49 protein-coding genes (1 of these 49 running past the window's edge) are annotated in these 57671 nt (G+C 70.5%); 27 read left to right on the forward strand and 22 right to left on the reverse strand.

All coding sequences use genetic code 11. From position 1 onward, the window contains the following. Window positions 1-245, forward strand: a 245-nt coding sequence (locus ACFRKB_RS32330) for a hypothetical protein (RefSeq protein ID WP_383110179.1), incomplete at its 5' end; no start/stop codon positions are given. On the opposite strand, the gene ACFRKB_RS32335 is transcribed toward ACFRKB_RS32330, so the two are convergent. Further along, the gene (locus tag ACFRKB_RS32335; protein WP_383110180.1) at window positions 209-991 is read right to left on the reverse strand and encodes a DUF2848 domain-containing protein; all 783 of its coding nucleotides are present in this window, start codon (window positions 989-991) and stop codon (window positions 209-211) included. The genes ACFRKB_RS32330 and ACFRKB_RS32335 overlap by 37 nt on opposite strands. 179 nt (window positions 992-1170) lie before the next feature. Here ACFRKB_RS32335 and ACFRKB_RS32340 point away from each other — a divergent pair, with 179 nt between their 5' ends. The 3 genes from ACFRKB_RS32340 (at window position 1171) to ACFRKB_RS32350 (ending at window position 4604) form a co-directional block, all read left to right on the forward strand. Next, complete coding sequence (locus ACFRKB_RS32340; protein ID WP_383110244.1) at window positions 1171-2496, forward strand: MFS transporter; 1326 nt, start codon at window positions 1171-1173, stop codon at window positions 2494-2496. 142 nt (window positions 2497-2638) lie between these two features. Further along, window positions 2639-3457, forward strand: a complete 819-nt coding sequence (locus ACFRKB_RS32345) for a carbon-nitrogen hydrolase family protein (RefSeq protein ID WP_383110181.1) — start codon at window positions 2639-2641, stop codon at window positions 3455-3457. 379 nt (window positions 3458-3836) lie between these two features. Further along, window positions 3837-4604: an NPP1 family protein gene (locus ACFRKB_RS32350; RefSeq protein ID WP_383110182.1), complete on the forward strand. Its 768-nt coding sequence runs from the start codon at window positions 3837-3839 to the stop codon at window positions 4602-4604. Window positions 4605-4648: 44 nt separating this feature from the next. Here the strand turns inward: ACFRKB_RS32350 and ACFRKB_RS32355 are convergent, their stop codons facing one another. Further along, window positions 4649-5278 carry a GntR family transcriptional regulator gene (locus ACFRKB_RS32355; RefSeq protein WP_365977622.1) on the reverse strand — a complete coding sequence of 210 codons (630 nt, stop codon included), beginning with the start codon at window positions 5276-5278 and terminating at the stop codon, window positions 4649-4651. Between the two features lie 209 nt (window positions 5279-5487). Between ACFRKB_RS32355 and ACFRKB_RS32360 the strand changes: the two genes are divergently transcribed. Beyond that, window positions 5488-7770 carry a HelD family protein gene (locus ACFRKB_RS32360; RefSeq protein ID WP_383110183.1) on the forward strand — a complete coding sequence of 761 codons (2283 nt, stop codon included), beginning with the start codon at window positions 5488-5490 and terminating at the stop codon, window positions 7768-7770. 100 nt (window positions 7771-7870) lie between these two features. Here ACFRKB_RS32360 and glgB read toward each other — a convergent pair whose 3' ends face one another. The 4 genes from glgB to ACFRKB_RS32380 form a co-directional block, all read right to left on the reverse strand. Continuing rightward, entirely contained in the window at window positions 7871-10459 is a 2589-nt protein-coding gene (gene glgB, locus ACFRKB_RS32365) for a 1,4-alpha-glucan branching enzyme (RefSeq protein WP_383110184.1), read from the reverse strand. Window positions 10460-10640: 181 nt separating this feature from the next. After that, a complete protein-coding gene (locus ACFRKB_RS32370; RefSeq protein ID WP_383110185.1) occupies window positions 10641-12146 on the reverse strand; it encodes a maltokinase N-terminal cap-like domain-containing protein in 1506 nt (501 codons plus the stop codon). A 266-nt stretch (window positions 12147-12412) separates the two neighbouring features. Next, complete coding sequence (gene treS / locus ACFRKB_RS32375) at window positions 12413-14134, reverse strand: maltose alpha-D-glucosyltransferase (protein WP_365976232.1); 1722 nt, start codon at window positions 14132-14134, stop codon at window positions 12413-12415. Further along, window positions 14131-16137, reverse strand: a complete 2007-nt coding sequence (locus tag ACFRKB_RS32380) for an alpha-1,4-glucan--maltose-1-phosphate maltosyltransferase (RefSeq protein WP_383110245.1) — start codon at window positions 16135-16137, stop codon at window positions 14131-14133. Before ACFRKB_RS32380 ends, treS begins: the two co-directional genes overlap by 4 nt. 522 nt (window positions 16138-16659) lie before the next feature. On the opposite strand from ACFRKB_RS32380, the gene glgP reads away from it, so the two are divergent. From glgP to ACFRKB_RS32395, 3 genes are all read left to right on the forward strand, one after another. After that, window positions 16660-19242, forward strand: coding sequence for an alpha-glucan family phosphorylase (gene glgP, locus ACFRKB_RS32385; protein ID WP_383110186.1), 2583 nt, complete (start codon window positions 16660-16662; stop codon window positions 19240-19242). 225 nt (window positions 19243-19467) lie between these two features. Next, on the forward strand, window positions 19468-20703 hold the full coding sequence (locus tag ACFRKB_RS32390) for an alginate lyase family protein (RefSeq protein ID WP_383110187.1): 1236 nt from the start codon (window positions 19468-19470) through the stop codon (window positions 20701-20703). A gap of 529 nt (window positions 20704-21232) precedes the next feature. Then, the gene (locus ACFRKB_RS32395) at window positions 21233-22660 is read left to right on the forward strand and encodes a DUF2252 domain-containing protein (protein ID WP_383110188.1); all 1428 of its coding nucleotides are present in this window, start codon (window positions 21233-21235) and stop codon (window positions 22658-22660) included. Here ACFRKB_RS32395 and ACFRKB_RS32400 read toward each other — a convergent pair. The 3 genes from ACFRKB_RS32400 to ACFRKB_RS32410 all read right to left on the reverse strand — a co-directional run bounded on the left by ACFRKB_RS32400 (window position 22641) and on the right by ACFRKB_RS32410 (window position 24565). Then, window positions 22641-23051: a VOC family protein gene (locus tag ACFRKB_RS32400; protein ID WP_383110189.1), complete on the reverse strand. Its 411-nt coding sequence runs from the start codon at window positions 23049-23051 to the stop codon at window positions 22641-22643. The genes ACFRKB_RS32395 and ACFRKB_RS32400 overlap by 20 nt on opposite strands. A 101-nt stretch (window positions 23052-23152) precedes the next feature. After that, on the reverse strand, window positions 23153-23545 hold the full coding sequence (locus ACFRKB_RS32405) for an AraC family transcriptional regulator (protein WP_365976225.1): 393 nt from the start codon (window positions 23543-23545) through the stop codon (window positions 23153-23155). Window positions 23546-23599: 54 nt separating this feature from the next. Next, window positions 23600-24565 carry a serine/threonine dehydratase gene (locus ACFRKB_RS32410; RefSeq protein WP_383110190.1) on the reverse strand — a complete coding sequence of 322 codons (966 nt, stop codon included), beginning with the start codon at window positions 24563-24565 and terminating at the stop codon, window positions 23600-23602. A gap of 44 nt (window positions 24566-24609) precedes the next feature. Here ACFRKB_RS32410 and ACFRKB_RS32415 point away from each other — a divergent pair, with 44 nt between their 5' ends. After that, the gene (locus ACFRKB_RS32415; protein ID WP_383110191.1) at window positions 24610-25269 is read left to right on the forward strand and encodes a TetR/AcrR family transcriptional regulator; all 660 of its coding nucleotides are present in this window, start codon (window positions 24610-24612) and stop codon (window positions 25267-25269) included. A gap of 107 nt (window positions 25270-25376) precedes the next feature. On the opposite strand, the gene ACFRKB_RS32420 is transcribed toward ACFRKB_RS32415, so the two are convergent. From ACFRKB_RS32420 to ACFRKB_RS32435, 4 genes are all read right to left on the reverse strand, one after another. Then, entirely contained in the window at window positions 25377-27413 is a 2037-nt protein-coding gene (locus ACFRKB_RS32420) for a M4 family metallopeptidase (protein ID WP_383110192.1), read from the reverse strand. Between the two features lie 472 nt (window positions 27414-27885). Further along, on the reverse strand, window positions 27886-28512 hold the full coding sequence (locus ACFRKB_RS32425; protein ID WP_383110193.1) for a TetR/AcrR family transcriptional regulator: 627 nt from the start codon (window positions 28510-28512) through the stop codon (window positions 27886-27888). Window positions 28513-28607: 95 nt separating this feature from the next. Next, the gene (locus ACFRKB_RS32430; protein ID WP_383110194.1) at window positions 28608-30560 is read right to left on the reverse strand and encodes an ABC transporter ATP-binding protein; all 1953 of its coding nucleotides are present in this window, start codon (window positions 30558-30560) and stop codon (window positions 28608-28610) included. Further along, a complete protein-coding gene (locus ACFRKB_RS32435) occupies window positions 30557-32431 on the reverse strand; it encodes an ABC transporter ATP-binding protein (RefSeq protein WP_383110195.1) in 1875 nt (624 codons plus the stop codon). Before ACFRKB_RS32435 ends, ACFRKB_RS32430 begins: the two co-directional genes overlap by 4 nt. 185 nt (window positions 32432-32616) lie before the next feature. Between ACFRKB_RS32435 and ACFRKB_RS32440 the strand changes: the two genes are divergently transcribed. From ACFRKB_RS32440 to ACFRKB_RS32455, 4 genes are all read left to right on the forward strand, one after another. After that, window positions 32617-33624: an ABC transporter ATP-binding protein gene (locus ACFRKB_RS32440; RefSeq protein WP_383110196.1), complete on the forward strand. Its 1008-nt coding sequence runs from the start codon at window positions 32617-32619 to the stop codon at window positions 33622-33624. Between the two features lies 1 nt (window position 33625). After that, the gene (locus ACFRKB_RS32445; protein ID WP_383110197.1) at window positions 33626-34369 is read left to right on the forward strand and encodes an ABC transporter permease; all 744 of its coding nucleotides are present in this window, start codon (window positions 33626-33628) and stop codon (window positions 34367-34369) included. An 86-nt stretch (window positions 34370-34455) separates the two neighbouring features. Next, window positions 34456-35784 (forward strand): sensor histidine kinase, encoded by a 1329-nt coding sequence (locus ACFRKB_RS32450; protein ID WP_383110198.1) that lies wholly within the window; start codon window positions 34456-34458, stop codon window positions 35782-35784. Then, window positions 35777-36445, forward strand: a complete 669-nt coding sequence (locus ACFRKB_RS32455; protein ID WP_383110199.1) for a response regulator — start codon at window positions 35777-35779, stop codon at window positions 36443-36445. The genes ACFRKB_RS32450 and ACFRKB_RS32455 overlap by 8 nt, the downstream gene beginning before the upstream one ends. A 30-nt stretch (window positions 36446-36475) precedes the next feature. Here the strand turns inward: ACFRKB_RS32455 and glgX are convergent, their stop codons facing one another. Beyond that, a complete protein-coding gene (gene glgX / locus ACFRKB_RS32460; RefSeq protein WP_383110200.1) occupies window positions 36476-38797 on the reverse strand; it encodes a glycogen debranching protein GlgX in 2322 nt (773 codons plus the stop codon). A gap of 227 nt (window positions 38798-39024) precedes the next feature. On the opposite strand from glgX, the gene ACFRKB_RS32465 reads away from it, so the two are divergent. From ACFRKB_RS32465 to ACFRKB_RS32510, 10 genes are all read left to right on the forward strand, one after another. Next, window positions 39025-40209 carry a L,D-transpeptidase gene (locus tag ACFRKB_RS32465; RefSeq protein WP_383110246.1) on the forward strand — a complete coding sequence of 395 codons (1185 nt, stop codon included), beginning with the start codon at window positions 39025-39027 and terminating at the stop codon, window positions 40207-40209. 205 nt (window positions 40210-40414) lie between these two features. Beyond that, the gene (locus tag ACFRKB_RS32470) at window positions 40415-41710 is read left to right on the forward strand and encodes a L,D-transpeptidase (RefSeq protein ID WP_383110201.1); all 1296 of its coding nucleotides are present in this window, start codon (window positions 40415-40417) and stop codon (window positions 41708-41710) included. A 164-nt stretch (window positions 41711-41874) separates the two neighbouring features. Next, complete coding sequence (locus ACFRKB_RS32475; protein ID WP_383110202.1) at window positions 41875-42645, forward strand: enoyl-CoA hydratase/isomerase family protein; 771 nt, start codon at window positions 41875-41877, stop codon at window positions 42643-42645. Window positions 42646-42897: 252 nt separating this feature from the next. Then, window positions 42898-43422, forward strand: a complete 525-nt coding sequence (locus ACFRKB_RS32480; RefSeq protein ID WP_383110203.1) for an ATP-binding protein — start codon at window positions 42898-42900, stop codon at window positions 43420-43422. Between the two features lie 108 nt (window positions 43423-43530). Then, a complete protein-coding gene (locus tag ACFRKB_RS32485) occupies window positions 43531-44361 on the forward strand; it encodes a polysaccharide deacetylase family protein (protein ID WP_383110204.1) in 831 nt (276 codons plus the stop codon). Next, a complete protein-coding gene (locus ACFRKB_RS32490; RefSeq protein WP_383110205.1) occupies window positions 44361-45566 on the forward strand; it encodes a YncE family protein in 1206 nt (401 codons plus the stop codon). Before ACFRKB_RS32485 ends, ACFRKB_RS32490 begins: the two co-directional genes overlap by 1 nt. 121 nt (window positions 45567-45687) lie before the next feature. Further along, entirely contained in the window at window positions 45688-46338 is a 651-nt protein-coding gene (locus tag ACFRKB_RS32495; RefSeq protein ID WP_383110206.1) for an ADP-ribosyltransferase, read from the forward strand. A gap of 176 nt (window positions 46339-46514) precedes the next feature. Then, window positions 46515-46727 carry an EF-hand domain-containing protein gene (locus ACFRKB_RS32500; protein WP_383110207.1) on the forward strand — a complete coding sequence of 71 codons (213 nt, stop codon included), beginning with the start codon at window positions 46515-46517 and terminating at the stop codon, window positions 46725-46727. A 114-nt stretch (window positions 46728-46841) separates the two neighbouring features. Further along, window positions 46842-47783 carry a CopD family protein gene (locus tag ACFRKB_RS32505; protein WP_383110208.1) on the forward strand — a complete coding sequence of 314 codons (942 nt, stop codon included), beginning with the start codon at window positions 46842-46844 and terminating at the stop codon, window positions 47781-47783. A 46-nt stretch (window positions 47784-47829) separates the two neighbouring features. Continuing rightward, window positions 47830-48333, forward strand: coding sequence for a GNAT family N-acetyltransferase (locus tag ACFRKB_RS32510; RefSeq protein ID WP_383110209.1), 504 nt, complete (start codon window positions 47830-47832; stop codon window positions 48331-48333). 17 nt (window positions 48334-48350) lie between these two features. Here the strand turns inward: ACFRKB_RS32510 and ACFRKB_RS32515 are convergent, their stop codons facing one another. Continuing rightward, window positions 48351-48731 carry a winged helix-turn-helix transcriptional regulator gene (locus ACFRKB_RS32515; RefSeq protein ID WP_383110210.1) on the reverse strand — a complete coding sequence of 127 codons (381 nt, stop codon included), beginning with the start codon at window positions 48729-48731 and terminating at the stop codon, window positions 48351-48353. Window positions 48732-48852: 121 nt separating this feature from the next. On the opposite strand from ACFRKB_RS32515, the gene ACFRKB_RS32520 reads away from it, so the two are divergent. Further along, the gene (locus ACFRKB_RS32520) at window positions 48853-49260 is read left to right on the forward strand and encodes a RidA family protein (RefSeq protein WP_383110211.1); all 408 of its coding nucleotides are present in this window, start codon (window positions 48853-48855) and stop codon (window positions 49258-49260) included. A gap of 101 nt (window positions 49261-49361) precedes the next feature. Here ACFRKB_RS32520 and ACFRKB_RS32525 read toward each other — a convergent pair whose 3' ends face one another. Genes ACFRKB_RS32525 through ACFRKB_RS32535 form a run of 3 tightly spaced genes read right to left on the reverse strand, consistent with a single transcriptional unit; the run spans window position 49362 to window position 52567 of the window. Then, window positions 49362-50132, reverse strand: a complete 771-nt coding sequence (locus ACFRKB_RS32525) for an enoyl-CoA hydratase/isomerase family protein (protein WP_383110212.1) — start codon at window positions 50130-50132, stop codon at window positions 49362-49364. A gap of 30 nt (window positions 50133-50162) precedes the next feature. Beyond that, window positions 50163-50912 carry a carboxymuconolactone decarboxylase family protein gene (locus ACFRKB_RS32530; protein ID WP_383110213.1) on the reverse strand — a complete coding sequence of 250 codons (750 nt, stop codon included), beginning with the start codon at window positions 50910-50912 and terminating at the stop codon, window positions 50163-50165. After that, window positions 50909-52567: a class I adenylate-forming enzyme family protein gene (locus ACFRKB_RS32535; RefSeq protein WP_383110214.1), complete on the reverse strand. Its 1659-nt coding sequence runs from the start codon at window positions 52565-52567 to the stop codon at window positions 50909-50911. Before ACFRKB_RS32535 ends, ACFRKB_RS32530 begins: the two co-directional genes overlap by 4 nt. A gap of 113 nt (window positions 52568-52680) precedes the next feature. Between ACFRKB_RS32535 and ACFRKB_RS32540 the strand changes: the two genes are divergently transcribed. Beyond that, window positions 52681-53376 (forward strand): TetR/AcrR family transcriptional regulator, encoded by a 696-nt coding sequence (locus tag ACFRKB_RS32540; RefSeq protein ID WP_383110215.1) that lies wholly within the window; start codon window positions 52681-52683, stop codon window positions 53374-53376. Window positions 53377-53388: 12 nt separating this feature from the next. On the opposite strand, the gene ACFRKB_RS32545 is transcribed toward ACFRKB_RS32540, so the two are convergent. The 4 genes from ACFRKB_RS32545 to ACFRKB_RS32560 are packed head-to-tail and all read right to left on the reverse strand — an operon-like array spanning window position 53389 to window position 56122. Further along, window positions 53389-53895 carry a nuclear transport factor 2 family protein gene (locus ACFRKB_RS32545; protein ID WP_383110216.1) on the reverse strand — a complete coding sequence of 169 codons (507 nt, stop codon included), beginning with the start codon at window positions 53893-53895 and terminating at the stop codon, window positions 53389-53391. Window positions 53896-53952: 57 nt separating this feature from the next. Continuing rightward, window positions 53953-54729 carry an enoyl-CoA hydratase-related protein gene (locus ACFRKB_RS32550; RefSeq protein WP_383110217.1) on the reverse strand — a complete coding sequence of 259 codons (777 nt, stop codon included), beginning with the start codon at window positions 54727-54729 and terminating at the stop codon, window positions 53953-53955. After that, entirely contained in the window at window positions 54726-55622 is an 897-nt protein-coding gene (locus tag ACFRKB_RS32555) for an enoyl-CoA hydratase-related protein (protein WP_383110218.1), read from the reverse strand. The genes ACFRKB_RS32550 and ACFRKB_RS32555 overlap by 4 nt, the downstream gene beginning before the upstream one ends. Next, complete coding sequence (locus tag ACFRKB_RS32560) at window positions 55619-56122, reverse strand: nuclear transport factor 2 family protein (RefSeq protein WP_383110219.1); 504 nt, start codon at window positions 56120-56122, stop codon at window positions 55619-55621. Before ACFRKB_RS32560 ends, ACFRKB_RS32555 begins: the two co-directional genes overlap by 4 nt. Before the next feature lie 419 nt (window positions 56123-56541). Here ACFRKB_RS32560 and ACFRKB_RS32565 point away from each other — a divergent pair, with 419 nt between their 5' ends. After that, on the forward strand, window positions 56542-57039 hold the full coding sequence (locus ACFRKB_RS32565; protein WP_383110220.1) for a flavin reductase family protein: 498 nt from the start codon (window positions 56542-56544) through the stop codon (window positions 57037-57039). Between the two features lie 57 nt (window positions 57040-57096). Continuing rightward, window positions 57097-57671: the start of an LLM class flavin-dependent oxidoreductase gene (locus tag ACFRKB_RS32570; RefSeq protein ID WP_383110221.1), read on the forward strand. It continues 580 nt past the right edge of the window; 575 of the gene's 1155 nt are visible here — the first part of the coding sequence; it begins with the start codon at window positions 57097-57099; its stop codon lies off the right edge, out of view.

Consider the following 57671-nt stretch of genomic DNA (forward strand, 5'->3'; position numbering starts at 1 on the left):
TCGTCCTCGACCACGGCACGATCGTCGAATCCGGGACCCATCACGACCTGCTGTCACGCGCCGGCACCTACGCCCACCTGCACGACGCGCAGAACTCCGAGCGACGGAATCCCGAGCGACGGAATCCCGAGCGACGGAATCCGGAGCGACAGAACCCCGCACTACAGGACCCCGAGCGACGCGACGCCATGACCGGGCCCGCGACCCCTCAGCCGATGGGCGCCGGCATCCGCACCACGTCATAGGCCAGCTCGATCACGTCCCCCGTGGCCGGGTCGCCGAGCTCGACCCGCCAGTGGTCGGCGAACTGGTCCACGCCCTCCGCCATCGGGATCGTGCCGGAGATCAGCACCGTACCCGGCACCAGATCACCCCGCTCCCGCAGCACCTCGGCCCAGTAGCCCGGAGTGAGCAGTTCCGCCAGCGTGCCGTCCTGGATGAGGGTCTCTTCGCCTGAGCCGCCGTCCTTGCTGTCCCCGCTGTCGCCGCCGTCCCTGCTGTCCCCGCTGTCGCCGGTGTCCCTGGTGTCCCCGGTGTCCCCGGTGTCCCCGCTGTGCGTCACCCACGCCCGCAGGGTCAGCGCGTCCAGCCGCTCCTGTACGTCGGTCAGCCGCCAGGCGCGCCGGGCGAGCACGTCCGGGCTCGCGTTCTTGCTCCACGCCACCCCGTGCACCTCCAGCTCACGGTCGGTGTGGTCGCAGGCGGCCGTCAGCAGCAGCTCCCCGTCGCCGTCCACCACCAGCGCCCATTCCGCCTCTCCCGAGGTGCGCCCGTGCTGGACGGCGACCTGATCGGTGTGCTGGGCCAGATACGGGGAGACCGGGTAGAGCGCGGGCGTCACCGACGGCGCGGGCACCCCCAGCTCGGCGAGCTCCGCCACATGCGCGGCGACATCGTCCTGGCTGCGTCCGGCGTAGCCGGCGTTGAGCACCTGGACGACATCGACGCGCCTGGTGGTGCCGTCGGGCAGTTCGAACGTCAGCAGCGCCATGGGGTTTCTCCACATCGATCGCGATATCGGCGAGGTTAACTTTGCGCGGAAGGCTTGCGCATACGACCTGTATACAAGAAGTATGCCGGAAGGTCGATAGTGCACCTCAGCAAGGACGGACAATCGTGAAGAACACCACGAACACGGATACGAGCAGGGGCAAGGGCAGGGACAAGGGCATGCAAACGCAATCGTTCGGCGGGTCCGCGGTCCGCCGCGCCTTCTTCGCCAGCCTCACGGGCACCGCCCTGGAGTGGTACGACTTCGCCATCTACTCCGTGGCCGCCGCACTGGTCTTCGGCGATGTCTTCTTCCCCTCCGAGGACCCCGCCACCGGCACGCTCCTGGCCTTCTCCACCTACGCCGTCGGCTATGTCTCCCGGCCCCTGGGCGGTTTCGTCTTCGGCCGCCTCGGCGACAAGATCGGCCGCAAGAAGATCCTCATCGCGACCCTCGTCCTGATCGGGGCCGCGACCCTGCTGATCGGTCTGCTTCCCTCCTACGCCACGATCGGCGTGGCCGCGCCCATCGCCCTCGTCATCCTCCGCTTCGCCCAGGGGGTCGGTGTCGGCGGCGAGTGGGGCGGGGCCGTACTGCTCTCCAGCGAGTTCGGCGATCCGCGCCGGCGCGGCTTCTTCGCCTCGGCCGCCCAGATCGGCCCGCCCGCGGGCAACCTGATGGCCAATGGTGTACTCGCCGCCCTCGGCGCCATCCTGACGGAGAGTCAGTTCACCTCCTGGGGCTGGCGCGTGGCCTTCCTGCTCTCCGGGGTCCTGGTCGTCTTCGGACTGTGGATCCGCGCGAAGCTTGAGGAGACCCCGGTCTTCAAGGCGATGGAGGCGGAGCAGAAGCGCCCCGAGGCGCCGATCCGCGAGGTCTTCACCACGCACCCGCGCGCGCTGACGGCCGCGATCCTCAGCCGGGTCGCCCCGGACGTGCTGTACGCGCTGTTCACCGTCTTCGTACTGACCTACGCGACCGGCGAGCTCGGCATGTCGCGCGGCTCGGCGCTGGCCGCCGTCCTGATCGGCTCCTCCTTCCAGGTGTTCCTGATCCCGCTGGCCGGAGCGCTCTCCGACCGGGTCAACCGGCGTCTGCTGTACGGCGTCTCCGCCGTGGCCGCCGGCGTATGGCCGTTCCTGTTCTTCCCGATGACCAGTGGCGGCAACTGGCCGCTGCTCGCGCTCGGGGTCGTGGTGGCGCTGGCCATCCACTCGCTGATGTACGGGCCGCAGGCCGCCTTCATCGCCGAGCAGTTCTCCCCGCGTCTGCGCTACACCGGCTCCTCGCTCGCGTACACGCTGGCCGGGGTCATCGGCGGAGCCGTCGCGCCGCTGCTGTTCACCGCGCTGCTCGACGCGTACGACTCCTGGATCCCGCTGGCCCTCTATGTCGCGGTGACCGCGGTGGTCACGGTGACCGGCCTGTGTCTGGGCCGCGACGGGAACCCGGCCGACGACGAGGAGCTGAGCGGTACGGAACAGCCCGCCCGCGCGGAGGTCTAAGCCGCGCGCCGGTACGCACGTACACCCCCCACCTCAGCCCCGCCCCACCTCAGCCCCCCACCTCAGCCCCGCACCTCGCACTCCGCACCCCGTACCTGGCACCCCGTGCCCCGCACGCCGTACCCGAGAAGGGAACCCCCTCATGCGCATCGCGCTGAGCCAGCTCACCACCGGCCCCGACCCCGAGCGGAACCTTGAACTCCTGCGCGCCGAGGCCCACCGCGCCGCGGCCGGGGCCGCCCGCGTCATCGTCTTCCCCGAGGCCGCGATGGCCTGCTTCGGCACCCCCCTGGCGCCGCTCGCGGAACCGCTCGACGGCCCCTGGGCGACGGCGGTGCGGCGGCTCGCCGAGGAGACCGGACTCGTCGTGGTCGCGGGCATGTTCACACCGGCCCCGGACGGCAAGGTGGCCAATACCCTGCTTGCCACCGGACCCGGCGTCGAGGCGGCCTACGACAAGATCCATCTCTATGACGCCTTCGGCTTCGCCGAGTCCGACACCGTGGCGGCCGGCTCCGAGGTCGTCACCATCGAGGTGGACGGCGTCCGGATCGGCCTCGCCACCTGTTACGACGTCCGCTTCCCCGAACTGTTCCGGGCGCACGCCGACGCCGGAGCGGTGCTCTCGCTTCTCCCGGCCTCCTGGGGCGCCGGTCCCGGGAAGCGCGAGCAGTGGGAACTGCTCACCCGCGCACGGGCGTTGGACGCCACGCTGTGGCTCGCCGCCGTGGACCAGGCCGATCCGGCGGCGTCGCGCGCGCCGGGGGACGAGGCCGCGCCGTCGCCCGCCCCGACCGGGATCGGCCACAGCGCGCTCATCGGCCCCGACGGGACCGTACGCCAGAGCCTCGGAGCCGGCCCGGGGCTGCTGCTCGCGGATGTGGACGTGGACGAGGTCGCCGCGGTCCGCCGTGCCGTACCGGTACTGGCCAACCGCAGGCTGAAGCCGACCACGGGCTGAAGCCGACCACGGGCTGAAGCCGACCACGGGCTGAAACCGACCGCGCGCCGAGGCCAACCGTGCGCTGAAGCCGACCGCGCGCCGCACACACCGAGTCGACCGGCGCGGCAGCGCGCCGGCGCTCGCCTCGGACCCTGAACACTCTCAACTGGCCTGCTGAAAACGGCACTTACCCTCGTTCCGCTTCACTTCGGCGTCCTCCGCCGTCACACTTCACTCAGCGTGTCACTCCGGTTTCCTTCGTCCCCCGCTGTATTGGCCGACCCTTCACCGCTCCGACATCCGGCGATGCTCGACGCGTCAACGAGGGCGGGCGAAGCTGAGCCGGGCATGTCAACCGGACCGCGTACCCCACGTCGCGGCCGATCAGGAGGACGCAGTGAAGAAAAGCTCGCGCATCCGCAAGGTCTCGCTCATCTTCGGCAGTGCCATCGCGTTGGTCGTCGCCGTGCCGGGCAGCGCGCTCGCCGATCCCCCCAAGGCCCTGCCCGCCAACGCGGACGGACTGGAGCAGACGTTCCAGCCGGCCTATGACTACGACACGGACGGCTGCTACCCCACGCCCGCCATCGGCCCCGACGGGACCATAGCCCCCGGCCTCAACACGACCGGGGCCGTCAACGGTTCGTGCCGCGACTCATGGGACCTCGACAACACCAACGGATACGCGCGGTCCAAGTGCAACAACGGCTGGTGCGCGATCATGTACGGCCTCTACTTCGAGAAGGACCAGGCCGTGGCCGGCAGCGGGCTCGGCGGGCACCGTCACGACTGGGAGCATGTCGTGGTGTGGGTGAAGGACAACGTGGCGCAGTACGTCTCCACGTCCGCCCACGGCAACTTCAACATCCACACCCGTGACCAGATCCGCTGGGACGGGACGCACCCGAAGGTCGTCTACCACAAGGACGGCATCGGAACGCACGCCTTCCGCGCCGCCAACTCCAACGACGAGCCGCCGGAGAACCACTACGGCACCTGGCGCTTCCCCGCGCTGGTCGGCTGGAACGGCTACCCCGCGGGGCTGCGCGACAAGCTGAGCCAGGCCAACTTCGGCAGCGCCGTCTTCGGCCTCAAGGACGGCAACTTCAACGGCCATCTGCAGAAGGCCAAGCCGGTCGGCATCCCGTTCGACCCCAACGCCTGACGGAGAGGGCCGGCCGGTACGTACGCGCTCAGCCCGGACAGGCCCTAACCGGCGAGCAGGACCTTGAGCGTCGTCTCCAGGTGACCGTCGATCGCGCTGTGCGCGGCCGGCCGGTCACCGGAGGCGATCGCCGCCAGGATCGCCCGGTGCTCGGTCAGTACCGACTCCTGCCGCCCCTGCTGGTTGTAGAGCGCCACCACCCCGGCCCGGATCTGCCGGCTGCGCAGCCCGTCGTAGTGCCGGTTGAGCAGCGAGTTGCCCGCCGCGGCCACGATCGTGGCGTGGAAGAGATGGTCCACCGCGATGAACTCCCTGGCGTGCTCGGGCCCGCTGAGGGTCCGCTGCCGCTCCAGGAGCGCGGTCAGCTCGGCCACCAGCGCGTCCCGGTCTCCCGGGATGACCTGCTCCGCCGCGTACCGCTCCACGATGCCGCGCAGCTCCATCAGTTCGGTGATCTCCCGCCCCGACAGCGGTACGATCTGCGCCCCCCGCTTGGGGACCAGCCGTACGAGATCCTCGGCGGCGAGCAGCAGCAGCGCCTCACGGATGGGGGTACGGGAGACCCCGATGCGGTTCGCGAGCTCCTGCTCGGAGAGGAACTCGCCCTGTCTGTCCGGGTCGGTGAGCACGTTCTCCTTGAGGAACGCGTACGCCTTCTCCCTGCCCGACGTCATGACTGCCCCCACAGCGAAGATTGCATACAACGAGTATACAGAGCCTCGAGGGCCCGGGGACCCGCGAAAAGAGTGCGGGACGCAAAAAAACCCCGGAACCGAATTGACGGCCGGGGTATTCCTCTGTGTATATTGATTGTTTCCATGTTTTGAATTGATAATCACATGGACCAGGTCACTGGAAAGCAGCGTATCGGACAGGGGCTGAATTGTCAACCGAGGAATTGCAGAACGAGCAGCAATTCGTCTCCCTCCTCTATGAGCGTCTGGATGCCTTGAGGGAGCAGGCCGAGACCGCCGTGGAGGCGTCGATCGGCCAGGTCACCACCGGGCGACAGGCCCGCGTCGAGCGCGATATCAGCGTCGCGGAACACTCCGGTCGCGTGTCCGCGCTGAATGCGGTGGAGGCCGGTCTGTGTTTCGGCCGGATCGATCTCGGCGAGGGGACGACCCATCACATCGGACGCATCGGAATGCGCAGGGACGACCCGGAACGTACCCCGCTGCTGATCGACTGGCGGGCCCCCGTGGCACGTCCCTTTTATCTCGCCACCGGCCATTCCCCGATGGGGCTGCGCAGGCGACGCCATCTCACCACCGACGGGCGCCGTGTCACCGCGCTCCATGACGAGATCATGGACCTCAGCGACACGACCCGCACCGGCTACGAGGACCCGGACGGCGACGCCGTACTGCTCTCCGCGCTGAACACCGCGCGTACCGGGCGGATGAGCGACATCGTGCAGACCATCCAGGCCGAGCAGGACCGCATCATCCGCGCGCCGTACCGCGGTGTGCTGGTGGTCGAGGGCGGTCCGGGCACCGGCAAGACGGCCGTCGCGCTGCACCGTGCCGCGTATCTGCTCTACGCGTACCGCGAGCAGCTGGCCCGCCGCGCCGTGCTGATCGTCGGCCCGAACCCCGCGTTCCTCGGCTATATCGGCGAGGTGCTGCCCTCGCTCGGTGAGACCGGGGTGCTGCTGTCGACCGTGGGGGAGCTGTTCCCGGGCGTACGGGCCACCGGTACGGACACCCCCGAGGCGGCCGAGGTCAAGGGCCGGGCCGACATGGCGCGCGTCCTGGCGGAGGAGCTGCGCGGCCGGCAGTCGCTGCCCCGCCCCGTGCTGGAGATCGCGCACGCCGAGTACGGCACGCTCGTGCTGGACCGCGACACGGTGTACGAGGCACGGCAGCGCGCCCGGGACACCGGACTGCCGCACAACCAGGCCCGGCCGACGTTCGCCTTCCGGATCATCGACGCGCTCACCGGACAGCTCGCGGACCGGATCGGCGCCGACCCGCTCGGCGGTGCCAACCTCCTCGACCCGACGGACATCGCCCAGCTCGGCAAGGAGATCGCCACCAGCCCCGAGGTGCAGGCGGCGATCGACTCGCTGTGGCCGACGCTCACCCCGCAGCAGCTCGTCTCCGACTTCCTGGCGGATCCGGGCGCGCTGCTCGGCTCGCGCGACGCCGCCGCCGTACGCCGCTGCGGGCCCCGGACCGGCGCCGACGCCAGGATCGACTGGACCCCCGCCGACGTACCGCTGCTGGACGAGGCGGCCGAACTGCTCGGCGAGGACGACAGCGCGGCCCGCGCCGCCGCCGCGCTGGAGCGCCAGGAGCGGATCGCCTACGCACAGGGTGTGCTGGAGCTGTCGTACGGCTCCCGTACGCAGGAGTTCGAGGACAGGGACGACGACGAGTCGGAGGTCCTCGCCGCGCACGACATCATCGACGCCGAGCGGTTCGCCGACCGGCACGAGGAGGCCGACACCCGCAGTGCCGCCGAGCGGGCCGCCGCCGACCGCACCTGGGCCTTCGGCCATATCGTCGTGGACGAGGCGCAGGAACTCTCCGCGATGGCCTGGCGGTTGCTGATGCGCCGCTGCCCGAGCCGGTCCATGACCCTGGTCGGCGACCCGGCCCAGACCGGGGACGCGGCGGGCTGCGACTCCTGGCAGCAGATCCTGGAGCCGTATGTGCAGCAGCGCTGGGAGCTGTCCAAGCTGGGTGTCAACTACCGTACGCCCGCCGAGGTCATGGAGGTCGCGGCCGAGGTGCGGCGTATGACGGACCCGCTCTTCGAGCCGCCGAGGTCCGTGCGGGCGACGGGCGAGGGGCCGCTCGTACGCTCCGCCAGGCCCGCTGATCTGGCCCGTACGGCGGCCGGACTGGCGACCGGGCACCCGGGCGAGGGCCGGCTCGCGGTGATCGCCCCGGCCGCGCTGCTGCCGGAGCTCGCGGCAGAACTGCCCGACGCCTCCTGGGGCATCGCCCCCGATCTGACCCGGCCCGTCGTGCTGCTCAACGCGCGGCAGGCGAAGGGGCTGGAGTTCGACACGGTGATCGTCGTCGACCCGGAGGCGATCATGGACGGCTCGCCGCGCGGCACCAACGATCTGTATGTGGCGCTGACCCGGGCGACCCAGCGGCTCGCGATCGTCCGCGACGCGGAGGTCCCGTCCCGGCTGAAGACGGCCATGTCGTAGGCCCGCGCGAGCAAGCACCCCCGCCAGGCGTCCGGCCTGAGCACAGCGAGGTGGCGCCGCCCAGGACTCCGGGCGGCGCCACCTCGCCGGGCAGGCCCTGTCAGACCGGCCGCAGCCAGACCGTCGCCAGCGGCGGCAGTGTCAGCTGGAGGGACACCGGCCGGCCGTGCGCCGCCACCGGCTCGGGCTTCAGCGGGTCCGCGTTGAGCACATCGCCGCCGCCGTAGCGCGCCGCGTCCGTGTTGAGGACCTCCGTCCAGGCGGAGAACTCCTCGGGCACACCGAGCCGGTACTGATGGCGCACCACCGGCGAGAAGTGCGAGACCGCCAGCAGTGGCGAGCCGTCCGCGTCGAACCGCAGGAACGCGAAGACGTTGTCCTCACCCGCGTCGCCGTCCACCCACGCGAAGCCCTCCGGGACGGTGTCGCGCTGCCAGAGCGCGGGCGTCGCGCCGTACACGGTGTTGAGTTCGCGGACCAGATCGCGCACGCCCCGGTGGTCGGGCTCCGCCGCGTACGACGGATCGAGCAGCCACCAGTCCGGGCCATGGCCCTCCGACCACTCCGCTCCCTGGGCGAACTCCTGCCCCATGAAGAGGAGTTGCTTGCCGGGGTGGGCCCACATGAAGCCGAGATAGGCGCGTTCGTTGGCGCGCTGCTGCCACCAGTCACCGGGCATCTTGGAGACCAGCGCGCGCTTGCCGTGCACCACCTCGTCGTGCGAGATCGGCAGGACGTAGTTCTCGCTGTACGCGTACACCATGGAGAAGGTCATCTCGCCGTGGTGGTACTTGCGGTGGACGGGCTCCTTGGAGACATAGTCCAGGGAGTCATGCATCCAGCCCATGTTCCACTTCAGGCCGAAACCGAGCCCGCCGAAGCCGTCGGGGCCGACATAGTGGGTGGCGCGCGTGACCCCGTTCCAGGCGGTGGACTCCTCGGCGATGGTCACCACACCGGGACAGCGCCGGTAGACGGTGGCGTTCATCTCCTGGAGGAAGGCGACGGCGTCCGGATTCTCCCGGCCGCCGTGCTCGTTCGGGGTCCACTGGCCCTCCTCGCGCGAGTAGTCGAGGTAGAGCATCGAGGCGACCGCGTCGACCCGCAGTCCGTCGATATGGAACTCCTCGCACCAGTACACGGCGTTGGCGACCAGGAAGTTGCGGACCTCCGTGCGGCCGAAGTCGAACTCCAGCGTGCCCCAGTCGGGGTGCTCGGCCCGCTGCGGGTCCGGGTGTTCGTACAGCGGACGGCCGTCGAACCGGGCCAGCGCCCAGTCGTCCTTCGGGAAGTGGGCGGGTACCCAGTCGACGAGCACCCCGATGCCCGCGCGGTGCAGGGCGTCCACGAGATACCGGAAGTCGTCCGGGGTGCCCATCCGGGACGTCGGCGCGTAGAAGCCGGTGACCTGATAGCCCCAGGAGCCGCCGAAGGGATGCTCCGCGATCGGCATCAGCTCGACATGCGTGAAGCCGAGGTCCTTGACGTACGCGGGCAGCTGCGAGGCGAGCTGACGATACGTCAAGCCTGGTCGCCAGGACGGAAGATGGACCTCGTACACGGAGAACGGTGCCTCGTGCACGGGACGGTCGGCGCGATGGGCGAGCCACTCCTCGTCGTGCCAGACATGGTGGGACTCGGTGACGACGGACGCGGTCGCGGGTGGTACTTCCGTGCGCCGCGCCATCGGGTCGGCGCGCAGGGTGTGCGAGCCGTCGGGGCGCCTGATGTCGAACTTGTAGAGCGCGCCGTCACCGATCCCCGGCACGAACAGCTCCCACACCCCGGTGGAGCCGAGCGAGCGCATCGGGAGGCTCGTACCGTCCCAGTAGTTGAAGTCACCGGCGATCCGGACACCCTGGGCGTTGGGCGCCCAGACGGTGAAGCGGGTGCCGGTGACGCCCTGGTGCGTCATGATCCGCGCGCCGAGGGCTTTCCACAGCTCCTCGTGCCTGCCCTCGCCGATCAGATGCAGATCCAGGTTCCCGAGCGCGGGCAGGAAGCCGTACGGATCACGCATCTCCAGCTCGTCCAGTTCCTGCGTGGCGTCGCTGTAGCGGACGAGGAGCGTGTACACGGGCACCGCGCGCAGCGGCAGCACACCCGAGAAGAAGCCGTCGCCGTCGTCGTTCAGCTCCGCTCTGATCTCCAGCCCCTCGGCGACGACCGTGACCGCGCGGGCGTACGGGCGCAGCGTCCGGAAGGCGACACCGTCCGGCACGGGATGCGCCCCCAGCAGCGCGTGCGGATCGTGGTGCGCACCGGAGAGCAGCCGCTCCCGGTCGCCGCTGTCCAGCGGTCGCGCGGCCCGTACCCGACGCCCGCCGCGCGGTTCCTCGCGCTGCCGGGGCGCCGTGGGAGACGCCGGGGCCGCACGCTTCCCGGAAGCGGCGGGCGCCGCGCGCTTTCTGGAAGCGGCGGGGGCGGCGGGGGCAGTGGAGGCGGCCGGGGCGGCGGGGGCAGTGGAGGCGGCCGGGGCTTCCGGGGCTTCCGGGGCGGACGGGGCGGGCGCGGCCTGCGGTGCCTTGCGGCGCGCGGGCTTCTTCCCCTTCTTCCCAGGGGACTTACCCGCCCCCGCACCCGCCCGCGCGGTCTCGGCGGCGGGGGCCGGGACCGGGAGCGAGGCGGTGGGAAGCTCGGGCTGGGACGAGCTGTCGGACGAACGGTCGGACGGCGTGCGGGGGGTCACGGGGGCTGCCTCCTCGGCTGGGCTTCGCTGCTGGGCGGTCGATACGGGTGGGGAGAGCGGGACCGCGGGGGGCGGTGGCATCGGTGAACGGTCGGAGGGGGACAGGGCGGAACGGAGAGGGACAGGGACGGGGGAGCGGAGGATCGTTCCGAGAGGCCGCCGGGCCCGCCGCCCTGACGCGTCAGACGGCCGCGGCCAGCCGGCGGATCGCCGCCATCGGGACCGGCAGCCAGTCGGGGCGGTGCCTCGCCTCGTACAGCACCTCGTAGACCGCCTTGTCCGTCTCGTACGCGCGCAACAGCTCGGGCTCCGCGCGCGGATCGGTGCCGGCGGCCGTCGCGTACCCCTCGCAGTACGCGTCCCGGCAGCGCGTCGCCCAGTCCGGGCGCCATGGCTCGTGGGAGCGGGCCGCGTAGTCGAAGGAGCGCAGCATGCCCGCCACATCGCGGACCGGCGGCTGTGGGCGGCGGCGTTCGGCGAGCGGCCGGGCGGGCTCGCCCTCGAAGTCGATGACCGACCAGCGGCCGTCCGGCGTCCGCAGGGTCTGGCCCAGATGCAGATCGCCGTGGACGCGCTGCGCGGGCCGGCCGCGCCCGGCCTCGTCGAGCCCGGCGAGCGCGTCGAAGGCGGTCCGCAGCGCGGCGGCGTACGGCATGAGCGCGGGCACCGCGCGCGCCGCCGACTCCAGGCGCTCGGCCATTCCGTCGGCCAGTTGCGCGGTCTGCCTGCGGCCCAGCGTCACGGTCGGCAGCGCGGCGGCGAGCGCGATATGCACCTCGGCGGTGGCCCGCCCCAGGGCGCGGGCCTCCGCGAGGAACTCCCTGCCGTGGGCGAGCGAGGAGAGCGCCAGCTGCCAGCCGTCCTGCGAGCCGCGCAGATAGGGCTGGAGCACACCGAGGGTGAGGGAGTCCCCGCTGCCCGACGGGTCGGCCGCCTCGAACCAGCCGACCGGCGCGGGCACCCGCTCGCACCCCTCGGCGGCCAGCGCGAGCGGCAGCTCCAGATCGGGGTGCGGGCCGGGGAAGACCCGGCGCAGGATCTTCAGGATGTACGCGTCCCCGTAGACCAGGGAGGAGTTGGACTGCTCGGCGTCGAGCAGCCGGCCGCTCAGCCCGGCGGGGACGGTGCTCGCCCGGTCGAACCGCAGCGGCCCCAGCGCGCCGGGCGAGCGCAGCCGCTCCAGCAGCAGTTCGGCCAGGTGGGGATCGTGCAGGGCCTCGTAGACGGTACGGCCGGCCAGCGGTCCCTGCGTGGCGTGGCCGATCAGCGCGGACGCGAGGCGCGGCGGCAGCGCCTTCCGTACCCCGAGCAGCAGCTGATAGCAGTCACCGGCGTGTGACGAGACCCCGGTGGGGGTGGCGGACGGCGACGAGGGAATCGACAGCGGCGGGCCGGACGGGCCGCGCTGTTCTACCCGTACGAGCAGATGCAGCAGGCCCGGACCACGCGCGTCCGTCGGCAGCAGTTCGGTGACCGTGACCGGCGCGAAGCCGGTGACCGGACGGCCCTTGCCCGCGAACCAGCGCTGACGGGGCAGCCAGTCATGGAGCAGCGGGGCGAGCGAGCCGACCAGCGTTCTCGCGTCGGCGGGCGACAGGGCGGACGACACGGGTGGTGCGAGGGGCGGGGCGACGGGCGAAGCAGTTGCGGGGCGCGGCGTGATCCGGGTGGATGCAGCCTTCGACATGGCATCGCGTCCTTTCCCCGGGCACACCACAGGATGCGCAGAGTGTCCCGGATTGCGGCAATGGCTGTCCGGCTGTGCGGGACGTGTCGGGTGAGGATGATCCGTACGGATCGATTCCGTACGAACTCAATACGAATTTGATCGAATCGATCGAACTGGATGTGGAGGAGCGTGCCCCGTGCGGAGCGGTGGAAACCGCCCGGCACGGGACCGCGGTCAACACCGCGTGAACGAGTGGCCGGTGTTGTCACACCGTGGTGGCCTGGTCAGGCCGCGGTGTCCTTGCGCAGCCGGAACCAGTAGAAGCCGTGGCCGGCCAGGGTCAGCAGATAGGGCCACTCCCCGATCGCGGGGAACCGCACCCCACCGATCAGCTCGACCGGACAGCGCCCGCTGAACTCCTTCAGATCCAGCTCCGTGGGCTGCGCGAAGCGCGAGAAGTTGTGCACGCAGAGCACCAGATCGTCGTCCTCCCCCTGCTCGGAGGGCGCCTCACGGAGGAAGGCGAGCACGGCCGGGTTCGACGACGGCAGTTCCGTGTACGAGCCGAGACCGAAGGCCGGGTTCTGCTTGCGGATCTCGATCATCCGGCGCGTCCAGTGCAGCAGCGACGACGGCGACGCCATCGCCGCCTCCACATTGGTGACCTGGTAGCCGTAGACCGGGTCCATGATCGTCGGCAGATAGAGCCGGCCGGGGTCGCTGGACGAGAAGCCCGCGTTGCGGTCGGGTGTCCACTGCATCGGGGTCCGCACGGCGTCCCGGTCGCCCAGCCAGATGTTGTCGCCCATCCCGATCTCGTCCCCGTAGTAGAGGATCGGGGACCCCGGCAGCGACAGCAGCAGGGCGGTGAACAGCTCGATCTGGTTGCGGTCGTTGTCCAGCAGCGGGGCGAGCCGGCGCCGGATGCCGATATTGGCCCGCATCCGCGGATCCTTGGCGTACTCCGCGTACATGTAGTCGCGCTCTTCGTCCGTCACCATTTCGAGCGTCAGCTCGTCGTGGTTGCGCAGGAAGATGCCCCACTGGCAGCCCGTCGGGATCGCCGGGGTCTTCGCCAGGATTTCCGAGACCGGGTAGCGGGACTCGCGCCGTACGGCCATGAAGATCCGCGGCATCACCGGGAAGTGGAACGCCATATGGCATTCGTCGCCGCCGGCCGCGTAGTCGCCGAAGTAGTCGACGACATCCTCCGGCCACTGGTTCGCCTCGGCGAGGATGACCGTGTCCGGGTAGTTGGCGTCGATCTCCTTGCGCACCCGCTTGAGGAACTCGTGGGTGGCGGGGAGGTTCTCGCAGTTGGTGTTCTCCTGCTGGTACAGATACGGCACGGCGTCCAGCCGGAAGCCGTCGATGCCCAGGTCCAGCCAGAAGCGCAGCGCCGAGATGATCTCCTCCTGCACCGCCGGGTTCTCGTAGTTGAGATCCGGCTGGTGGGAGAAGAAGCGGTGCCAGTAGTACTGCTTGCGCACCGGGTCGAACGTCCAGTTGGACGTCTCCGTGTCGACGAAGATGATCCGGGCGTCCTGGAACTGCTTGTCGTCGTCGGCCCAGACGTAGTAGTCGCCGTACGGCCCGTCGGGGTCCTTGCGGGACTCCTGGAACCAGTCGTGCTGATCACTCGTGTGGTTCATGACGAAGTCGATGATCACGCGCATACCGCGCTGGTGCGCGGCGTCGACGAACTCCACGAAGTCGGCGAGATCCCCGAACTCGGGGAGCACCGCCGTGTAGTCCGAGACGTCGTAGCCGCCGTCGCGCAGCGGCGACTTGAAGAACGGCGGCAGCCAGAGGCAGTCCACTCCGAGCCACTGGAGATAGTCCAGCTTGGCCGTGATGCCCTTGAGGTCGCCGATGCCGTCGCCGTTGCTGTCCTGGAACGAACGCACCAGGACCTCGTAGAAGACAGCACGCTTGAACCAGTCGGGATCGCGGTCCTTGGCCGGGGTGTCCTCGAACGTGTCGTGGACGGGCTCATTGACGATCATGATGTGGGTGACCCTCCGATCGGCGGGGACGGTCGCAGAACCACGACATGCGCGGGCCTGACGCCCGGCTCTAGGCGCACGTAGGTGGCTCTGCCCCAGTGATAGGTCTCGCCGGTGAGCTCGTCGCGCACCGGCACGGTCTCGCACCCCTCCGAAGATTCGAGGCCGAGCCGCTCCATGTCCAACGAGACCGTCGCCTCCTGGGTGTGGTGCGGGTCGAGGTTGACGACCACCAGAACGGTGTTCGTGCCCGACCGTTTGCTGTACGCGACGACCGCGTCGTTGTCGACGTGGTGGAAGTGGATGTCGCGCAGCTGCCGCAGGGCGGGGTGCCGCCGTCTGATCCGGTTGAGCGCGGTGATCAGCGGGGCGATGGTGCGGCCCTCGCGTTCGGCCGCTTCCCAGTCCCGGGGCCGCAGCTGGTATTTCTCCGAGTCAAGGTACTCCTCGCTGCCGGGCTTCGCGGGGGTGTTCTCGCAGAGTTCGTATCCGGCGTAGACACCCCAGGAGGGCGCCATCGTGGCGGCCAGCACGGCCCGTACCTCGAACGCGGGCCGTCCGCCCTGCTGAAGATAGGCGTGCAGGATGTCGGGCGTGTTGACGAAGAGATTCGGCCGCATGTACGCGGCGCACTCGCCCGAAAGCTCCGTCAGATAGTCGGTGAGCTCCTGCTTCGTGTTCCGCCAGGTGAAGTACGTGTACGACTGCTGGAAGCCGATCGCGCCGAGCGTGCGCATCATCGCGGGCCGGGTGAACGCCTCGGCCAGGAAGATGACATCGGGGTCGGTGCGGTTGATGTTCGCGATGACCTTCTCCCAGAAGAGCACCGGCTTCGTGTGCGGATTGTCGACGCGGAAGATCCGTACGCCGTGGGCCATCCAGTAGCGCAGGATCCGGCTGGTCTCCCGGACCAGACCGCGCAGATCGCTGTCGAAGGCGATCGGATAGATGTCCTGGTACTTCTTCGGCGGGTTCTCCGCGTAGGCGATGGAGCCGTCCGCGCGGTGGTGGAACCACTCCGGGTGCTTCGTGACCCAGGGGTGGTCCGGGGAGCACTGGAGCGCGAAGTCGAGCGCGACCTCCATCCGCAGGGTGCGGGCCGTCTCCACGAAGTGGTCGAAGTCCTCGATCGTGCCCAGATCGGGGTGGATCGCGTCATGGCCGCCGTCGGCCGAGCCGATCGCCCAGGGCACACCGACATCCCCGGCGGCGGGGGTGAGGGTGTTGTTGGGGCCCTTGCGGTGCGTCGTGCCGATGGGGTGGACCGGCGGGAGATACACGACGTCGAAGCCCATCGCGGCGACGGCGGGCAGCCGTTCGGCCGCCGTCCTGAACGTGCCGCTCACCGGCGGCTCGTCCTTCGTGACGACCGCGCCCTCCGAGCGCGGGAACAGCTCGTACCAGGAGCCGAAGAGGGCCCGCCTGCGCTCCACCAGCAGCGGAGCCGGGCGCGAGGCGCTGACCAGATCGCGCAGCGGATGGCGGGAGAGGGCGGCGTCGACCTCGGGGGCGAGCGCGGCGTCGAGCCGGGCCCGCGCGGGCAGCGTCTCGTCGCGCAGGGTGTCCGCGGCGGCGAGCACGGCCTCCCGGCCGTCGCGTTTCGGTACGCCGTCGGCGGCCCGCTCGTACAGCGCGGCGCCCTCCGCGAGGACGAGGGCGATGTCGTGCTCGTCGGCGGCCGCCGGGATCTTGATGTTCGCGGCGTGGCGCCAGGTGGCGACCGGGTCGCTCCACGCCTCGACGGTGTAGGTCCAGCGGCCTTCCTTGGTGGGTGTGACCTCCGCGCCCCAGCGGTCGGTGCCGGGGGCGAGTTCACGCATCGGGGTCCAGGGGCCGGGGCGGCCACTGGGGTCCATGAGGACGACGTTGGCCGCGACAGCGTCATGACCCTCGCGGAAGACGGTCGCGGTGACCTGGAAGGACTCACCGCTCACCGCCTTCGCGGGGCGTCTGCCGCAGTCGACGAGCGGGCGTACGTCCAGGACGGGAATGCGACCAATCAGCGGTTTCACTGGATCACCTGTGGGCTGTGCGGGCGTGACAGGCAGGGCGGGTGGTGCGGGTTCGGTGGAGCTTCTTCCCCCGAAAGATCTGCTGTCTTTGCGAGGTTTTGATGTTCTTTGTAGCTGCTCGGTAGACGACTGGGAGGCTGCGGGCATGGCCGCTCCTGTCCGCGTTCACTCGAATAGCGCTGGAATCGTCCTCAATTGTGTGGGGACGCGCTCGTGTGCGATGCGATGAGCATGCTGACGTGCCGGGTGTACCGGGGGAGCCTTCCCACTCTTTTCGGGTGGGCAATCCGGCGGATTGTTAACTACTGCGGCGTACAGGAACCGCCGAGGTGCACGGTTACTAACAGCCAGGTTCAGGCCATGAATTGGGGGGCGGGGCGCGGACACCCCCGGGTGAGTGCGCGTGTGCGCCGTGGTAGCGGAGGGTGAGGTGGGGCTACCGTCAAAGGGACGGCGGGGCGCACAACGTGGTGCGTCCCCTGTGGCTCGTATGTCCCTGCGAAGGTGGAACACGTGAAGGCAATCCGTCGGTTCACCGTCCGCCCCGTCCTGCCCGAACCACTGCAACCGCTCAGCGACCTCGCCCGCAATCTGCGCTGGTCCTGGCATACCGAGACCCGTGAACTCTTCGAATCCGTCGACCCCGCCGGCTGGCGCGCCACCGGCCGCGACCCCGTACGGCTGCTCGGGGCGGTGTCCGCCGCGCGCCTCGCCGAGCTGGCCGGGGACCGTCCCTTCCTGGACCGGCTGACCGCCGCCGCGGCCGGTCTCGACACCTATCTGCGCGGCGAGCGCTGGTACCAGGAGCGCGCGGGCCAGGGCGCCGAGCTGCCCGCGGCCATCGGCTATTTCTCGCCGGAGTTCGGGGTCACCGCGGCCCTGCCGCAGTACTCCGGCGGGCTCGGCATCCTCGCCGGTGACCATCTCAAGGCCGCCAGCGATCTCGGCGTACCGCTGATCGGCGTCGGGCTGCTCTACCGGCACGGCTACTTCCGCCAGTCGCTCTCCCGGGACGGCTGGCAGCAGGAGCAGTATCCGCTCCTCGACCCCAACGAACTCCCGGTCACCCTGCTGCGCGAGCCGGACGGCACCCCCGCGCAGATCGTCCTCACGCTCCCCGGGCGGCGCTCGCTGCGCGCCTGCGTCTGGCAGGCCCAGGTGGGACGGGTCCCGCTGCTGATGCTCGACTCGGACGTCGAGGAGAACGGGCCCGGCGAACGCGAGGTCACCGACCGGCTGTACGGCGGCGGCAGCGAACACCGGCTGCTCCAGGAGATGCTGCTCGGCATCGGCGGGGTCCGGGCGGTCCGCACGTACTGCCGGCTCACCGGCCACCCCGCACCCGAGGTGTTCCACACCAACGAGGGCCATGCCGGATTCCTCGGCCTGGAGCGCATCCGCGAGCTGGTGGCGACCGGGCTCGGATTCGAGGCGTCCCTGGAAGCCGTCCGGGCCGGCACGGTCTTCACCACCCACACCCCGGTGCCCGCCGGGATCGACCGCTTCGACCGCGATCTGGTGGCCCGCCACTTCGGGGACGACGGCGAACTGCCCGGTGTGCCCGCCGAGCGCGTCCTCGGCCTCGGCATGGAGACCTACCCCGGCGGCGAGCCGAACCTCTTCAACATGGCCGCGATGGGCCTGCGGCTCGCCCAGCGCGCCAACGGCGTCTCCACCCTGCACGGCGCCGTCAGCCGCCAGATGTTCGCCGGGCTCTGGCCCGGCTTCGACCCGTCGGAGGTGCCCATCACCTCCGTCACCAACGGGGTGCACGCACCGACCTGGGTGGCTCCCGAGATGGCCCGTCTCGGTGACCCCGAGCATGTCCCCGACGCCGAGGTCTGGGCCGTACGGCGTGCCCTGCGCGAGCAGTTGGTGACCGAGGTACGCACACGCCTGCACGCCTCCTGGCGCCAGCGCGGCGCCGAGGACGCGGAGCTGGGCTGGATCGACGGGGTCCTCGACCCGGACGTCCTCACCATCGGTTTCGCCCGCCGGGTCCCCTCGTACAAGCGCCTCACGCTCATGCTGCGCGACCCCGAGCGGCTGACCGAGCTGCTGCTCCACCCCGAGCGGCCGGTCCAGATCGTCGTCGCGGGCAAGGCCCATCCGGCGGACGACGGCGGCAAGCGGCTGGTGCGGGAGCTGGTGCGGTTCGCCGACGATCCGCGGGTGCGGCACCGCATCGTCTTCCTGCCGGACTACGGGATGGGCATGGCCCAGAAGCTCTACCCCGGCTGCGACGTCTGGCTGAACAATCCGCTGCGGCCCCTGGAGGCGTGCGGCACCAGCGGAATGAAGGCCGCGCTCAACGGCTGTCTCAACCTGTCCGTCCTGGACGGCTGGTGGGACGAGTGGTTCGAACCGGACTTCGGCTGGGCCATCCCCACCGCCGACGGCTCGTCCGGCGACGAGAACCGCCGGGACGAACTGGAGGCGAACGCTCTCTACGAACTGATCGAGGACCGCGTCGCGCCCCGCTTCTACGACCGCGGCGGGAGCGGACTGCCGGACCGCTGGATCGAGATGGTCCGGCGCACGCTGGTGTCGCTCGGGCCGAAGGTGCTCGCGGGACGGATGGTGCGTGAGTATGTGGAGCGGCTCTACACTCCGGCCGCCGCCGCCCATCGCGCGCTGGACGCCGACACCGCCGCGGAGCTGGCGTCCTGGAAGTACCGCACACGCACGCTCTGGCCGTATGTGTCGGTCGACCATGTCGAGGCGGTCGCGGCGACCGGGGGCGGCGGTGGGGCGGGCGGCGGCGCCGAGCTGGGCTCCACGCTCTCCCTGCGGGTGAGCGTCGGCCTCGGCGAACTGCGCCCGGAGGACGTGGAAGTGCAGGCGGTCGCGGGGCGGGTGGGCTCCGACGACACGATCGTGGACGCCCGGACCTTCCCGCTCAAACCGGCCGGCGGGCCCGATCTGGAGGGCCGCTGGGTGTACGAGGGCCCGCTCGCCCTGGACCGTACGGGCCCGTACGGCTACACCGTCCGGGTGCTGCCGGCTCATCCGCTGCTCGCCACCAGCGCGGATCTGGGGCTGGTCGCGCTGCCGACGGAGACGACGGGGGAGGGCGCGGGCATGCTGATGCGGTGAGTCGTACGTACGCGGACCAGGGGCCGGACATCTTCGGGTGTCCGGCCCTTCGCGCTGCCCGTCGGGGCCGCTCTCGAACCACCTCGCACTGCCCATTGGTCCAGACCTTGACGTGTCCATGGGATGGTTCTACGTTCCTCAGTCAATAACGGGTTCACAACTCAACCCCGCGTTCATGTGGGTGAATCGAGTTGAGGGACGTCCAGCGACCGGAAGGCACCGCACATGCGCCCCGGATCCATCCCCCGAGTCCTCGGACTCGCCACCGCCCTCGCCGGCGTACTCGCCGCCGCCTTCATGACCCCCGCCTCCGCCGAGAAGGCGCCGGACGCCGCGCCGGCCAGGCCCGCCACCGCCGCGGTCGCCGCCGCGCCGGCCAACTTCACCCACCCCGGGGTGAACCTCAACACCGCCCAACTCGACTTCATCCGCGGCAAGGTGCAGGCCGGGGCGCAGCCCTGGAAGAGCGCCTACGACCAGATGATGGCCAGCAAGTACGCCAGCCTGTCGCGTACGCCCAAGCCGCGCGCGATCGTCGAGTGCGGCTCGTACTCCAACCCCAACAACGGCTGCACGGACGAGCGCGAGGACGCGATCGCCGCGTACACCGACGCCCTCGCCTGGTACATCACCCGCGACGACCGCTACGCGCAGAAGGCGATCCAGCTCATGGACGCCTGGTCCGGCTCCATCCAGGACCACACCAACAGCAATGCCCCGCTCCAGACCGGATGGGCCGGATCGTCCTGGCCCAAGGCCGCCGAGATCATCAAGCATGTGTACGGGAACTGGCCGAACGCCGGCCGGTTCAGCACGATGCTGCGGACCGTCTATCTGCCCGAGATCATCAACGGCTCCAACTCCAACGGCAATTGGGAGCTGACGATGATGGAGGCGGCGGTCAGCATCTCCGTCTTCCTGGATGACGGGGCGAGCTACGACAAGGCGATCAGTAAATACCTCGTCCGCGTGCCCGCCTACATCTACCTCGCCTCCGACGGCGCGCTGCCGAAGACCGTGCCGAGCCAGAACCTCAACACCCGCGAGAAGATCGTCAGTTACTGGCAGGGCCAGGGGACCTTCATGACCGGGCTGACCCAGGAGACCTGCCGCGACTTCGTGCACACCGGCTACGGCATCTCGTCCGTCGGCCATGTCTACGAGACCGCGCGGCTCCAGGGCCAGGACCTGTTCCCGCAGGTCGGCGAGCGGCTGCGGCAGGCGCTGGGCTTCCAGGCCAAGTACGAGCTCCAGGCCGAGCCCGTACCGTCCTCGCTCTGCGGCGGCAGTGTGACGCGCGGCCTCGGGCCGATCACCGAGGTCGGCTTCAACGCGCTCAACACGCGGCTGGGCTATGCGATGACCAACACGCAGCGGCTCACGGAGCAGCAGCGGCCGGCGGGGACGAACAACCTGTTCGTGGCCTGGGAGACACTGACGAACGCGAGCAATCCCCACTAGGGCCTGCCTTCAAAGTCCCGCCTGCCCGGCGGCGTCCGGCACGCACGCTCGCGGCGTTGTCGGGATCACCCCAGTACGTCCAGTACTGGGGAGACCCTCCGCCTTGCGATCGCACGCACCGGACGCCGCCGGGCCCGCCCTTCGGGCGGACGGCGCTACTTTGAAGACAGGCCCCAGGGCCCGTCTGACACATAGCGCCGTCCGCCCGGAGGGCGGGGCTCGCGGCGTCTGCTACGCGCGGGTGCCGGCCCCGGCGGGCTCGGGGCCGGCACCTGGAGGACACGTGTCGGCGGGCGCGCGCCGAGGGGATCGGTCATGGCGCCCAGATGAGGCGGACGGCCCGCGGATCCGGCGGGCGGCGCCGGGATACGCCGCGACGCTCCGGGATGCGGGCGGCAGGCGACCACGGATAATGGACAGGTAGGGCGAAAAAAGGCAGGGTCGCGGGCGGGGGGCAGCCGCGCGGGACCGCCGGTCCACCCTCGGGGAACCGGCGCCACCGCACTCTCTCGGACGGGAAGTGCACGCCATGACCAAGGCCGGCGGAATCTCCGGTGACAGGCGGCCCTTGTCGCCGCTGGAGCGGGCGGACAGAGGCAGGGCGGCCCGCAAACGAGCGCCGAGGTCCAGCCACGCCGCGTACACCCCCGTCGAGAAGCGGCCGGACCCGGTGGACGTGATCGAGGAACAGTCGGCCAAGCGCGTACCGGAGCTCGTACCCCTCCGCTACGGACGCATGATGGAGTCGCCGTTCCGCTTCTACCGGGGCGCTGCCGCGATCATGGCCGACGATCTGGCCTCCACCCCCACGTCCGGTATCAGGGCGCAGCTGTGCGGAGACGCGCATCTGCTGAACTTCCGGCTGCTCGGCTCGCCCGAGCGGCGCCTGGTGTTCGACATCAACGACTTCGACGAGACCCTGCCGGGCCCCTGGGAGTGGGATGTCAAACGGCTGGCCGCGAGCCTGGTGATCGCGGGGCGCGAGAACGGCTACTCGGCGAAGCAGCGGGCGGGGATCGTCCGGGCGGCCGTACGGGCGTACCGCGAGCGCATGCGGTCGTACGCCGGCATGGGCAACCTCACGGTCTGGTACGACAGCGCCGACACCGAACAGCTCCAGAGGGTGACGGCCCGGAGGCTGAGCGCGAGGGGCCGGGGACGGGTGACGAAGGCCATCGGAAAGGCACGTGCCAAGGACAGCCTCAAGGCATTCGCGAAACTCACCCGACTCCGCGACGGCGAACGCCGGTTCGTGGCCGACCCGCCGCTGGTCGTGCCGATCGACGATGTGCTGGAGGGCGCGGAACGGGACCGGATCTCCCGTGAACTCCACGCACTCGTCGAACGGTACGGACGGAGCCTGTCCACGGAACGGGCGCATCTGCTCAGGCAGTACCGGGTCGTCGACATCGCGCGCAAGGTGGTCGGGGTGGGCAGTGTGGGCACCCGCTGCTGGATTCTGCTGCTGCTGGGCAAGGACGACGAGGACCCCCTGATCCTCCAGGCCAAGGAGGCCGACCACTCGGTGCTCGCCGCGCATGTCGGCGAGAGCGAGTACGACAACCAGGGACAGCGCGTGGTCGCGGGACAGCGGCTCATGCAGGCCGTCGGCGATGTCTTCCTGGGCTGGGACCGGGTGACGGGGGCCGACGACCGTCAACGTGACTTCTACGTACGGCAGTTGTACGACTGGAAAGGCATCATGGTGCCGCAGATCATGGTGCCGAGGGGGATGCGGGTATTCGGTGAACTCTGCGGAGAAACCCTGGCCCGCGCCCACGCCCGCTCGGGCGACCGCATCGCCATCGCCGCGTATCTGGGCGCGGGGGAGGCGTTCGACGCGGCGCTGGCGGAGTTCGCGGAGAGCTACGCGGACCAGAACGAACGCGACCACCAGGCGCTGGTGGAGGCGGTGGGCACGGGCAGGGTGAAGGCGGTCAGGACTTCGGCTGCGTGAAGCGGATGCTGTTGCCGAAGGGGTCGCGGAGGCCGCAGTCGATTCCGTACGGGCGGTCGGTGGGTTCCTCGGTGAACTCGACGCCCTTGGCCACCAGCGCCTCGTACGTCTTGCGGCAGTCGTCCGTGCTGAAGATGAGCGAGCCGCCCGTCGCGCCCTTGGTCACCAGTTCGCGGACCTGCTCCGCCGTCTCCTCGGACATCGCCGGCGGGCCCGGCTTCTCCAGCAGGATCTGGCGCTCCGGGTGGCCGGGGACGCTGACGGTGAGCCATCGCATGAAGCCCAGGTCGACGTCGGCGGTGACCTCCAGGCCGAGCGTGCCGACGTAGAAGTCGAGGGCCTTGTCCTGGTCGAGTACGTAGATCTGTGAGTGTGTGATCGCGTTGAACATGTGCCTCACGCTACCGAGCGAGCCGGTCGAAAACTTATCCAAAACTGCTCAGCCTGCTCAGCCGACGGCGGGGGTGCGACCACGGTGAGCGGCGCGGACGCTCAGGCGTGCGGACGCGTCCACGCCATCGTGAAGCACGTCGGTACGTTCGTGGCCGTCGCTTCCTTCCGGTACGCCCGCGGTGACCGGCCGACGATCGCGCGGAACGTACGGCTGAAGGTTCCCGGGCTGCCGAAGCCGACCTGGAAACAGATGTCCGTCACACTGCGGTCGGTCTCCCGCAGCAGGGACATCGCGCGCTCGACACGGCGGCGCTGGAGGTAGCGGTGCGGTGTCTCGCCGAACGTGGCCCGGAACGTGCGGGCGAAGTGCGCCTCCGACACATGGGCGATCCGGGCCAGGGCCGGGACGTCCAGCGGCTGCGCGTAGCCGCGGTCCATCGCGTCCCGTGCCCGGAGCATCCGGCGGTTGGTCTCTTCTGCGGCGCGGCTCACCCCGCCATCACACCACGCCCCTCCCTCGGTCACTCACGCTCTCTCTTTCCTTCCTCACTCGCTCGCGACCGGCTCCGCCAGCGAGCCCACGTCCGTGTTCGCCCCGCACAGCACCACACAGATCCGCTCGCCCTCCTCGGGCCGGTACCCGTACCCCTCACCCTCCACGGTCAGCGCGGCGAGAGCCGTCGCCGCGGCGTGCTCGACCGCGAGGCGGTGGTCCGTCCACAGCGCCCGGCGGGCGCGGATGATCTCCCGGTCCGGGACCAGGACGGAGCGCACGCCGTCGTGCCGCGCGGCGCGCAGCGCGAGCGTCGAGGCGCGGGAGGCGCCGAGGGAGTCGGAGGCCACGGAGTCGACCGGGGCCTCGACCACCCGGCCGGCTTCGAGCGCGGCGTTCAGGGCGCGGCAGTTCTCCGGCTCGACCGCGACCGTCCGGATGCCGTGGTGCCGCGCGGCCGTGGCCACCCCGGCGAACAGCCCGCCGCCGCCCACCGCGACCACCACCGTGTCCAGATCCGGGATCCGCTGGTGGATCTCCTCCAGCAGGGTGCCCGCTCCCGCGGCGATCAGCGGGTGGTCGTACGCGTGCGAGGCGAGCGCGCCGGTCGTCGCGGCGAACTCCTGGCACGCGGCCAGCGCCTCGGCGTACGACGCGCCGGTCAGCCGGACCTCGGCGCCGTACGAGCGGAGCCGCGCGACCTTCACCGGCGGCGCGGTCTCCGGGAGGAACACCGTGGCGGTCACGTTCTGCTGCCGGGCGGCCCACGCGCAGGCGAGCCCGGCGTTGCCGCCCGAGGCGATGGTCACGCCCGCGCCGGGGAGGGTGCCCTCCTCGCGATGGGCGCGCAGGAAGTTCTGGGCGCCGCGGGCCTTGAAGCTGCCGGTGTACTGAAGGTGCTCCAGGGCCAGCCAGAGCCGGGCGGCGCCGGGGCCGGCGGGTGCCACCGCCACGGGGCGTACATGTCCCGCGATGCGGTCGGTGGCCTGCTTGATGTCGTCGTAGCTGAGTTCTCGCACCGGCTGCTCCTCGTTTCGATACGGTGTACCGTACGCTGGCTCGCATGCCCCGGCAATCCGCTTCCCTCGACTCCGCCACCCCCGGCCGTATCGCCGCGACAGCGCTCGCGCTGGTCGACGAGGAGGGTCCCGGAGCCCTGAGTTTCCGTACGCTGGCCGCCCGCCTCGGTGTCGCCCATGCCACCGTTCAGCGCCGCTGCACCGATCTCGCCGGGCTGCTCGACCTCTGCGCCGACCACCTCGCGGCCGATGTGCCGGACATCCCGCCCGGCACCGGCTGGGCCCGTGCCACCGAGATCCGCTTCCGCCGGCTCTACGAGTCGCTGACCGCCCACCCGGGGCTGCTCGCCCTGCGCGGCGGCCGGCCGTGGCTCGGGCCGCAGCTGCTGGGGCGGCTGGTGGAGCCGCAGCTCGCCGACAGCATCCGGGCGGGCATGACGCCCGAGGAGGCGATCACCGCGTACCGCCGGATGTATCTGCTCACCCTCGGCAGCGCGACCTTCGTCGATCACCGCGATCCGAAGTCCTCGCTGGCGGTGACCCGTACCGCGCTGGCGGCGCTGGATCCGGCGGAGTTCCCCGTACTGACCGGGCATCTCGCCGCCATCCTGCCCGCCGTCGTGGACCACGAGGTGTTCTACGGCGCGCTGCGCCAGCTCGTCCGCGCCGCCGACCCGGCCGGTCACGCCCGGCAGGAGGCGTAGCCACGACAGACGGAACCGCCCGGGGTGTCGTCACACCCCGGGCGGTTCCGCCGATCGTACGGACGGTCATGCGGTCATGCGGTCGTGCGGTCGTGCTGTCGTACGGCTCAGCTCGTCGGGAAGGTGAGCTTGAAGCTGTTGATACGGCCCGTGTCCTGCGCCGCGACATCCTGGACCTTCAGCTTCCACACGCCGTTGGCCACCTCGGACGAGGCGTTCACGGAGTAGGTCTCCACGACATTGTCCGCGGAGTCGCTGCCGCTGGAGTTCTTCAGCCGGTACGCGGTGCCGTCCGGGGCGACCAGGTCGATGACCAGGTCACCGCGCCAGGTGTGCGTGATGTCCACGCCGACCAGGAGGTTGGACGGGGCGTTGCCCGTGACTCCGGAGACGGTGACCGACGAGGTCACCGCGGCGCCGTTGTCCGGGATGGCGATCGCTGCGGTGTTCTCGAAGACCGTGCCGCCCCCGCCGCCGCCACCGGGGCGGGTGCCGACCGAGATACCGGCCCAGGCGTTCGCGACGGCCGTGTACTCGGGGCTGGTGGTGCCGTACAGCTCACCGGCGACCGCGAGCGTGCCGGTACGGGCCGCCGCGTAGTTGGTCGTGGTGGTGAACTTCGTGGTGAGCGCCTTGAACCAGATCTGCTCGGCCTTGGCCCGGCCGATGCCGGTCACCGGCAGCCCGTCGGAGGTCGGGGAGTCGTACGAGACACCGTTGACGACCTTCGCGCCACTGCCCTCGGAGAGCAGGTAGAACCAGTGGTTCGCCGGGCCCGAGGAGTAGTGGACATCGACATTGCCGATACCGGAGTACCAGTAGTCCTTGGACGCGCCGTCCTTGCTCGGCTTGTCCATGTAGCGCAGCGGGGTGCCGTTGCCGTTGATGTCGATCTTCTCGCCGACCAGGTAGTCACCCGGGTCCTGCGGGCTGTTGGCGTAGAACTCGACCGCCGCGGCGAAGATGTCGGAGGTGGCCTCGTTCAGACCGCCGGACTCGCCGCTGTAGATCAGACCGGCGGTGGCGGCGGTGACGCCGTGGGACATCTCGTGCGCGGCCACGTCGATGGAGGTCAGCGGCTTGGCGTTGCCCGATCCGTCGCCGTACGTCATGCAGAAGCAGCTGTCCTGCCAGAACGCGTTGACGTAGTTGTTGCCGTAGTGGACCCGGGAGTACGCGCCGACGCCGTCACCGCGGATACCGGTGCGGCCGTGCACGTTCTTGAAGTAGTCCCAGGTCTCCCCGGCGCCGTAGGCGGCGTCGGCGCCCGCGGTCTCCAGGTTGGACGGGGTGCCGTTGCCCCAGGTGTCGGTGGAGTTCGAGAAGAGCGTTCCGGTGCCGGAGGTGCCGCGGTTGAGGTTGTACGTCTTGTGGTTGCCGCGGCCACCGTCGGTCAGGTTGTACGTCGACCCCGACTGGGTGGAGCCGAGGGTGACCTGACCGCTGTACTGGGTGTTGCCCACACCGTTGTTGACGGCCTGCCACTCGTAGAGCTTCTTGCCGGTGGCGGCGTCGGTGACGACATGCAGTTCGTTGGGGGTGCCGTCGTCCTGGAGCCCGCCGACGACGGTCTCGTAGGCGAGGGTCGGGGAACCCTGCGCCATCCAGACCACCTTGCGCGGCGCGCGCTCGGCCTCGGTCTTCTTCGAACCGTCCGCGGCGGCGGCGCCCAGTGCCTGCTTCTCGGCGACGGCCGGCGCGATGTCGGCGGTGGTGGCGACGTTCTTGAGCGCCGCCGTAGAGGCCTTGCTGACGGACTCGGTCGCGCCCGCCTTCGTCGCCGCGACGACGAGGTCACCGCCGAGGACCGGAAGGCCCTGGTAGGTGCGCTCGTACCGGGTGTGTGTGGTGCCGTCGACGTCCTGGACGACATCGCGGACGACGAGCTTCTCCTGTGCCCCGAGGCCGAGCTCCTTGGCGGTGGCCGCCTTGGTCGCGTCGGCCTCGCGTATCAGCGCGGTCCGCTGGGCGGGGGAGAGGGTGCGCGGCAGCGCTCCGGGGTCCGCCTTGCCGGCGACGGGCGCTGCGGGCGCGCTGTCCGGCTGGGCGGAGGCGGTGCCGGTCTGGACACCGACGGTGAGGAGAGCTGCTGCGGCGATCAGAGCGCCGGTCGCGGTGGCGCGGCGGCTGAGCGTGGGTCTCACGCGAACTCCTTCTGCGAGGGGGGTACCGGTACCGGGCAGCTCGGTGGGCCGTCCGGACAGTGCACGCGGAGCAAGGTGGTGCGGAGAACGGGGGAAGAGTGGCAGGCGTGACGGCTCGCTGTCAGGAGCGCGTCAACAAGTTGGCCGGAATTCGTCCGCTGCCCGAAAGGTCTTGTTCGTTAAGCGGACGTTTCGTCGATCATTGCGGTGGTGTTTCCGGGGGTTCGCGGCGCCGGATCCGGACAGGTGCGGAGATCCGGCGAGCGTCGCGCGACGTTGTGGACTGTGAACGGGGTGGGGCGCGAGGTGCCGGTGTGCCGTGACGCGATCGCTTCGGATTGTGGCTCGTTTCGTACCATCGGCGGCCGGTGGCGGACACCGGTACGTGGCGGACGCGGCCCGCGGTGAGTGGCCCGGCCCCGGCTCAGCGGCCCCGGGACGTGGAGGCCCCGGGACGTGGAGGCCCCGGGACTCAGCGGTCCTGGGCGGGCCGGTACGAGTTGATCAGCCGGGCGAGATGCGTCCCCGCCGTACGCAGCGGCTCGTCGCTCCTGGACACCTGGGCCGCGAACTCGGCCCCCTCCAGCGTGCTGATCACCGTATGGCCCAGGCTCAGGGCGTCCTCGTCGGGGATGCCGGCGCGGCGGAGCGCGTCGGCCACGAGCCCGCGCCAGTGCTCGAAGGCCAGGGCGGCGGCCCGCTGGATGTCGGGTGCGCGGCCGGCCGTCCCCAGGGCGGTGGCCGTGACCGGGCAGCCGTCGATCCAGTCGGAGGCGCGCAGGCCCGTCACGAGGCTGTCGGCGCAGGCGATGACCGCCTGGGCCGGGTCGGGCTCGCCCTCCAGCACCTCACGCAGGATCGTGGCGAACTCCCGGTCGCCGTGGTCGATCGCGGCGACGGCCAACTCCTGCTTCCCGCCGGGGAAGAAGTGGTAGACGGAGCCCAGGGTGGCGTTGGCCTCCTGGGCGATCTGCTTGATCCCGGCCCCGTCGTACCCCCGCCGCTGCATCAGCCGCGAGGCCGCCCTGACGACCCGTTCGCGGGTGCCGAGGGTGGCCTCCGGGTCGCCGTCCGAGTGCTGCCGCGCGGTGGTCTTCACCAGGTCAGGGTAATCGGGCAGCGCGTTCGTTCCACCCTGCGGCCGAGGTCCCCCCGCGGCCGGGGCCTCTGCGGCCGGGTTCCTCTGCGGCAGGGTCAGGCCAGGCTGTCGCGCCAGGCCCGGTGGAGGCCCGCGAAGCGGCCCGTGCCGGCGATGAGGTCCTTCGGGGCGCCGTCCTCGACGATGCGGCCGTGTTCCATCACCAGCACCCGGTCCGCGATCTCGACCGTCGACAGCCGGTGCGCGATGACCACGGCCGTACGGCCGCGCAGGACCGTGTCCATCGCGCGCTGGACCGCGCGTTCGCCCGGGATGTCGAGGGAGCTGGTCGCCTCGTCCAGGATCAGGACCGCCGGATTCGCCAGCAGCGCGCGGGCGAAGGCGACCAGCTGGCGCTGGCCTGCGGAGATCCGGCCGCCGCGCTTGCGTACGTCCGTGTCGTAGCCGTCGGGCAGTCCGCTGATGAACTCATGGGCGCCGATGGCCCGCGCGGCGCGCTCGATGTCCTCGCGGGAGGCGTCCGGGCGGCCCAGGGCGATGTTCTCGGCGACCGTGCCGGAGAACAGGAACGCCTCCTGGGTCACCATCACCACCCCGCGCCGCAGCTCGGGGGTGTCCAGCTCCCGCAGATCCACACCGTCGAGAAGGATCCGGCCCTCCGTCGGGTCGTAGAACCGCGCCAGCAGCTTCGCCAGTGTGGATTTTCCGGCGCCGGTCGAGCCCACGACCGCGACCGTCTGGCCGGCCGGGATCGTCAGGTCGAAGCGGGGCAGGATCTCGCCGCCCGTACGGTACGCGAAGCTCACCCCGTCGAAGACGGCCTCGCGGCCGGGGAACTCGCCGGTGAGCGCGGGCAGCGTCCGGGGGTCCGACGCCTCGGGCACCGTGGGCGTCTGGGCCAGCAGACCCGCGATCTTCTCCATCGAGGCCGCCGCCGACTGGTACGAGTTGAGGAACATCCCCAGCCGGTCGATCGGGTCGTACAGCCTGCGCAGATACAGCACGGCCGCGGCCAGCACCCCCAGCGCGAGCGTGCCGTCCGCCACCCGGTAGGCGGCCCACAGGACGATCGCGGCGACGGCGGTGTTGGCGACGAGCCGGGAGCCGATCACATACCGGGCCATCTCCAGGAGCGCGTCGCCGTTGCTGCGCTCATGGCGGTGATTGAGCGTGCGGAAGGCCGCGTCATTGGCGCGCTCGCGCCGGAACGCCTGTACCGGCCTGATGCCGTTCATCGTCTCCGCGAACTTCACGATCACGGCGGCGATCGCGGTGGAGCGCCGGCCGAAGACCACCCCCGCCCGCCGCTGGTAGAGCCGTACCAGCAGATACAGAGGGACGAACGAGAACACGGCCAGCGACCCTATCCCCATGTCCAGATAGAGCAGCATCGCCGAGATGTACACAAAGGCCAGCACGACCCCGATGAGTTCCTGGAGGCCCTCACCGAGCAGTTCGCGCAGGGACTCCACATCGGTGGTCGACCGGGAGATCAGCCGCCCGGAGGTATAGCGCTCGTGGAAGTCCAGGCTCAGGGCCTGGGCATGACGGAAGATCCGGCCGCGCAGATCGAGCAGTACGTCCTGGTTGACCCGGGCGGAGACCCGGATGAAGGCGTACTGGAACGCCCCCGAGCCCACCGCGCAGATCAGATACCCCGCCCCGACGGCGTACAGCGGCCCGTTGTCGCCGTCACGGAAGGCGGGCACACCGCGGTCGATGGCGTACGCGACGATCAGCGGGCCGGCCTGGGAGGCGGCCTGCTGGAGCAGCAGGAGCAGCGCGGCCAGCGCGACCCTGCCGCGCCGGACCTTCAGCAACGACCGCAGCAGAGCGCCGGTCGCGCCCGGGGGCGCGGGCAGGGCGTCCCGGCCGAACGGGTCGTCGGCCGCGGTGGTGTGGGCCTCGGTGGCGTCGGCCTCGGTGGGTGACGCGAGGGACCCTTTGCTCTTGAGCTCGAAGGGCTCGTTCGTATCACGGCCGTTCGCGTCATGGCCGTTCGCGTCCGGGCCCGTCGCGCCCTGGCCCGTAGTGGTCGACGTCGTCATCGGATGCTCTCCTCAACAACAGCTCCGGAAGCGGCCGCTGACGTGGCATCCCGCTCCGCCCCGGACATCAGCCACGCGTACTCCTCGCTGCTCCGCAGCAGCTCCTGATGGGTGCCGACGGCGGCGATCCGGCCCCCCGAGACCAGCGCCACCCGGTCCGCGAGCAGCACCGTCGACGGCCGGTGCGCCACCACCAGCGCCGTGGTCTCCCTGAGCACCTGCCGCAGCGCGGCCTCCACCAGCGCTTCCGTATGCACGTCCAGCGCGGACAGCGGATCGTCGAGCACCAGGAAGCGCGGCCGGCCGACCACCGCCCGTGCCAGCGCGAGCCGTTGGCGCTGACCGCCGGAGAGGCTGTGCCCCTGCTCGCCGACCTCCGTCCCGGCCCCCTGCGGCAGATCCTCGACGAACCCCGCCTGGGCCACGTCGAGCGCCCGCCGCAGCGCGTCCTCGTCGGCGGCCTCCGCGCCCATCAGCACGTTCTCCCCGACGCTCGCGGAGAACAGCGTCGGCTCCTCGAACGCCACCGACACCAGCTCCCGCAGCCGCTCGCGCGGCATCAGCGCGATGTCCTCGCCGTCCAGCGTGATCCGTCCGGCGGTCACCTCGTGCAGACGCGGTACGAGCGCGGTCAGCGTGGTCTTGCCCGAGCCGGTGGCCCCGACGAGGGCCATCGTCTCGCCGGGTCTGATGTGCAGATCGATACGCTCCAGGACGGGCGTGGAGCCCGCCTCCGCGTCCGGGTACCGGAACGAGACGCCCTCGAAGCGCAGCCCGCTCCCGCCCCCGCTCTCGCCCCTGTCCCCGCCCCCGGCTTCCTGCTCCGAGGGCCCTCCGGACGCGCTCCCCGAGGTCTTCCCCGGCGCGTCCGCCTCTTCTTCCTCCCGTACGTCCATCACCTCGAAGAACCGCTCGGTCGCCGTCGCGGACTCCTGGCTCATCGCCAGCAGGAACCCGATCGATTCCACCGGCCACCGCAGCGCCAGCGCCGTGGACAGGAAGGCGACCAGCGTGCCCGTCGAGAGTCCGCCGTCCGCGACCTGGATCGCGCCCAGCACCAGCGCGGCGGCGATGGCCAGTTCGGGAATGGTCATGATCACGGCCCAGATGCCGGCCAGCAGCCGCGCCTTCTCCAGCTCCGTCTCCCGCAGCCGCCGGGTGAGCGCGCGGAAGGCGAGGGACTGGCTGCGATGGCGGCCGAACCCCTTGATGATCCGGATGCCGAGCACACCCTCCTCGACCACCGTCGTCAGATCGCCGACCTGGTCCTGCGCCCGGCGCGCGACGAGCGCGAACCGCGACTCGAAGAACGAGCAGAGGATCACCAGCGGCACCACCGGGATCATCAGCACCAACCCCAGTGACCAGTCCTGCATCAGCAGAATCAGAAAGCCCACCAGGATCGTCGTCGCGTTGACCAGCAGAAATGTCAGCGGGAACGCCAAGAACATCCGCAGCAGCATCAGATCCGTCGTGCCGCGCGACAGCAGCTGACCCGACGGCCACCGGTCGTGGAACGCCACCGGCAGCCGTTGCAGATGCCGGTAGAGATCGGCCCGCATCGCCGCCTCCACACCGGCCAGCGGCCGCGCCACCAGCCACCGGCGGAAACCGAACAGCACGGCCTCCACGATCCCCAGCACCAGCAGGAGCAGCGCCCCGAGCCAGATGCCCCCGGTGTCCCCGTCCGCGACGGGCCCGTCCACCATCCATTTCAGTACGAGGGGGAACACCAGCCCGAGACAGGAAGCGACGATCGCGACAAATGCCGCACTGAAGAGGCGTACGCGTACCGGTCGTACGTACGGCCACAGCCGCAGCAGAGAGCGAACGGAGGACCGGTCCTTGGTGGCTGCATGTGTTTCGGGCATCAAGGGCGAGCCTACGGTTCGCCACTGACATCGCTCATGTGGTTTTCCCGTCATACCCGTTATCACTGCCACCGGTGGGCGGAGCCGTCACCAGGGGTCGTATGCGCGCATCAACCGATCGGCCGATACGCGTTCGAGCGCGATGGCCGATGTCCCGGGCGCCCGCCGGGCGGGAACCTCGGCACATGGCGATTGTCGAAGTGAGCGGACTGCGCAAGGCGTACGGCGGCAGGACCGTCGTGGACGGGGTCTCTTTCGCGGTGGAGGAGGGGGAGATCTTCGGGATTCTCGGGCCCAACGGCGCGGGCAAGACGACGACCGTGGAGTGCGTCGAGGGGCTCAGGGTCCCCGACGCCGGCACGGTCCGGGTGGCCGGGCTCGATCCGGCCGCCGACCACGACCGGGTTACCCAGCTGCTCGGCGCGCAGCTCCAGGAGAGCGAGCTCCAGCCCAAACTGACCGTACGGGAGGCGCTGGAGCTGTACGCCTCGTTCTATCCGCACCCCGCCGACTGGCGGCCCCTGGCCGCACGCCTCGGCCTCACCACCCAGCTGACGAAGCGGTTCGCGAAGCTCTCCGGCGGCCAGAAGCAGCGGCTGTTCATCGCGCTCGCCCTGATCGGCGATCCGCGTGTGGTCGTACTGGACGAGCTGACCACCGGCCTCGATCCGCGGGCCCGCCGCGACACCTGGAGTCTGATCGAGGAGGTACGGGACTCCGGGGTGACCGTCCTGCTCGTCACCCACTTCATGGAGGAGGCCCACCGGCTCTGCGACCGAATCGCCGTGATCGACAAGGGGCGGGTGGCCGCGCTCGACTCCCCGGCCGGGCTGATCAGCCGGTCGGCCGCCTCCACCGTCATCTCCTTCACGCCCTCGCACCCGCTCGACGACCCGGAACTCGCCGCGCTGCCCGAGGCCGTGTCCGTCGAGACCCAGGGGGGCCGTGTCGTGATCAACGGTACGGACACGACCGTCAACGCCGTGATCACCCTGCTCGCCCGTCACCGCATCACCGCCCGTCAGCTGCGGGTCACCGAGGCGACGCTGGACGACGCGTTCCTCGACCTCACGGGGACGGCGCCCGCCACCGAGTCCGCGACAGAGCCCGCCGCGCCCGCCGCGCCCGCCGAGCCGGCCACCGACGCGGCGGACCGGAAGACCGCCCCTGCCACGGACCGAGAGAGGGTCTGACATGCCATCCGCGTCCACCGCCGTCCTCAAGACCGAGGCACGCCTCTTCACCCGCGAGCCCGGCAGCCTGTTCTGGGTCGTCCTGTTCCCCACCATCCTCACGACGATCCTCGGGCTGATCCCCTCCTTCGGTGAGGCCGACCCCGCCATCGGCGGGCGACGGGTCATCGACCTCTATGTCCCCGTCGCGGTCCTGCTCGCGCTGATCATGGGCGGAATCCAGGCCATGCCGCCCGTCCTCACCGGCTACCGCGAGCGCGGCATCCTGCGCCGGATGTCGGCCACGCCCGTACGGCCGGGCTCGCTGCTCACCGCCCAGCTCGTCCTGCACGGCCTCTCCGCGTTCTGCTCGGCCGTCCTGGTGATCGTGGTGGGCCGGCTCGCCTTCGGCGTACGGCTGCCCGGCCAGCTCGCCGGTTACGCCCTGGCGCTGGTCATCGCGACGGCGAGCGCCCTGGCCCTGGGCGCGACGGTCTGCGCGCTCTCCCGCACACAGAAGATCGCCGGGGCCATCGGCTCGGCCGTGTTCTTCCCCGCGATGTTCACCGCGGGGGTCTGGGTGCCCGTGCAGGCGATGCCCGAGATCCTTCAGCGCATAGTGGAGTTCACTCCTTTCGGCGCCGCGTCGATGGCGCTGGACGAGGCGATGCGCGGCGGCTGGCCGGGGTGGGGGCATCTCGCGGTGACGGCTCTGTGGGCCGTCCTGCTCACCGGGGCCGCCGCACGCTGGTTCCGCTGGGAGTGACGGGGGGAGTGAACGGGTGGGAGTGAACCGATGAGTGGGAACAGGTGAGCGGTGCCAGGGCGGCGGCGCGCGGGCACACTGTGGGCATGCCCGGCACCCCGGCCCCCGCGCCCGCTCCCGCGACGCCGCCCGGAACGGCTTCCGCGACGCCGCCCGGAACGGCTCCCAGCACGGTTTCCGCGAGGACGCCCGCGTCCGTCTCCGTGGAGGAGCGCTGGGAGCAGTTCCACCGCTGGGGCCCGTACGCCACGCTCGCCCTCTCCACCACCATCTCGGTCATGGTCGACAGCCGTCGCGCGCCCGTCCCGAGCGCCGCGCTGCTGCTGGCGGCCGTCGCGCTCCAACTGTGGTGGCACCGGACCCTGGGCCCTGTCGGGTCCGGGCCCGCCCGGTTCTACTTCGTGACCCGTACGGCCCTCGCGTTCGCGCTCACCTGGCTGCACCCCTTCTATTCCATCTACGCCATCCTGGGCTACTTCGACGCCGACCGGCTGCTGCCCCGGCGGTACGTCCGCGCCGGCATGTTCGTCACCGCCGTCACCATGGCGGGCTCGCAGTCCGGCGGACTGCCTCCGACGTCCCCGCTCCAGGCGTTCGTCTTCGTGGCGCTCTTCCTGCTGCACTGCTCCCTCGTGCTCATCTTCGGCCATCTCGCCGCCCGGGACGCCGAGAACGTCCGGGAGAAGGCCGCCACCATCGCCGAGCTGGAACGCACCAACGCCCGGCTGGAGCAGGCGCTCGCGGAGAACGCGGGACTCCACGCCCAGCTCCTCGTCCAGGCCAGGGAGGCGGGCGTGGCCGACGAGCGGCGCCGGCTCGCCGCCGAGATCCACGACACCATCGCGCAGGGCCTCACCGGCATCATCACCCAGCTCCAGGCGGTCACCGCCACCCCCGACCCGGCGGTCGCCCAGAAACATCTGGGGCGGGCCGCCGCCCTCGCCCGGCACAGCCTCGGCGAGGCGCGCAGATCCGTACAGAACCTCGGTCCGGCCGAGCTGGAGCACCACGCACTGCCCGAGGCGCTCGGGAAGACGGTCACGGCGTGGTCCGAACGCACGGGTCTGCGGGCGCGCTTCACGGTGACCGGCACCGAGGAACCGCTGCACGACGAGGTCGCGGCGACCCTGCTCCGTATCGCGCAGGAGGCCCTCGCCAACACCGCCCGGCACGCACGGGCCACCCGCGCGGGCGTCACCCTCTCCTACATGGGCGACGAGATCAGCCTCGACATACGGGACGACGGCCGCGGCTTCGACCCGCTCGCGCTGCCCCCGCGCTCCGGTACGGGCGGCTTCGGCCTGGACGGGATGCGCGCCCGCGCCGAGCGCATCGAGGGCACCGTCACCGTCGAGTCGGAGAAGGGGCAGGGCACGGCGGTCTCCGCTCGCGTACCGTTGGTGCGCCATGTCTGAACAGACCGTCAACCCCAGCGCCCCCGCCGGCCCCATCACGCTGATCGTCGTCGACGACCACCCCGTCGTACGGGACGGCCTGCGCGGCATGTTCGACTCCACGCCCGGCTTCGAGGTGCTCGGCGAGGCCGCGAACGGCGTCGAGGGCGTCGAACTCGCGGCCCGTCTCGATCCCGATGTCGTCCTGATGGATCTGCGGATGCCGGGCGGCGGCGGGGTCGACGCGATCGCCGAACTCACCCGGCGCGGCGCCAGGGCCAAGGTCCTCGTCCTCACCACGTACGACACGGACACCGACACCCTCCCCGCCATCGAGGCCGGCGCCACGGGCTATCTGCTCAAGGACGCGCCCCGGGAGGAGCTGTTCACGGCGGTACGGGCCGCCGCCGACGGCCGTACGGTCCTCTCGCCCGCGGTCGCCACCCGGCTGGTCTCACGGGTGCGCGGCCCGGCCGCCGCGGGCAAGGAGCCGCTGTCCGCGCGCGAGCGCGAAGTCCTCGAACTGGTCGCGAAGGGCACGTCGAACCGGGAGATCGCCGCGGAGCTGTTCATCAGCGAGGCGACGGTGAAGACCCATCTGACGCATCTCTACGCCAAGCTGGGCGTGAAGGACCGCGCGGCGGCGGTCGCGGTCGGGTACGACCGGGGCATCCTCGGCTGACCGTACGCCCCCGCGCCCCGCGCCCCGCCCTCACCCCCGCACCCGGAACAGCAGCACCGCGCGCGGCGGGACCGTGACCGTCGTCCCTCCCTCGTAGACCGTGCCCGGCGCCTCCGACTGATCCTCCCGCGTCGTGTCGACCACCAGTTCGTACGCCCGCGCCCAGGGCGGGCCCGGCAGCGCGAACTCCACCGGCCGGCCGGCCGCGTGCAGGATCGTCAGGAAGCTGTCGTCCGTGATCTTCTCGCCGCGCGCGTCGCGGCCCGGGATGTCCCGGCCGGACAGGAAGAGCCCGAGCGTCGAGGCGGGCGCGTACCAGTCCTCCTCCGTCATCTCCGAGCCCTGCGGGGTGAACCAGGCCAGGTCGCGCAGCCCGTCCGGGGCCTGCGGCCGGCCGGAGAAGAAGGCGCGGCGGCGCAGTACGGGATGGGCGTGGCGCAGGGCCAGCAGCCGGGCGGTCAGCGCGTGCAGCCCCTGCCCGCCGGGGCTCTCCAGCAGCGACCAGTCCAGCCAGCTGACCTCGCTGTCCTGGCAGTACGCGTTGTTGTTGCCGCGCTGCGTGCGGCCCATCTCGTCACCCGCGACCAGCATCGGCACACCCGTCGACACCAGCAGGGTGGTGAGCAGATTGCGCGACTGCCGCCGCCGCAGGGCGTTGACCGCGGCGTTGTCCGTCTCGCCCTCCACCCCGCAGTTCCAGGCGCGGTTGTCGTGCGTCCCGTCCCTGTTGCCCTCGCCGTTGGCCTCGTTGTGCTTCCGTTCGTACGACACCAGGTCGCGCAGTGTGAAGCCGTCGTGCGCGGTGACGAAGTTGACGGACGCGTACGGCCGCCGGCCGCCCCACGCGTACAGATCGCTCGACCCGGACAGCCGGTAGCCGAGGTCCCGCACATCGGGCAGGGCGCCGCGCCAGAAGTCCCGTACGGCGTCGCGGTAGCGGTCGTTCCACTCCGTCCACAGCGGGGGGAACGACCCGACCTGGTAGCCGCCGTTGCCCACGTCCCACGGCTCGGCGATCAGCTTCACCCGGCGCAGCACCGGGTCCTGGGCGATCACCGCGAGGAACGGCGAGAGCATGTCGACGTCATGCATCGAGCGGGCGAGGGCCGCCGCCAGATCGAAGCGGAAGCCGTCGACACCCATCTCCGTCACCCAGTAGCGCAGCGAGTCGGTGATCAGCCGCAGCACCTGGGGCTGGACCACATGGAGGGTGTTGCCGCAGCCGGTGTAGTCCGTGTATCTGCGCGCGTCGGACGGCAGCCGGTAGTAGCCGCGGTTGTCGATACCGCGCAGGGACAGTGTCGGCCCCAGCTCCCCGCCCTCCGCCGTGTGGTTGTAGACCACATCGAGGATGACCTCTATCCCCGCGGCGTGCAGCGCCCGCACCATCCCCTTGAACTCCGCGACCTGCTGCCCCCGCGTGCCGCTCGCCGCGTAGCCCGCGTGCGGCGCGAAGTAGCCGATGGAGTTGTAGCCCCAGTAGTTGCGCATCCCGCGCCGCAGCAGATGGTCCTCGTGGGCGAACTGGTGCACCGGCAGCAGCTCCACCGCCGTCACCCCGAGCCGCCGCAGATGGCCGATGGCCGCCGGGTGCGCGAGGCCCGCGTACGTACCGCGCAGCTCCTCCGGCACCCCCGGGTGGAGTCTGGTGAAGCCCCGCACATGCAGCTCGTAGATGACCGAATCGGCCCAGGGCGTCTTGGGGCGGCGGTCGTCGGCCCACTCGTCGTCGGGCGCGCCGTCATGGACGACGACCCCCTTGGGGACGTACGGAGCGGAGTCGCGGCCGTCCCGTACCGTGTCGGCCACCTCCCGCTGCGGCCAGTCCCGCACATGGCCGTAGACCTCCGGGGGCAGCCGGCCGTAATCGTGTCCCTCGGCCGCGTCGACCGCGCGGGCGTACGGGTCGAGCAGCAGCTTCGCCGGGTTCCAGCGGGCGCCCGTCCAGGGGTCCCAGCGGCCGTGGACGCGGTAGCCGTAACGCTGTCCCGGCCGGATGTCGGGCACGAAGCCGTGCCAGATCTCATGGGTCAGCTCGGTCAGCGACAGCCGGGTCTCGGCGCCGCTGTCGTCGAACAGACAGACCTCGACCGCCTCGGCGCCACCCGCCCAGAGGGCGAAGTTGGTGCCCGCGACGCCGTCGGGGCCCACGCGGTAGCGCGCCCCCAGCGGGGTCGGCGCGCCCGGCCAGACCACGGGCTTCGGGGTGCCGGGCCCGGGGCGGTGACCGTTGCCGTCCCGGATCGGCCTTCCCCGGTCCCTCCCCTTCTCGGTGCCCTGCTCCGTGATCTGCTCCCTGCCCTCCTCCTTCCGCCTCTCCTGCACTGCCTCCTGCTCGGCTGCGCTCGCCACTGACCGGCCTCCCGCGGCTCATCGGCCTCGCGGATCGGGCGCACGACGTCCCGGCCGTGGCTCCCCTCGCGTGGTCCTCCCACCTGTTCTGCCCGCAACAGGGCCCGCCCTCACGTTTCCCCCGGAGGGGCGTGGTCGTTGGGCGGGACGTGAGACACGTACTGAAGCGGACAGAGCCCAAGCGGGCAGGGACGGGCGTGGCCGCCGTCCTGACATGGGCAGGACTGATGACCGGGCTGCTGGCCGGCCTGGCGGGATGCACAGGCGCCGAATCGTTCACGGAGGGCAAGTCGCACGCCCCCGGGGACACGATCCGGATCACCCCCGAGGACGGTACGAAGGGCATCGGCCGGTCCGACCCGATCTCGGTACGGGTCCCGGACGGCCGGCTGGAGCGCGTCAAGGTCGTCCAGGTGGAGGACGCGCAACCCACCGAGCTGCGCGGACGGATCTCCGCGGACGGCCGGTCCTGGACGCCGGAGCGCGGTGCGCGGATCGCGCTGGCCGCCAAGTACAGCGTCGACGCGGTGGCCGTGGACGGCGCGGGCCGCCGCTCGGCGCGTCACACCACCTTCATGACGGCGGTCCCCACCGACCGGTTCATCGGCTACTTCTCCCCGGAGAACCGCGCCACCGTCGGCACCGGCATGATCATCTCGTTCGACTTCAACCGGAGGATCCAGGACCGCGCGGCCGTCGAGCGCGCCATCACCGTGACGGCGGATCCGCCGGTCGAGATCGCCGGGCACTGGTTCGGCCACGACCGACTCGACTTCCGGCCGCGCGAGTACTGGGAGCCGGGCACGAAGGTCACGGTCGAGCTGGCCCTGCGTGACGTCCAGGCGGCGCCGGGGGTGTTCGGCATCCAGGAGAAGAGCGTCGGCTTCACCGTCGGCCGCTCGCAGGTCTCGCTGGTCGACGCCGAGGAGCACACCATGGAGGTACGGCGCGACGGGGAGCTGGTCTCGACCGTGCCGATCACCGCGGGCGCCGCCACGACCACCACCTACAACGGGAAGATGGTGGTCACGGAGTTGTACGACGTCACCCGTATGAACGGCAGGACGGTCGGCTTCGGCGGTGAGTACGACATCAAGGACGTGCCGCACGCGGTACGGCTCACCACGTCCGGGACGTTTCTGCACGGCAACTACTGGGCGCCCGCCGACACGTTCGGCTCCCAGAACGTCAGCCATGGCTGTGTCGGACTGCGGGACGTGAAGGGCGGCGGCCCCGACACCCCGGCCGGCTGGTTCTTCGACCGGACGCTGATCGGCGATGTCGTGGAAGTGGTCAACTCCCATGACCGTACGGTCGCGCCCGACAACGGTCTGGGCGGCTGGAACCTGGACTGGCGGCGCTGGAAGGCCGGTTCGGCGCTCGTGGCGGCCCGTGCCCCGGCCGCGGACTGACGCTCCCACGCGACCCTCCGGCACCGGCCGTTCCCTCGTACGGCCCGTATGACCTGCGCCGTCCCGGCCTGTTGGGACCGAATGGTGACAGACGCGAGATCACCGCACAGCTTGCCGTGTGATTATCTGTCGCCAGCGCGTGCACTCGACGCGCGGGGAGTGCGGGCCGTGGCGGGGCCAGGCCGTGCGAGGGGAGACGACCATAGTGAATGGGCTGCCGATATCGGGGACTTCGGCCGGGTCGGGCCGGGGGGCGCGGGACGAGGGACCGCGACGGGGAACGGGACGACGACGGGCACACGGGGGAACGGGGCCGCTGGCCCTGATGGTGGGGGCGATGCTCCTGGTGGTCACGGCGTGCGGCGGGGGCGGTGGCTCCGGCGCGGGCGACGGTGACGCGGGCGACGGCAAGGGCGCGGACACGGTGGGGAACGCCGCGTCGGCGGCCGTCGTGACGATCGCCCCGAAGGACCAGGCGAAGTCGGTGGCGACCACGGGCGCCCTCAAGGTCTCGGCCGAGAAGGGCAAGCTGACCACGGTCACCGTCGAGGACGACAAGGGCGATCCGGTCGAGGGCAAGCTGACCGCGGACGGAACGGGCTGGGAGCCGCTCCGGCATCTCGCCGGCGCCACCAAGTACAAGGTGCACGCGATCGCCAAGGACGCCGAGGGCCGCGAGTCCGCCAAGGACACCACCTTCACCACGCTCGTACCGAAGAACACCTTCATCGGCCACTACACGCCCGAGGACGGTTCCACGGTCGGTGTCGGAATGCCGGTCTCGATCAACTTCACCCGGGGCATCACCGAGCCCGAGGCGGTGGAGAAGGCCATCACGGTCACGGCGGAGCCGTCCGTACCGATCGAGGGCCACTGGTTCGGCAACGACCGTCTCGACTTCCGCCCCGAGACGTACTGGGCGGCGGGTACGAAGGTGACCGTGAAGCTCAACCTGGACGGTGTCGAGGGCCGCCCCGGGGTGTACGGCGAGCAGGCGAAGTCCGTCACGTTCACGATCGGCCGCAGCCAGGTCTCCACCGTGGACGCGAGCGCCAAGACGATGAAGGTCGTCCGGGACGGCAAGCAGATCAGGAACATCCCGATCACCGCGGGCGCCCCGTCGACCACCACGTACAACGGCCAGATGGTCATCAGCGAGAAGTACGCGGTGACCAGGATGAACGGCGCGACGGTGGGCTTCGGCGGTGAGTACGACATCAAGGACGTGCCGCACGCGATGCGGCTGTCCACCTCGGGCACCTTCATCCACGGCAACTACTGGGCGTCCCCGGGCACGTTCGGCTCCGCGAACGTCAGCCATGGCTGTGTGGGGCTGCGGGACATCCGCGGCGGCGGGAACAACGGCACTCCGTCGGCGTGGTTCTACAACGCCTCGCTCATCGGCGACGTGGTGATCGTGAAGAACTCGAAGGACAAGCAGATCGCCCCGGACAACGGCCTGAACGGCTGGAACATGTCCTGGTCGGAGTGGACCAAGTAGGGTCTCCGCCTCCTCCCCGCACGGGGATACGGGCCCGGTGCGCCGTGACCAGGCGCACCGGGCCCGTCCGCGTCTCCGCCCCGGCGCTCCGGATCCGCGCGGGAGTTCCGGATCCGTGACCCGTACCCGTGCCGCCGCCGGTTAGCGCCGGTTAACCTGCACGCATGGCATTCGTGAATCTTGAGGTCTCCGGCGGCGTCGGTACGATCCGGCTCGACCGCCCCCCGATGAACGCGCTCGACTCCTCCATCCAGGACCGGCTGCGCGAGCTGGCCGAGGAGGCGGGCCGGCGCGACGACGTACGGTCCGTGATCCTGTACGGCGGCGAGAAGGTCTTCGCGGCCGGCGCCGACATCAAGGAGATGCGGGGGTGGGACCACGAGGCGATGGTCGTACGCTCCCGGGCGCTCCAGGAGTCGTTCACCGCTGTCGCCCGTATCCCCAAGCCCGTCGTCGCGGCGGTCACCGGCTACGCGCTGGGCGGCGGGTGCGAGCTGGCCCTGTGCGCGGACTTCCGGATCGCCGGCGCCAACGCCAAGCTCGGCCAGCCCGAGATCCTGCTCGGGCTGATCCCGGGCGCCGGCGGCACGCAGCGGCTCGCGCGGCTGGTCGGCCCTTCCCGGGCCAAGGACCTCATCTTCACGGGCCGTCAGGTGAAGGCCGACGAGGCGCTGGCGATGGGTCTGGTCGACCGGGTGGTCCCGCCGGAGGAGGTGTACGAGCAGGCGCACGCCTGGGCCGCGAAGCTCGCCCAGGGGCCCGCGCTCGCGCTGCGCGCCGCCAAGGAGTCGGTCGACGCGGGTCTGGAGACGGATCTGGACACCGGGCTCACGATCGAACGCAATTGGTTCGCGGGCCTGTTCGCCACGGAGGACCGCGAGCGCGGCATGCGGTCGTTTGTGGAGGAGGGCCCGGGGAAGGCCAAGTTCCGCTGAACGTAACCCCGTTGGCGGCGGGGGAAGGCGGCGCGTCAACCCGGCGCCCGGCTTAGCGCAACCTTAAGAGAACCTTAAGGTATTTACCGTGATCGCTCTTGGTGATCACCCCGTTGCGGGTCGTCATCGCTGGTCAGGGAGTTGTGCAAGCACAAGTTCTGCCCTTGGCATATGCCATGCGCGCCCCCTGGAATAGCTCATTCCGGGTGGTCGATTCACCCGGAACGGCCCCCGGGAGTGCTCTGGACGGCCATGATGGGGGGCATGGCGGGCCTGGAGGGTGTGGAGCAACCGCGGCAGCGCGGCGACGCTGCCGCAGCGCGGTGGATACCGTCCGCCGGTGACGAACAGGCGCACAAGGCGCTGGAATTGTTCGGTAATCCGACGGAGGCGGAAGTCCGTCTGCCCTCCCGCCCGGAATCCGCCCTCGCCGCCCGCCGGCTCACCCACTGCGTCGTGCTGGAGCAGTGGGCGCTCTCCCCGCAGACCGCCGAGTACGCCGTCCTGCTCGTCTCGGAACTCGTCGGCAACGCCGTACGGCACACCGGCGCCCGGGTCTTCGGGTTACGGATGCTGCGCCGCCGCGGCTGGATCAGGATCGAGGTGCGGGACCCCTCGCGCGGACTGCCGTGTCTGATGCCGGTGCACGAGATGGACACCAGCGGGCGGGGCCTCTTCCTGGTGGACCGGCTCTCCGACCGGTGGGGGGTGGATCTGCTGCCGCGCGGCAAGACCACCTGGTTCGAGATGCGGGTCTCCGACCGTCAGCTGCCCTGAGGGCGACGGCTCGTGCGACGGCCCGTGTCGCGACCGCGTGACGACCCGTAAGTCCCCTTAAACGGGTCAATCGTCGGCTTTCGCCCTCCTTCCCCCTTAAATGGGGGCGTGATCCCGATCGACCGTCGCAGTGCACTGCGCGCAGGAGCCGGTGCGGCCGTGGCGGGCGCCCTCGCCACCGGCTGTACGGACAGCGCCCCCGCCACGCCCGCCGGTTCCGCGTCCGGTGCGCCGCGCGGATCCGCCCCCGGATCGCCGGCCGGACCGTCCACGGAAGCCAGCCCGGGGAGCGGGCGGCCCGCGGCCCGTACCGCACCCGCGCCGCGCCGGTTCCCCGGACAGCCCGCCGAGATCGCGCACGGCCCCCGCGACCGCGCGCGCGTCGCCCTCACCTTCCACGGCCAGGGCGACCCCGCCACCACCAACGCGGTGCTGGCGGAGGCGGAACGCGCCGGGGCCCGGATCACCGTCCTCGCCGTGGGCGACTGGCTCGACGAGCATCCCGCCGTCGCCCGCCGGATCCTGGACGGCGGCCACGATCTCGGCAACCACACGCTGCGCCACATCGACATCTCCGATCTGGACGAGGCCGCTGCGTACGCGGAGATCACCGGCTGCGCCCAGCGGCTGCGCAGGCTCACCGGCTCCATCGGCAGCTGGTTCCGCCCCTCCCGCACCCAGCACGCCACCCCGCTCGTCCAGCGGCTGGCGCGCAGGGCGGGCTATCCGCATGTCCTCTCGTACGACGTCGACTCCCTCGACTACACCTCGCCCGGCGCCACGGCCGTCACCCGCACCGTCACCGGACAGATCCGCAACGGCTCTGTGGTGAGCCTGCACTTCGGCTACGCGGACACGGTCGCCGCCCTGCCCGCCCTTCTCGACGCACTGGAACGCCGCGGCCTGCGCGCGGTGACGACCACGGAGCTGCTGACCTGATGCTTCCCCCCACTCCACGGACCACCGAGCGGTTCACCAGGCGGACGATCGCCCTGCTGGGGGCCGCCGCCCTCGCCCTGCTCGCGAGCTGCGCGAGCCAGGACACCGAGCGGGCCGAGCCGAAGACGACCAAGGCCGCTGCCCGGCCCGTCGTGCCCGAGCGGAGCGTGCCGGCCGGACTGCCGGGCATGCCGCCGGTACTGGACCCCAAGGACATCTACGCCGCCGACCGGCCCGGCATGCTCTCGCCCATCGTGAAGGGCTTCCCGTCCCGGGTGTACGTGCCCAACACCCACTCCGACACGGTCTCGGTGATCGACCCCGCGACGTACAAGGTCATCGAGACCATCGACGTCGGCCGACAGCCGCAGCATGTCGTGCCCTCCTGGGATCTGAAGACCCTCTGGGTCAACAACAACCGCGGCCATACGCTCACCCCGATCGATCCCGCCACCGGCAAGGCGGGCGAGCCGGTCGACGTACACGATCCGTACAACCTCTACTTCACGCCCAACGGCAAGTACGCGATCGTCATGGCCTCGCTCGACCGTCAGCTGGTGTTCCGCGATCCGCACACCATGAAGGTGAAGAAGACCGAGCCGGTCACCTGCGCGGGCGTCAACCACGCCGACTTCTCCGCGGACGGCCGGTACTTCATCGTCTCGTGCGAGTTCTCCGGTGAACTCCTCAAGGTCGACACGGAGCAGATGAAGGTCATCGCCCAGCAGAAGCTGCCCTTCCAGGGCGCCATGCCCCAGGACGTGAAGATCTCGCCGGACGGCAAGACGTTCTACGTCGCCGACATGATGGCCCACGGCATGTGGGTGCTGAACGGCGAGAAGTTCACGACCCCGAAGCTCCTGCCGACGGGCGAGGGATGCCACGGCCTGTATGTCAGCCGGGATTCCAGGGAGATGTACATCTCCAACCGCGGCGAGGGCACCATCTCCGTCTTCGACTTCACGAAGAACAAGCTGGCGAAGAAGTGGCATCTGCCGGACGGCGGCAGCCCCGACATGGGCGGTGTCTCGTCGGACGGCAAGGTGCTGTGGCTGGCCGGGCGTTACGACTCCGAGGTGTACGCGATCGACACGCGCAGCGGCAAGCAGATCGCCCGCATCCCGGTCGGCGGCGGCCCGCACGGACTCGCGGTCTATCCGCAGCCCGGCCGCTACTCGCTGGGACACACGGGAGTGTTCCGCTGACGCGGAGTTGACGTCAGCCTGACGTCAACTCGTCCTCGTGCAGGCAAGGTTGTGGACCGACACGCCCCCGGACGGGTGACGGTCCACGGCCCGCCGCCGTACAGCGTGGAGGGTGCACCCCATGATCACTCCTCGCTCGCGGCGGCGGGCCGCCGCCGTCGCCCTGTCCGTCACCGCCGTCCTGATTCCGGCCTCCGCCACCGAGGCCGCCTCCACGCACTCCCCGGCCGGGTCCGCCCCGGTCGCGTCCGCCCCCGCGCAGGGCACCGCCTTCAAGGCCGCCGAAAGCTGCCCCCGCGTCAAGGACCCGATGTTCGCCGCCGCCGACCACACGGTCGAGGTCAGCCGGATCACCCCGACGCCCGCCTGGCGCACCGACTGCCGACAGCTCTACCGCGCCGACAGCCGGAAGCCGGAGGTCATCTTCGAGCAGGGCTTCCACCCGAAGGCGCCGCTGGACGGGCAGTACGACGTGGAGAAGTACGTCCTGGTCAACCAGCCCTCGCCGTACGTCTCCACCAGCTATGACCACGACCTGTACAAGCAGTGGTACAAGAGCGGCTTCAACTACTACATCGACGCCCCCGGCGGCATCGACGTCAACAAGACGATCGGTGACACGCACAGGTGGGCCGAGCAGGTGGAGGTCGCCTTCCCCGGTGGGATCTCCCGGGAGCGGATCGTCGGTGTCTGCCCGGTCGACAAGGTGAAGAAGACCGAGATCATGTCGGAGTGCCTGGACAATCCGCACTACCAGCCGTGGCGCGGCTGACGTATCCGTCCGGCTGATCCGCCGTCACCGGAACGCCCGCACACCGCGGGCGTTCCCCGGCGGCGGCCCACGACCGCTGGAGCCGTGATCCGGTGCCGCCCTGGGCTGCCGCCGTTCGGGTGAGGGTGTGCGGATAATCTGACCCCGTTGGTACGGCACGACGAAGGGGCGGAACAGTGGCGGACATTGACGAGGCGCGCACGGCGTTCGAGCGGTTCGACGCGAACGGCGACGGGCTCATCACGGCGGCGGAGTACAAGAGCGTGATGGCGCAGCTCGGCGACTTCCATGTGACCGAGACGGTGGCACAGGCCGTGATCAACGCGCATGACGCCAACGGTGACGGGCTGCTGACGTTCGACGAGTTCCTGGCCTCGCGCAAGGCCTGATCCGGGAGCGTGGTGGGCGGGGCGGGGGGCAGGGGCATCCGGGACGGCCCGGACCGTCAGCCGCACGCCCCGTTCGCGTTGCCGGAGGCCGTGGCGGGCAGAGAAGATCAAGCGGTGATATATCCGGGTCCGTCCGCTGACGAAGCCACCGGCACGGCCGGCCGCAGGGCCGTACTGATAGCCGGTGGTGTCCTGTTCGCCGCGCTGGTCGTACTGCTCGGCGCGGCCATAGCCTCGCGCGGGACCGGTGAGCTGCGCATACCCGGCGCGGGAGCCATCACCGCGCTGCGGGTCGCCGTCTTCGCCGGGCTCGCGATCCATCTCGGCGAGCTGGCCGGTGCCAGGCTCGCCCGTACCGGCCCCGTGCCACGCCGCTGGGCACTCGCCGCCGCGCTGACCGGGGCGGCTGCCTCGGCGGGACAGATCATCCTGCTCGCGTCCGTGAGCGGCCTCGACATCACCACGGTGTACGGCACCGTCGAGGGCCGCCTGCTGCTCTTCATGGCCAACGGCTTTCTGCTGGCGGCCGGCTGTGTCGCCGTGAACCGCCCCCTGGCGGCCCTCGCGCCCCTGGCCGTGGTCGTCGGCGCGGAAGCCCTGCGGGCGCATCCGGAGCCGTACACCCCGATGCTGGGCACCGCGCTCACCGTCGTCCATCTGACCGCGGCCTCGCTGTGGACCGGCGGGCTGCTGTACGTACTGCGGACGATGTGGCTGCGCCGGGACGACCCGGCCGGGGCCCGCCAGGTGCTCGCCCGCTACGCCCGGCTCGCCGGCTGGCTGTTCGCCGCGCTCGCCGCCACCGGAACGCTCTCCACCCTCCGCAGGCTCCCGGCCGATGTCGTGTTCAGCTCGGCGTACGGCCGGGTGCTCATCGCCAAACTGCTGCTGGTCGCGGTCGTGAGCGGCCTCGCCCTGACGGCCAGACACCGGCTGCGCCGCGGCGCGGACGCCGGGTCCCCGGCACGTGCGGAGCTGGCCGTACTTGCGGTGATCGTCCTGCTGTCGGCGATCCTGACGGTGGTCCCCGACCCGCACTGGCTCAGCACCCGGTGACGAGCGCGACGACCGGGCGCGATCATCGGTCTATATGCTGCCGGGCATGATGAGGCTGGAGCGGCTCCGGGCCGACCACGCGGATGCCCTGCTGGAGTTCGAGCGGGAGAACCGGGCGTACTTCGCGCGGTCCGTGCCGGATCGCGGAGACGCGTACTTCGCCGGCTTCGCCTCCCGTCACCGTGCCCTCCTCGCGGAGCAGGACGCCGGTCTGTGTCATTTCCATGTCCTCGTGGACGAGCGGGGGGACCTGGCCGGCCGCGTCAATCTCGTGGACGTCGAGGAAGGGGCCGCCGAACTCGGCTACCGGATCGGCGAGCGCGCCGCCGGCCGGGGCGTGGCGACGGCCGCGGTCGAGGACATGTGCCGCCTGGCCGCCACGGAGTACGGGCTCTCCGTGCTCATCGCGGTCACCACGCTCGACAATCCGGCGTCCAGGACCGTGCTCGCGCGCAACGGGTTCACCGTGGTGGAGAACATCGGCATCGACGGGCGCCCCGGTGTGCGGTTGCGGCGCCGGCTAGGTCCTCTCCGACCGGACAGGACCTAGCCGCCACGGGGTGGTCGTCAGGCGTCGAAGCGGTGGCGGGAGGCCTCGATATGACCGAGGTGGCGGCGGGTCCAGCCGCACATTCCGTCGACCGTCTCGCGCAGCCCCTGGCCCGGCTCGGTGAGGGTGTACTCGACCCGCGGCGGCACGGTGGGGTACACGGTCCGCTTCACCAGGCCGTTGCGCTCCAGCATGCGCAGGTTCTGGGTGAGCATCTTGTGGCTGATGCCCTCGACCTCGTCGCGCAACTCGCTGAAGCGCAGGGTGCGTTCACCGAGGGACTCGATGATCAACAGCGCCCACTTGTTGGCGACGTCCGAGAAGATCTCCCGCGCCAGGGAGTCCGCGCGCGTCAGGTCGGCTTCGTCGGGCGAGCCCGGGTACCGCTTGGTCACCATGAGGTTCCCCAGTCACTGAAAAGTGCGTTCTTCCATGTCAGCGGCCACTCTCTTACGGTTTTCCAGTAACCGCAAGAGACCACGAGCGGCTCGAAGCGAGCCCGCGAAGGAGGCAGGCAGCATGGCCATCACCCTGGTGAACCCCGATGGACTGCCGGAAATCGACGCCTACCGGCAGGTGTCGGTCGCGGCCGGCTCGAAGCTGGTCTTCATCGCCGGGCAGGTCGCCTGGGACGCCGAGGGGGCCACGGTCGGCGCGGGCGACCTCGCCGCACAGGTCGAGCGGTGCTACCTCAATATCGGCACCGCCCTGGCCGGGGTCGGTGGCTCCTTCGCGGACGTGGCGAAACTGACCGTCTACGTCGTCGACTGGACCCCCGACAAGATGCCCCAGTTCCTGGCGGGGGTCGCCCGTGCGGCCGCGAAGCTGGGGGTCACCCCGGTACCGCCGGGCACACTGCTGGGCGTCGCGGCTCTGGACGTACCGGAGCACCTGGTCGAGGTCGAAGCCACCGCGGTCCTCGACTGAACGGGCGATCCGTACGCGCCGCGGGCGGCGGTCAGCACCCGGTGATCAGGGTGTCCACGATCAAGGGGTAGCGCCCCGCCACGAGTCACCCCCGCCACGAGTCACCCCCGCCGCGAGGCACCGGCGAACGCGGAGATCAGTGCGACCGCGTCGTCGGTCGTCACCGCCTCCGCGATGGTGTCGGCCTCGTCCTCCGAGCTCTCCTCACGGGACACTTCCCAGGCCGATCCGATCAGCCTCTTGGCCCCGGCCAGGGCATGGCCCGGAGCCCGCGCCAACTGTGCGGCGAGCGCGGAGCCGCGTTCCCGGTGCTCTCCGTCATCGGTCACCTCGGCCACCAGGCCCCACCGCGATGCCTCGTCGGACGACAGCACCCGTCCCGTCAGGGCGAGGTCGAGTGCGCGCTGCTGTCCGACCGCGCGTGGCAGCAGGTACGACACGCCGCAGTCGGGGGTCAGGCCCACTCCGGCGTAGGCCCAGAGGAACGTGGTGGAGCGAGCGGCTATCACGATGTCGGAGCTGAGTACGAGGCCCAGTCCGGCGCCGGCGACCGCCCCATGCACGGCGCTGATCACCGGTTTGCGAAGCGCCGACAGGTCCCGAAACGCCCGGTCGAGTTCGGTCGCCAGTGCATGCACGTACGTTGCCGGGTCGTCCGCCCCCGCCATGGAAGCGAGGTCCCCGCCCGAGCAGAACCGTTTGCCGTCACCGGATATCAGGACGGCGCGGATCTCGTCGGACGCGGCCCTGCGGACGGCTCCGGCGAACTCCACGGCGGTCGTGAGGTCGATCGCGTTCGAGACCGACGGACGCGCCAAAGTGATACGGACGACCGCGCCGTCCTGCTCGTACCGGACTGCTTCGTCTGTCATGGGTACCCCTTTCGTTCGCGCGGCGCCGGCTCACCGGTTCGCCTCTCCCGGCCCTGTGCCGGGTGATGCCGCGGGTACGCCGCGGTGCTCGGGTGCGGTGGTGGCGATGTCGAGTGTTTCCAGCACGGCTCTTCTGCCCACTCCCAGCCGAAGGGCGTTCGTCAGATGCAGGCGCATCCCGGGCAGGTAGCGGTGCGTGGGGGTCGCGTCGGCGGCCATGGAGATGAGCTCCTTGACCCGGCCCCGGACGTGCCCGGTCCGCCAGGGCACCGCGCAGTAGGCGAAGAACGCCTCGTACGCCTCGGGGGACAGGCGCAGCAGGGTGTCGAGGAAGCCGGGGACCTCGCGTTCGAAGGCGTCCCAGTACGGATCGTCTCCCCGCAGAAGGGTGCGCAGGGCCGCACGGGGTTCGTCGAGCGGTCCGTCCAGGGTGCCCGTGCTCAGTTCCGTGCCCCGGGCCCGCAGCACCGCCGCCACGCGGCGGGAGCCCTCCATGAGGGAGTGCACCCCGAGCCCGGAGACCACCGTGACGGTTTCGTGGACCTGTTCGGGAGTGGCGCCGGCGTCGAGCGCGCGCCGGGTGTACTCCTCGATGCCGTCCGGGTCGAGCGTCGGCACCGCCGCGCGCACGGCCAGCCCGATCAGCGCCGCGTCGCACGGGTCGAGCCCGTCTCCGTCGGGTACGCCGTCGAGCAGGCCGAGCGCCTCGTGGCGTACCGCTTCGAGCGTGATGCCGGAACGTGCCGTGCTCGTGGTCACGTCCGCCGGGCCGTCGTTCACCGGTGTGTCAGCTCCGATTCCGTCTCGTTCAGCATGCGGCGCAGGGCCCGCTTGTTGATCTTGGTGGTGGACATGGGCCACTCGCCGGGTTCGATGAAGCGGACCGCGCGGGGAATCTTGAAACTGGCGATACGGCCGCGGCAGAACCCCATCAGTTCCTCCGCGGTGACCGTGCACCCGTCGCGGACCTCGACGAAGGCCACCGGCACCTCGTCGAGCCGGGAATCGGGAGCGCCGACCACTTCGACGCACCGCACCGCCGGGTGCCGGGCGAGGAAGGACTCGATTTCGAGGGCGGCGACATTCTCGCCGCCGACTTTCAGCATGTCTTTGAGCCGGCCGTGGAATGCCACCTGGCCCTGGGGAGTCCAGCTGTAGAGGTCACCGGTGTGCATCCAGTGGTCCTCGTCGAAAGCGGCCGCGGTTGCCTCCGGATCGTGGTAATACCCTTCCGTGACGCAGAAGCCACGGACCAGCAGCTCGCCGATCACGCCGGCTCCTGCGTCTTCTCCGGTTTCGAGGTCGAGAATGCGGATCTCCATTCCGGAGTGGGGTTTGCCCTGTGCTGTGGCGCGCGTTTCCATCGAGTCGGTGCGGTCGCTGAGCGCATAGATGCCGGCCGTCTCGGTCATGCCGCACGCCGCGATGAGTTCGGCCCCGGGAAGCGCGGACTGCACACGTTCCAGAAGGACGCTGGGGCCGATCAGGAAGATCGATCGCAATTCCCGGAGCTGCCCCGCCTCGAAGGCGGGGTGGTCGAGCAGCGGCTGAATGATCGCCGGAAACCAGGGAAAGGCGACAGTGGCACCCTCGCGGACCAGTAGATCCCGGGCCCTGTCGGGTTCGTAGTGGACATCGGTGAGGAATGTTCCGCCACTGCCGACCGAACCGAGGAAAGGTGACAACGCCGCGATATGGAAAAGGGGTCCGGCGGCCCAGGTGACATCGTGCTCGCCGGAGCCGAGCCGGAAACGGGCCCGTTCCACGGGGCCGCGGGTCATGGCCTCGTGCGACAGCAGACAGCCCTTCGGGTTCGCTGTCGTGCCGGAGGTGTAGAGAAGCGCCGCGATATCGCGGACGCGGACGCGGCGCCGCAGTTCGAGAATCCTTCGCGGATCGACCTCCGCGGCGAGCCGGTCGAACGCCGAACGGTCGAGGAATCCCGTCCGGTCCGCACCGCACAGCAGCACCGCCGCGCGCAGCCCGCGGGCCTCGGGCAGGCTCAGCCGGACCGGGACCTTCGCGGTGGCCAGTGAGGGAAGAGCTTCCTTGAGTACGGTGGTGAAGTCGACGTACCGGTCGGTGCCGGCGGTGGTCAGCACGGCGGCGAGGTCGCTGTTGTCGATGATGTAACCGAGCTCGGTGGCTTTGTGGCGGGCGTTGAGCGGAACGACCACCCCACCGATCAATGAGATCGCGAACAGCCCCTCGACGTACTCGACGCCGTTGGCCGCGAGGAGCCCCACATGCTCTCCGGGGCGGATACCGAGCGCGACCAGTCCGCGCGCGGTCCACTCGGCACGCGCGTACAACTCGGCGTATGTGTACCGCGCGTCGGGTAGCACCAGTGCGTCCACGTCAGGGTGCTGGTGCGCGGCCCGCACCAGAAGGTCGCCGACGCACAACACCTCGGTCCACCGAACATTCTCCGTCATGTCGATCTCCACCCGTCGATGTCACCCAAACTCTGCCTTGTGCTCGGGCTGTTCTGGTTCATTCAGTGAAGACCCCCGATGAAGGCTCTCCCGGCGGTGGTACGCTCCGTGTTATGAGTCCGCCCGCCAAACGCACCCCAAAAACATCGCACAGCGGTCTGAGCAAGCGTCGGCAAAGCGCTCAGGTAGAGGGCGGAGCCGCATACTTGGCGAAACGCGGAGAATTGCTGCAAATCGCCGGTGATGTGTTCAAGGAAAAGGGATACGAGGCCGCGACGCTCAGCGATATCGCCGCCCGCTTCGGCACCGATCGTGCGGCCATCTACTACTACTTCTCGGGCAAGGAAGAGCTGTTCCAGGAGGTCTTTCACGCCACCGCGAAGAAGGTGCTGGACGAGAATCTCGCCGAGGCCGTTCGTATCGCGGGCTTGGATGTGGACGCTCATCGGAAACTGCGCCTCCTCATCGAGTTGCAGATCACTTCGTATGTGGCGAACTACCCCTATGTGTATGTCTACATCCAGGAAGACATGGGGAAGGTCGCATTCCAGTCGACGCCGTGGGCGCGGGAAATGGCGCGGAAGACCCGCCGTTTTGAATCCATCGTCACCGACATCATCACCTCGGGGGTTCGGGAGGGGACTTTCCGGGAGGATCTGGCCGTGCCCCTGGTGGTGAAGGCGCTCTTCGGAATGGTGAACTGGACGCACCGCTGGTTCAAGCCCGGTGACCGTAAATACTCCGTGGAGCAGACCGTCGAGACCTTCTCGGCCGTGTTCTTCGACGGCCTGCGGCGCGAAGGGGCGTGACCTTCCGGCCGGCTACCGGGGGAGGTCGGCCGCCGTCGGCTTCTGGCCCGGCCAGCGGGAACGCAGGTCCGTGGTGAGCGAGTTGGCGACGTCCTCCCAGGGTCCGACATGGACGACGGCCAGCTCGCGCCGCTTGATCTGCCACCCCTCCTCCGCCCGCACGTACTCGTCCAGGTAGCGCACCGCGCCGTAGACCGTGGTTCCGCCGCGCGCCAGTTCCAGATGGGCGCCGACGACACCGGCGGCATGGTCGTCGTCGTGGAAGGTGAGGAGGGTGAAGTTCTGGGTGTGGACCGTGACGCCCATGGTGGCCCGGTCCTCCCTGATGAAGTTCACGATCGACGCGCGGTCCGAACCGCCTGAGAAGCCGCCGCCCATGAGGAATTCGGCATCCGGCGCGAACGTCGATCCGAGGGCCGCCAGGTCGTTGTCGTCGGCAGCGAGGAAGTAGCGGATCACCAGGTCCTCGATGGCGGCGCGGTCCTCCAGTCTGCGGACGCGCGATTCCAGATCGGTCATCTGCGTACCTTTCCGTGAGTGGTTCCGTGGGCGGTTTCCTGGGCGGTTCCATGACGGTCAGCGGCCCTGCCACCGGGGGGTGCGCCGCTCGGCGAAGGCGGCGCGGCCTTCGAGGCGGTCCTTGGTGGCGGCGTACGCCTCGATCGGCTCGTAGCGGGTTGCCAGGGCGACGTCGAGCGGCCAGCCCGCCCGGGAGAGGACCGCGTCCTTGGCCGCCTGTACGGCCAGCGGCGAGGCGGCCGTGATCCTCTCGGCCCAGCGGTCGGCGGCCGCCGCGAGGTCCGGATAGCCGACCACCTCGTTGACCAGGCCGTACCGCTCGGCGTCGGCGGCCGGGATGCGCGAGCCGGTGAGGATCATCGCCAGGGCGATGTGGTGGGGGAGCTGGCGGATGGCCCGGTGCATGATGCCGGCTTCACCGATGATGCCCACCTTGGTCTCCGGCATCCCGAACTGGGCCGTGTCGGCCGCGACGATGATGTCGGCGCACATGGCGAGTTCGAATCCGCCGCCGATCGCATAGCCCTGGACGGCCGCGATCAGCGGTTTGCGCAGCGTCAGCAGCGGGCCCCCGACGCCGGTGAGGCCGCCGCCCAGCGCCATCCGCCGGCTCGCGCCCTCGTCCTCGCCGCTGATGTCCCCGCCGGCACAGAACGCCTTCTCCCCGCTGGAGGAGAGGATCGCGACCCAGATGTCGGGGTTGTCGTTGATCTCCGTCCAGGCGTCGAACAGCGCGCCGTCCATCCGCGAGGTGATGGCGTTGAGCGCCTTGGGACGGTCCAGGACGACTCGTGCCACATGGCCGTCCTTCGTGAACTCGATTCCGGAACTCACCGTGTTTCCCTTCCTGTAGGAGCCGGCGCGGTCTCGGGGGCGCGGCCGTAGGAGGCGATGGCCTCCTTGATCCCGACCTCGCCGATCCACGCGCGGATCTCGGCCACCGAGGGCGACAGGTGCAGCAGGGCGTCCATCTCGGGGACGCCCGCGGCGGCGGTGCGTACGCCCATGGCCTCCATGGCCCGGTTGACCGAGAGCTTCTTGACGCGCAGCACATCCGGGGGAATGCGTGCGATGCGGGCGGCCATGGCCTCCACGACCGTGATCAGCTCCGCCTCGGGCACCGCGTGGTTGGCCCACCCCCAGGTGACCGCCGTCCGTCCGTCGATGGAGTTGCCGGGGATAAAGGCCAGCTCCTTCGCCCGCTTGGGCCCGACGAGCGGCGCCCACAACGGGGCGATGTAACCGCCGCCCAGCGGGAGCGCGGGCTCGCCGATACGGGCGTCCTCGCTGACGACCGTGATGTCGGTGAACACGCACATCTGCGTCGCACCGGCCACGCAGTAGCCGTGCACCGCGGCGATCACCGGCTTGGGATGGTCCCAGATCGCCAGATAGCGGTTGACGTTGCGCGCCAGCCGTTCGCGGTCGGCGACCGGGTCCGGTGCGGCCACGGCCCTGCCGACCTCGCCGATGTCGTATCCGGCGCAGAACCCGCTGCCCTCGCCGCGGATGGCGACGACCGGGCCGCCGGTACGGGCCAGCCGGTCCAGGGCGTCGGAGAACTCGTCCAGCATCTCGTTCGACAGCGCGTTGGCCTTCTCGGGCCGGTCGAGCACGATCCAGCTCACCGGGCCGCGGTGCTCGACCCGGATGTTCCGGTACTCCGCCGGGTCGTCCCCGCCGCAGCCGGCGCGCTCGGGGCCGTCCGCCGTCGAGGGGGCCGTCACGAGACCGCTCGGCCGATCGGGATCTGCTTCTTGACGTGGAAGTCCACCACGCCGGCCGCGCGCAGCTCGCGCCTGGCGAAGCGCCAGCCCTCGTCCGTACGGACCAGCTCGTCGTGGTACTGGCCGAAGAAGTGCCCGTCCGGCCGCTCCCTGGTGTACTTGTGCCAGGCGTGGAGAACGGAGCGTACGGTCGCGCTCGTCCGGTCCCCGCCGAAGTCGACCACGATGTTCGACACATGGTGACTGGTCGCGGTGAAGAAGGTGCCGATCCCGTCCAGGGTCTCGCGGTACGCGACCCGTCCCTCCGCCCCGAAGTCCGGTCCGTAGGCGACGTAGCAGTCCTCGGTGAACAGGGCGGCGATCTCGTCCGGGTGGTTCATGTCCAGGTGGTACGCGTAGTCGAACAGCAGGCGGTGGATCTTCCCGGTCTCGACCAGATCGGCCGTCGCGGCGGCCATCTCGTCCCATGTCTCGTCCTGGTGCGCCATCTGCGTCGTCATCCTCCAGATCGCCCGGTGCGGCTCTCGCACGGGCGGGTCGGGTCGGAGCGGGGGGAGTCGTCGCGGAGTCGTCGGCGAGGAACCCGCGATGGCCTGACGGCCCCGGCGTGTCCTCGGTTGCTCTGCCGCCCCGCCCTCAGGAGCAGTGTGCCGTGGATGCTATCTACGGTGGTGTAAACGGTCAATACATTCGACTCGGCTCGCGAAAAAGCCTGTGAGCTGCGCTTATGTGCCTTCAAGATCAATTTACACGAGCGTTGACAGTTTACGTGGGCGTAGATAGCTTGAGGAATGTCGCGCGCAGTTGCCGTTGCCTGTCGCCGCCGACCTCCTCGCACGAACCCGCGGAACGCCCGGACCTCACCCGGGCCGGCGGGCGGCGCAGGGCCGCGGAGCACCACCTCATACGAGAGGGGCACATGGTGGATCTGGAACCCAACACCGGAGACCCGGAGCTGTTGAAGCGCGCCTACGGGTGCTTCCCCAGCGGAGTCACCGCCATCTGCGGGATGGAGGGGGACAAGCCGATCGGCATCGCGGCCAGTACGTTCACCTCGGTCTCCCTGGAGCCGAGCCTGGCGTCGGTGTGCGTACAGAACACCTCGACGACCTGGCCCCGGCTGCGCGGGCTGCGCCGACTGGGCGTCAGCATGCTCGCCCAGGACCAGAACGAGGCCTGCCGCGCCCTCGCGCAGAAGACCGGGGACCGGTTCGCGCGGGTCGAGTGGAGCAGCAGCGCCGACGGCGCGGTGTTCGTCCATGGAGCGGTGGCCTGGTTCGACTGCACCATCCATCAGGAGTTTCTGGCCGGGGACCACGCGATCGTCCTGCTCGCCATCCACGCCCTGCGCGCCGAGCCCGAGCGTGCGCCGCTGGTCTTCCACGGCAGCCGCTTCCGGCGGCTCGTCGCCGTGTGAGTGCGGGCGAAGCCCGTCGCCGCCACCGCGCCACGACTGACACAAGGAGACGAACCGGTGAAATTCCACCTCATGCAGACCGGTGTGATCGGCCGGCGCCACGAGCTCGAACAGGGCATGGCGGGACAGCGCCCCGACCTGTACCAGCGGTACCTCGAAGAAGTGAGGGACTACGTTCGGCTCGCCGACGAGCTGGGGTACGCCAGCTACTGCTCGCCCGAGCACCACCTCCAGATCGAGGGCTTCGAGATCACCAACCACCCCGGTATGTGGGGGCTGTTCGTCGGATCGCACGCCAAGCGCATGAGCGCCGGGATCCTGGGATACGTCCTGCCCACGCACAACCCGGTCCGGGTGGCCGAGGAGATCGCCACGCTCGACCACATTCTCCAGGGACGGCTCATCGTCGGCTTCACCCGCGGCTACCACGCGCGCTGGGTGGACGCGTACGCGGCGATCCGCGGCATCGGTGCCACCAACGTCCGGCACGCCAAGGCCCGCGACGAGCAGGACGCCGCCAACCGGGAGATCTTCGAGGAATCCGTCCAGGTGCTCAAGAAGGCGTGGGAGAACGAACTCTTCAGCCACAAGGGCAAGTACTGGCAGTTTCCCCCGGAGGGGGGTTCGGCCGG

The organism is Streptomyces scopuliridis, assembly GCF_042790125.1.
Lineage (GTDB): Bacteria > Actinomycetota > Actinomycetes > Streptomycetales > Streptomycetaceae > Streptomyces > Streptomyces scopuliridis_A.

Coding starts and splice junctions, on each gene's coding strand:
- ACFRKB_RS32355 (WP_365977622.1), bottom strand. CDS start 5,278: ATGACGTCGGGCAGGGAGAAGGCGTACGCGTTCCTCAAGGAGAACGTG.
- ACFRKB_RS32490 (WP_383110205.1), top strand. CDS start 44,361: ATGCTTCCCCCCACTCCACGGACCACCGAGCGGTTCACCAGGCGGACG.
- ACFRKB_RS32345 (WP_383110181.1), top strand. CDS start 2,639: ATGCGCATCGCGCTGAGCCAGCTCACCACCGGCCCCGACCCCGAGCGG.
- treS (WP_365976232.1), bottom strand. CDS start 14,134: ATGATCGTCAATGAGCCCGTCCACGACACGTTCGAGGACACCCCGGCC.
- ACFRKB_RS32475 (WP_383110202.1), top strand. CDS start 41,875: ATGGCATTCGTGAATCTTGAGGTCTCCGGCGGCGTCGGTACGATCCGG.
- ACFRKB_RS32400 (WP_383110189.1), bottom strand. CDS start 23,051: ATGTTCAACGCGATCACACACTCACAGATCTACGTACTCGACCAGGAC.
- ACFRKB_RS32510 (WP_383110209.1), top strand. CDS start 47,830: ATGATGAGGCTGGAGCGGCTCCGGGCCGACCACGCGGATGCCCTGCTG.
- ACFRKB_RS32335 (WP_383110180.1), bottom strand. CDS start 991: ATGGCGCTGCTGACGTTCGAACTGCCCGACGGCACCACCAGGCGCGTC.
- ACFRKB_RS32540 (WP_383110215.1), top strand. CDS start 52,681: ATGAGTCCGCCCGCCAAACGCACCCCAAAAACATCGCACAGCGGTCTG.
- ACFRKB_RS32525 (WP_383110212.1), bottom strand. CDS start 50,132: ATGACAGACGAAGCAGTCCGGTACGAGCAGGACGGCGCGGTCGTCCGT.
- ACFRKB_RS32445 (WP_383110197.1), top strand. CDS start 33,626: ATGCCATCCGCGTCCACCGCCGTCCTCAAGACCGAGGCACGCCTCTTC.
- ACFRKB_RS32430 (WP_383110194.1), bottom strand. CDS start 30,560: ATGACGACGTCGACCACTACGGGCCAGGGCGCGACGGGCCCGGACGCG.
- ACFRKB_RS32455 (WP_383110199.1), top strand. CDS start 35,777: ATGTCTGAACAGACCGTCAACCCCAGCGCCCCCGCCGGCCCCATCACG.
- ACFRKB_RS32395 (WP_383110188.1), top strand. CDS start 21,233: ATGACCAAGGCCGGCGGAATCTCCGGTGACAGGCGGCCCTTGTCGCCG.
- ACFRKB_RS32535 (WP_383110214.1), bottom strand. CDS start 52,567: ATGACGGAGAATGTTCGGTGGACCGAGGTGTTGTGCGTCGGCGACCTT.
- ACFRKB_RS32515 (WP_383110210.1), bottom strand. CDS start 48,731: ATGGTGACCAAGCGGTACCCGGGCTCGCCCGACGAAGCCGACCTGACG.
- ACFRKB_RS32545 (WP_383110216.1), bottom strand. CDS start 53,895: ATGACCGATCTGGAATCGCGCGTCCGCAGACTGGAGGACCGCGCCGCC.
- ACFRKB_RS32440 (WP_383110196.1), top strand. CDS start 32,617: ATGGCGATTGTCGAAGTGAGCGGACTGCGCAAGGCGTACGGCGGCAGG.
- ACFRKB_RS32465 (WP_383110246.1), top strand. CDS start 39,025: ATGACCGGGCTGCTGGCCGGCCTGGCGGGATGCACAGGCGCCGAATCG.
- ACFRKB_RS32565 (WP_383110220.1), top strand. CDS start 56,542: ATGGTGGATCTGGAACCCAACACCGGAGACCCGGAGCTGTTGAAGCGC.
- ACFRKB_RS32520 (WP_383110211.1), top strand. CDS start 48,853: ATGGCCATCACCCTGGTGAACCCCGATGGACTGCCGGAAATCGACGCC.
- ACFRKB_RS32370 (WP_383110185.1), bottom strand. CDS start 12,146: ATGTCGAAGGCTGCATCCACCCGGATCACGCCGCGCCCCGCAACTGCT.
- ACFRKB_RS32495 (WP_383110206.1), top strand. CDS start 45,688: ATGATCACTCCTCGCTCGCGGCGGCGGGCCGCCGCCGTCGCCCTGTCC.
- ACFRKB_RS32435 (WP_383110195.1), bottom strand. CDS start 32,431: ATGCCCGAAACACATGCAGCCACCAAGGACCGGTCCTCCGTTCGCTCT.
- ACFRKB_RS32340 (WP_383110244.1), top strand. CDS start 1,171: ATGCAAACGCAATCGTTCGGCGGGTCCGCGGTCCGCCGCGCCTTCTTC.
- ACFRKB_RS32415 (WP_383110191.1), top strand. CDS start 24,610: ATGCCCCGGCAATCCGCTTCCCTCGACTCCGCCACCCCCGGCCGTATC.
- ACFRKB_RS32480 (WP_383110203.1), top strand. CDS start 42,898: ATGATGGGGGGCATGGCGGGCCTGGAGGGTGTGGAGCAACCGCGGCAG.
- ACFRKB_RS32560 (WP_383110219.1), bottom strand. CDS start 56,122: ATGACGACGCAGATGGCGCACCAGGACGAGACATGGGACGAGATGGCC.
- ACFRKB_RS32450 (WP_383110198.1), top strand. CDS start 34,456: ATGCCCGGCACCCCGGCCCCCGCGCCCGCTCCCGCGACGCCGCCCGGA.
- ACFRKB_RS32390 (WP_383110187.1), top strand. CDS start 19,468: ATGCGCCCCGGATCCATCCCCCGAGTCCTCGGACTCGCCACCGCCCTC.